Annotated in this window: 54 protein-coding genes and 1 tRNA gene (1 of these 55 cut by a window edge); 36 read left to right on the top strand and 19 right to left on the bottom strand. The window is 70.9% G+C overall.

What is annotated here, in order from left to right:
* A protein-coding gene (locus ACGFRG_RS12750) for an acyl-CoA dehydrogenase family protein (RefSeq protein ID WP_361433092.1) crosses the window boundary here: on the top strand, positions 1-117 show its final stretch. Its footprint begins 1,041 nt before the window's first position; 117 of the gene's 1,158 nt are visible here — the last part of the coding sequence; its start codon lies off the left edge, out of view; the stop codon is at positions 115-117.
* Complete coding sequence (locus ACGFRG_RS12755; RefSeq protein WP_393263510.1) at positions 114-986, top strand: acyl-CoA thioesterase; 873 nt, start codon at positions 114-116, stop codon at positions 984-986. The genes ACGFRG_RS12750 and ACGFRG_RS12755 overlap by 4 nt, the downstream gene beginning before the upstream one ends.
* Before the next feature lie 186 nt (positions 987-1,172).
* On the opposite strand, the gene ACGFRG_RS12760 is transcribed toward ACGFRG_RS12755, so the two are convergent.
* Together ACGFRG_RS12760 and ACGFRG_RS12765 are read right to left on the bottom strand one after the other, a co-directional pair.
* Positions 1,173-1,952, bottom strand: coding sequence for a phosphatase (locus ACGFRG_RS12760; protein WP_361433096.1), 780 nt, complete (start codon positions 1,950-1,952; stop codon positions 1,173-1,175).
* 101 nt (positions 1,953-2,053) lie between these two features.
* The gene (locus tag ACGFRG_RS12765; RefSeq protein ID WP_361433098.1) at positions 2,054-2,659 is read right to left on the bottom strand and encodes a TetR/AcrR family transcriptional regulator; all 606 of its coding nucleotides are present in this window, start codon (positions 2,657-2,659) and stop codon (positions 2,054-2,056) included.
* Positions 2,660-2,809: 150 nt separating this feature from the next.
* On the opposite strand from ACGFRG_RS12765, the gene ACGFRG_RS12770 reads away from it, so the two are divergent.
* The 10 genes from ACGFRG_RS12770 (at position 2,810) to ACGFRG_RS12815 (ending at position 16,243) form a co-directional block, all read left to right on the top strand.
* The gene (locus tag ACGFRG_RS12770) at positions 2,810-4,441 is read left to right on the top strand and encodes a carboxyl transferase domain-containing protein (RefSeq protein ID WP_361433100.1); all 1,632 of its coding nucleotides are present in this window, start codon (positions 2,810-2,812) and stop codon (positions 4,439-4,441) included.
* Positions 4,442-4,449: 8 nt separating this feature from the next.
* Entirely contained in the window at positions 4,450-6,483 is a 2,034-nt protein-coding gene (locus ACGFRG_RS12775) for a biotin carboxylase N-terminal domain-containing protein (RefSeq protein ID WP_361433102.1), read from the top strand.
* Between the two features lie 8 nt (positions 6,484-6,491).
* Complete coding sequence (locus ACGFRG_RS12780) at positions 6,492-7,421, top strand: hydroxymethylglutaryl-CoA lyase (RefSeq protein ID WP_361433119.1); 930 nt, start codon at positions 6,492-6,494, stop codon at positions 7,419-7,421.
* Positions 7,422-7,427: 6 nt separating this feature from the next.
* The gene (locus ACGFRG_RS12785; protein ID WP_361433104.1) at positions 7,428-8,603 is read left to right on the top strand and encodes an acyl-CoA dehydrogenase family protein; all 1,176 of its coding nucleotides are present in this window, start codon (positions 7,428-7,430) and stop codon (positions 8,601-8,603) included.
* Positions 8,604-9,054: 451 nt separating this feature from the next.
* A complete protein-coding gene (locus tag ACGFRG_RS12790; RefSeq protein ID WP_361433106.1) occupies positions 9,055-10,086 on the top strand; it encodes an ABC transporter substrate-binding protein in 1,032 nt (343 codons plus the stop codon).
* Between the two features lie 2 nt (positions 10,087-10,088).
* On the top strand, positions 10,089-10,928 hold the full coding sequence (locus tag ACGFRG_RS12795; RefSeq protein WP_361433108.1) for a siderophore-interacting protein: 840 nt from the start codon (positions 10,089-10,091) through the stop codon (positions 10,926-10,928).
* 243 nt (positions 10,929-11,171) lie between these two features.
* Positions 11,172-12,617 (top strand): aspartate aminotransferase family protein, encoded by a 1,446-nt coding sequence (locus ACGFRG_RS12800; protein WP_361433745.1) that lies wholly within the window; start codon positions 11,172-11,174, stop codon positions 12,615-12,617.
* Entirely contained in the window at positions 12,598-13,872 is a 1,275-nt protein-coding gene (locus tag ACGFRG_RS12805) for a lysine N(6)-hydroxylase/L-ornithine N(5)-oxygenase family protein (protein ID WP_393263515.1), read from the top strand. Before ACGFRG_RS12800 ends, ACGFRG_RS12805 begins: the two co-directional genes overlap by 20 nt.
* Entirely contained in the window at positions 13,869-14,459 is a 591-nt protein-coding gene (locus tag ACGFRG_RS12810; RefSeq protein ID WP_393263517.1) for a GNAT family N-acetyltransferase, read from the top strand. The genes ACGFRG_RS12805 and ACGFRG_RS12810 overlap by 4 nt, the downstream gene beginning before the upstream one ends.
* Positions 14,456-16,243, top strand: coding sequence for an IucA/IucC family protein (locus tag ACGFRG_RS12815; protein WP_393263519.1), 1,788 nt, complete (start codon positions 14,456-14,458; stop codon positions 16,241-16,243). The genes ACGFRG_RS12810 and ACGFRG_RS12815 overlap by 4 nt, the downstream gene beginning before the upstream one ends.
* Positions 16,244-16,607: 364 nt before the next feature.
* Here the strand turns inward: ACGFRG_RS12815 and ACGFRG_RS12820 are convergent, their stop codons facing one another.
* On the bottom strand, positions 16,608-17,108 hold the full coding sequence (locus ACGFRG_RS12820; RefSeq protein WP_393263521.1) for a hypothetical protein: 501 nt from the start codon (positions 17,106-17,108) through the stop codon (positions 16,608-16,610).
* Between the two features lie 58 nt (positions 17,109-17,166).
* The gene (locus ACGFRG_RS12825; protein ID WP_361433757.1) at positions 17,167-17,682 is read right to left on the bottom strand and encodes an NUDIX hydrolase; all 516 of its coding nucleotides are present in this window, start codon (positions 17,680-17,682) and stop codon (positions 17,167-17,169) included.
* A gap of 149 nt (positions 17,683-17,831) precedes the next feature.
* Between ACGFRG_RS12825 and ACGFRG_RS12830 the strand changes: the two genes are divergently transcribed.
* Positions 17,832-19,187, top strand: a complete 1,356-nt coding sequence (locus tag ACGFRG_RS12830; RefSeq protein WP_393263523.1) for a hypothetical protein — start codon at positions 17,832-17,834, stop codon at positions 19,185-19,187.
* A gap of 123 nt (positions 19,188-19,310) precedes the next feature.
* Here ACGFRG_RS12830 and ACGFRG_RS12835 read toward each other — a convergent pair whose 3' ends face one another.
* Positions 19,311-20,462 (bottom strand): hypothetical protein, encoded by a 1,152-nt coding sequence (locus tag ACGFRG_RS12835; protein ID WP_393263525.1) that lies wholly within the window; start codon positions 20,460-20,462, stop codon positions 19,311-19,313.
* Between the two features lie 71 nt (positions 20,463-20,533).
* Between ACGFRG_RS12835 and ACGFRG_RS12840 the strand changes: the two genes are divergently transcribed.
* A complete protein-coding gene (locus ACGFRG_RS12840; protein WP_361433763.1) occupies positions 20,534-20,761 on the top strand; it encodes a hypothetical protein in 228 nt (75 codons plus the stop codon).
* 300 nt (positions 20,762-21,061) lie between these two features.
* Here the strand turns inward: ACGFRG_RS12840 and ACGFRG_RS12845 are convergent, their stop codons facing one another.
* On the bottom strand, positions 21,062-22,642 hold the full coding sequence (locus ACGFRG_RS12845) for a beta-N-acetylhexosaminidase (protein ID WP_393263527.1): 1,581 nt from the start codon (positions 22,640-22,642) through the stop codon (positions 21,062-21,064).
* A 162-nt stretch (positions 22,643-22,804) separates the two neighbouring features.
* On the opposite strand from ACGFRG_RS12845, the gene ACGFRG_RS12850 reads away from it, so the two are divergent.
* The 3 genes from ACGFRG_RS12850 to glmS all read left to right on the top strand — a co-directional run bounded on the left by ACGFRG_RS12850 (position 22,805) and on the right by glmS (position 25,994).
* The gene (locus ACGFRG_RS12850; RefSeq protein ID WP_393263529.1) at positions 22,805-23,701 is read left to right on the top strand and encodes a DUF4429 domain-containing protein; all 897 of its coding nucleotides are present in this window, start codon (positions 22,805-22,807) and stop codon (positions 23,699-23,701) included.
* Between the two features lie 129 nt (positions 23,702-23,830).
* Positions 23,831-24,112 (top strand): hypothetical protein, encoded by a 282-nt coding sequence (locus ACGFRG_RS12855; RefSeq protein WP_067159327.1) that lies wholly within the window; start codon positions 23,831-23,833, stop codon positions 24,110-24,112.
* Positions 24,113-24,176: 64 nt separating this feature from the next.
* Complete coding sequence (gene glmS / locus ACGFRG_RS12860) at positions 24,177-25,994, top strand: glutamine--fructose-6-phosphate transaminase (isomerizing) (protein WP_361433773.1); 1,818 nt, start codon at positions 24,177-24,179, stop codon at positions 25,992-25,994.
* Between the two features lie 99 nt (positions 25,995-26,093).
* On the opposite strand, the gene ACGFRG_RS12865 is transcribed toward glmS, so the two are convergent.
* On the bottom strand, positions 26,094-26,663 hold the full coding sequence (locus tag ACGFRG_RS12865) for a GPR1/FUN34/YaaH family transporter (RefSeq protein ID WP_361433776.1): 570 nt from the start codon (positions 26,661-26,663) through the stop codon (positions 26,094-26,096).
* A gap of 165 nt (positions 26,664-26,828) precedes the next feature.
* Positions 26,829-27,350 carry a universal stress protein gene (locus tag ACGFRG_RS12870; protein WP_067159339.1) on the bottom strand — a complete coding sequence of 174 codons (522 nt, stop codon included), beginning with the start codon at positions 27,348-27,350 and terminating at the stop codon, positions 26,829-26,831.
* A gap of 370 nt (positions 27,351-27,720) precedes the next feature.
* Here ACGFRG_RS12870 and ACGFRG_RS12875 point away from each other — a divergent pair, with 370 nt between their 5' ends.
* The 4 genes from ACGFRG_RS12875 to ACGFRG_RS12890 all read left to right on the top strand — a co-directional run bounded on the left by ACGFRG_RS12875 (position 27,721) and on the right by ACGFRG_RS12890 (position 30,708).
* Entirely contained in the window at positions 27,721-28,206 is a 486-nt protein-coding gene (locus ACGFRG_RS12875; RefSeq protein WP_393263532.1) for a hypothetical protein, read from the top strand.
* 387 nt (positions 28,207-28,593) lie between these two features.
* Positions 28,594-29,826 carry a helix-turn-helix domain-containing protein gene (locus ACGFRG_RS12880; protein ID WP_393263534.1) on the top strand — a complete coding sequence of 411 codons (1,233 nt, stop codon included), beginning with the start codon at positions 28,594-28,596 and terminating at the stop codon, positions 29,824-29,826.
* Positions 29,827-29,831: 5 nt separating this feature from the next.
* Complete coding sequence (gene orn, locus ACGFRG_RS12885) at positions 29,832-30,434, top strand: oligoribonuclease (protein ID WP_361427925.1); 603 nt, start codon at positions 29,832-29,834, stop codon at positions 30,432-30,434.
* A 201-nt stretch (positions 30,435-30,635) separates the two neighbouring features.
* Positions 30,636-30,708: transfer RNA gene (locus ACGFRG_RS12890), tRNA-His, on the top strand.
* Between the two features lie 66 nt (positions 30,709-30,774).
* Here the strand turns inward: ACGFRG_RS12890 and ACGFRG_RS12895 are convergent.
* The 3 genes from ACGFRG_RS12895 to ACGFRG_RS12905 are packed head-to-tail and all read right to left on the bottom strand — an operon-like array spanning position 30,775 to position 32,410.
* Positions 30,775-31,626 carry a helix-turn-helix transcriptional regulator gene (locus tag ACGFRG_RS12895; protein WP_361427923.1) on the bottom strand — a complete coding sequence of 284 codons (852 nt, stop codon included), beginning with the start codon at positions 31,624-31,626 and terminating at the stop codon, positions 30,775-30,777.
* Positions 31,627-31,650: 24 nt separating this feature from the next.
* Positions 31,651-32,178, bottom strand: a complete 528-nt coding sequence (locus ACGFRG_RS12900) for a DUF6879 family protein (RefSeq protein ID WP_361427921.1) — start codon at positions 32,176-32,178, stop codon at positions 31,651-31,653.
* A complete protein-coding gene (locus tag ACGFRG_RS12905; RefSeq protein ID WP_361427919.1) occupies positions 32,150-32,410 on the bottom strand; it encodes a hypothetical protein in 261 nt (86 codons plus the stop codon). The genes ACGFRG_RS12900 and ACGFRG_RS12905 overlap by 29 nt, the downstream gene beginning before the upstream one ends.
* Positions 32,411-32,644: 234 nt before the next feature.
* Here ACGFRG_RS12905 and ACGFRG_RS12910 point away from each other — a divergent pair, with 234 nt between their 5' ends.
* On the top strand, positions 32,645-32,866 hold the full coding sequence (locus tag ACGFRG_RS12910; RefSeq protein ID WP_361427917.1) for a hypothetical protein: 222 nt from the start codon (positions 32,645-32,647) through the stop codon (positions 32,864-32,866).
* A complete protein-coding gene (locus ACGFRG_RS12915) occupies positions 32,863-33,195 on the top strand; it encodes a hypothetical protein (RefSeq protein WP_393263537.1) in 333 nt (110 codons plus the stop codon). Before ACGFRG_RS12910 ends, ACGFRG_RS12915 begins: the two co-directional genes overlap by 4 nt.
* A 37-nt stretch (positions 33,196-33,232) precedes the next feature.
* Here the strand turns inward: ACGFRG_RS12915 and ACGFRG_RS12920 are convergent, their stop codons facing one another.
* The gene (locus ACGFRG_RS12920; RefSeq protein WP_361427913.1) at positions 33,233-34,273 is read right to left on the bottom strand and encodes a LacI family DNA-binding transcriptional regulator; all 1,041 of its coding nucleotides are present in this window, start codon (positions 34,271-34,273) and stop codon (positions 33,233-33,235) included.
* A 288-nt stretch (positions 34,274-34,561) separates the two neighbouring features.
* On the opposite strand from ACGFRG_RS12920, the gene ACGFRG_RS12925 reads away from it, so the two are divergent.
* From ACGFRG_RS12925 to ACGFRG_RS12935, 3 genes are read left to right on the top strand one after another with little or no spacing between them, the layout of a single operon-like run.
* A complete protein-coding gene (locus tag ACGFRG_RS12925; protein WP_393263539.1) occupies positions 34,562-35,893 on the top strand; it encodes an ABC transporter substrate-binding protein in 1,332 nt (443 codons plus the stop codon).
* Between the two features lie 56 nt (positions 35,894-35,949).
* A complete protein-coding gene (locus ACGFRG_RS12930; protein ID WP_361427951.1) occupies positions 35,950-36,945 on the top strand; it encodes a sugar ABC transporter permease in 996 nt (331 codons plus the stop codon).
* The gene (locus ACGFRG_RS12935; protein WP_393263541.1) at positions 36,942-37,784 is read left to right on the top strand and encodes a carbohydrate ABC transporter permease; all 843 of its coding nucleotides are present in this window, start codon (positions 36,942-36,944) and stop codon (positions 37,782-37,784) included. The genes ACGFRG_RS12930 and ACGFRG_RS12935 overlap by 4 nt, the downstream gene beginning before the upstream one ends.
* On the opposite strand, the gene ACGFRG_RS12940 is transcribed toward ACGFRG_RS12935, so the two are convergent.
* Positions 37,774-37,941, bottom strand: a complete 168-nt coding sequence (locus ACGFRG_RS12940; protein WP_393263543.1) for a hypothetical protein — start codon at positions 37,939-37,941, stop codon at positions 37,774-37,776. The genes ACGFRG_RS12935 and ACGFRG_RS12940 overlap by 11 nt on opposite strands.
* Positions 37,942-38,005: 64 nt before the next feature.
* Here ACGFRG_RS12940 and ACGFRG_RS12945 point away from each other — a divergent pair, with 64 nt between their 5' ends.
* Genes ACGFRG_RS12945 through ACGFRG_RS12955 form a run of 3 tightly spaced genes read left to right on the top strand, consistent with a single transcriptional unit; the run spans position 38,006 to position 40,449 of the window.
* Positions 38,006-39,466 (top strand): glycoside hydrolase family 1 protein, encoded by a 1,461-nt coding sequence (locus ACGFRG_RS12945; protein WP_393263545.1) that lies wholly within the window; start codon positions 38,006-38,008, stop codon positions 39,464-39,466.
* A gap of 33 nt (positions 39,467-39,499) precedes the next feature.
* Positions 39,500-40,282, top strand: a complete 783-nt coding sequence (locus tag ACGFRG_RS12950; RefSeq protein ID WP_361427905.1) for a MerR family transcriptional regulator — start codon at positions 39,500-39,502, stop codon at positions 40,280-40,282.
* Positions 40,279-40,449: a hypothetical protein gene (locus ACGFRG_RS12955; RefSeq protein ID WP_393263547.1), complete on the top strand. Its 171-nt coding sequence runs from the start codon at positions 40,279-40,281 to the stop codon at positions 40,447-40,449. The genes ACGFRG_RS12950 and ACGFRG_RS12955 overlap by 4 nt, the downstream gene beginning before the upstream one ends.
* Positions 40,450-40,495: 46 nt before the next feature.
* Here the strand turns inward: ACGFRG_RS12955 and ACGFRG_RS12960 are convergent, their stop codons facing one another.
* The 3 genes from ACGFRG_RS12960 to ACGFRG_RS12970 form a co-directional block, all read right to left on the bottom strand.
* Positions 40,496-41,956, bottom strand: coding sequence for a cellulose binding domain-containing protein (locus ACGFRG_RS12960; RefSeq protein ID WP_393263549.1), 1,461 nt, complete (start codon positions 41,954-41,956; stop codon positions 40,496-40,498).
* Positions 41,957-42,239: 283 nt separating this feature from the next.
* Positions 42,240-43,619 carry an ATP-binding protein gene (locus tag ACGFRG_RS12965; RefSeq protein WP_393263551.1) on the bottom strand — a complete coding sequence of 460 codons (1,380 nt, stop codon included), beginning with the start codon at positions 43,617-43,619 and terminating at the stop codon, positions 42,240-42,242.
* Complete coding sequence (locus ACGFRG_RS12970; RefSeq protein WP_361427897.1) at positions 43,616-44,320, bottom strand: response regulator transcription factor; 705 nt, start codon at positions 44,318-44,320, stop codon at positions 43,616-43,618. Before ACGFRG_RS12970 ends, ACGFRG_RS12965 begins: the two co-directional genes overlap by 4 nt.
* Positions 44,321-44,417: 97 nt before the next feature.
* Between ACGFRG_RS12970 and ACGFRG_RS12975 the strand changes: the two genes are divergently transcribed.
* Complete coding sequence (locus ACGFRG_RS12975) at positions 44,418-44,957, top strand: hypothetical protein (protein ID WP_393263553.1); 540 nt, start codon at positions 44,418-44,420, stop codon at positions 44,955-44,957.
* A gap of 44 nt (positions 44,958-45,001) precedes the next feature.
* On the opposite strand, the gene ACGFRG_RS12980 is transcribed toward ACGFRG_RS12975, so the two are convergent.
* Positions 45,002-45,898, bottom strand: coding sequence for a spermidine synthase (locus ACGFRG_RS12980; RefSeq protein WP_393263555.1), 897 nt, complete (start codon positions 45,896-45,898; stop codon positions 45,002-45,004).
* Between the two features lie 200 nt (positions 45,899-46,098).
* Positions 46,099-46,551: a hypothetical protein gene (locus ACGFRG_RS12985; RefSeq protein ID WP_393263557.1), complete on the bottom strand. Its 453-nt coding sequence runs from the start codon at positions 46,549-46,551 to the stop codon at positions 46,099-46,101.
* Positions 46,552-46,781: 230 nt separating this feature from the next.
* Here ACGFRG_RS12985 and ACGFRG_RS12990 point away from each other — a divergent pair, with 230 nt between their 5' ends.
* A complete protein-coding gene (locus tag ACGFRG_RS12990; RefSeq protein WP_361427889.1) occupies positions 46,782-48,203 on the top strand; it encodes a tetratricopeptide repeat protein in 1,422 nt (473 codons plus the stop codon).
* A 19-nt stretch (positions 48,204-48,222) separates the two neighbouring features.
* Here ACGFRG_RS12990 and ACGFRG_RS12995 read toward each other — a convergent pair whose 3' ends face one another.
* The gene (locus tag ACGFRG_RS12995) at positions 48,223-48,828 is read right to left on the bottom strand and encodes a histidine phosphatase family protein (protein WP_361427887.1); all 606 of its coding nucleotides are present in this window, start codon (positions 48,826-48,828) and stop codon (positions 48,223-48,225) included.
* 193 nt (positions 48,829-49,021) lie between these two features.
* On the opposite strand from ACGFRG_RS12995, the gene ACGFRG_RS13000 reads away from it, so the two are divergent.
* From ACGFRG_RS13000 to ACGFRG_RS13020, 5 genes are all read left to right on the top strand, one after another.
* Complete coding sequence (locus ACGFRG_RS13000; protein WP_361427885.1) at positions 49,022-49,903, top strand: phosphatase PAP2 family protein; 882 nt, start codon at positions 49,022-49,024, stop codon at positions 49,901-49,903.
* The gene (locus ACGFRG_RS13005) at positions 49,824-50,993 is read left to right on the top strand and encodes a hypothetical protein (RefSeq protein ID WP_393263560.1); all 1,170 of its coding nucleotides are present in this window, start codon (positions 49,824-49,826) and stop codon (positions 50,991-50,993) included. The genes ACGFRG_RS13000 and ACGFRG_RS13005 overlap by 80 nt, the downstream gene beginning before the upstream one ends.
* 46 nt (positions 50,994-51,039) lie before the next feature.
* Complete coding sequence (locus ACGFRG_RS13010) at positions 51,040-52,626, top strand: hypothetical protein (RefSeq protein WP_361427881.1); 1,587 nt, start codon at positions 51,040-51,042, stop codon at positions 52,624-52,626.
* Positions 52,623-53,966 carry an AAA domain-containing protein gene (locus ACGFRG_RS13015; protein WP_361427879.1) on the top strand — a complete coding sequence of 448 codons (1,344 nt, stop codon included), beginning with the start codon at positions 52,623-52,625 and terminating at the stop codon, positions 53,964-53,966. The genes ACGFRG_RS13010 and ACGFRG_RS13015 overlap by 4 nt, the downstream gene beginning before the upstream one ends.
* 139 nt (positions 53,967-54,105) lie before the next feature.
* The gene (locus tag ACGFRG_RS13020; protein WP_188278234.1) at positions 54,106-54,447 is read left to right on the top strand and encodes a hypothetical protein; all 342 of its coding nucleotides are present in this window, start codon (positions 54,106-54,108) and stop codon (positions 54,445-54,447) included.
* Positions 54,448-54,693: the final 246 nt, after the last annotated feature.

The following is a 54,693-nucleotide window of genomic DNA, read 5'->3' on the forward strand; positions in this document are numbered from 1 at the left end:
GGCTTCATGAACGAGTACCCGATCGCGCGTCTGTACGCCGACAACCGCGTCAACCGGATCTACGGCGGCACCAGCGAGATCATGAAGTCGATCATCGCCAAGGACATGGGTCTGTGACCCAGGCCCTCGACGACCTGCTCGATCTGCTCGACCTTGAGCGGATCGAGCAGGGCATCTTCCGCGGCCACTCACGCTCGGCGATCATCCCCCGGGTGTTCGGCGGGCAGGTCGCGGCGCAGGCCCTGATGGCGGCGGGCCGCACGGTCCCCGCCGACCGGCCGCCGCACTCCCTGCACGCGTACTTCCTGCGCATGGGCGACCCCAAGGCGCCGATCGTCTACACCGCGGACCCGATCCGCGACGGCCGCTCCTTCACCACGCGCACGGTCACCGCCGTCCAGCACGGCCAGCCGATCTTCCACCTCTCCGCGTCGTTCCAGGCGTACGAGGAGGGCCTTGAGCACCAGGCGCCGATGCCGCCCGCGCCGGACCCCGACTCGCTGCCCACGGCGGCCGAGACACTGCCGCGCTACACCGACGTGTTCGTCGACCCGTCGGTGGCCGAGCGGATGCTCGCGGCCCGCGCGGCCGTCGACCTGCGCTACGTGGACGACCCGCCGTACGCCTCCATCGGCACCCCGCGCGAGCCGCGCTCCCAGGTCTGGTTCCGCACCAACGGCAAGCTGGACGACGACCCGCTGCTGCACATCGTGCTCGCCACGTACGTCTCCGACATGACGCTCCTGGACTCGGTCCTGCTGGCCCACGGCCGGGGCGGCTGGGCGGTCGGCGACGTGGTGGGCGCGTCCCTGGACCACGCGATGTGGTTCCACCGCCCGTTCCGCGCCGACGAATGGCTCCTCTACGACCAGGAGTCCCCCTCGGCCTCGGCGGGCCGGGGCCTGGGCCAGGCAAGGATCTACACCCAGGCCGGCCACCTGGCGGTAACAGTGATCCAGGAGGGCGTGGTCCGGGTACCCCGTTAGCCCCTAAAGGGGCTTGTGGAGCTCCCCCGCGATCCGGGGTGCCCTACAAGGGGCGCGGGGCTGTGACATGTACGGCTCCGCCGCGATGGGGGTCCCCCCTGTTCGAGCGGAGCCGAGAACTTGGGGGAGCGACCAGCCACACGCGGCCCGCAGACGAAACCGCACCCCCCGCGGAGCGCGACGCTCTCAAACCAACTCCGCCGCACCCAGCAAATACTCGGTCATCGGCTCGTAATAGCGCGGATCCGCAACATGGTCATCCATGGGGACGGCAACCTGCAGCGTCCCCTCCGCCTCCGCAAGGAACAACGCGGGATCGTTGCAGTCCGCATACCCCACCGCATCGATCCCGCGCTGCGCCGCACACCCCGCCCACCCGTGATCCGCGACGACCAGCTCCGGCAACGGCCGCCCCTCCCGCGCCAGGGCGTCCAAAATCGCGGCCATCGGCTCCGGCGAGTGCGTGTGCCACAGCGACGCGCCGCGCTCGAAGAGCGAGACGTCCGCGAACTGCACCACGCAGCCCTCATCGGCCCGCACCCCGTCCGGGATGCGCACGATCTCGCACCCCGCCGCCCGCAGCGCGGACGCCGTCCGGCTGTGGACGTCGATGAGCGACCCCGGGTGCCCGGTCGCGAAGAGCACCCGCTCCCGCCCCGCCGCCGCCTTGCGCAGCCGCGCCGCCATCCGGTCGAGCGCGTCGACGGTGAGCTCGGGGTCGATGGTGTCCTGGCCGGTGCGGTACTCGGGGTCGTCCACCACGCCGCAGCGCTCGGCCATCACCGCGAGCACGTCCTGCTCGTCGTTCCAGCGCTCGCCCAGCTCCAGACCCAGCCAGTAGTGGCGGTCGCCGTTGGCGAGCTTGCGGTAGTGGGAGAGGTTGTTGTCGCGGGGGGTGGCGACGTCTCCGGCGATACGGGTGCGGACGAGGTGGTCGACGAGAGCGGCACGGCTGGGTATCGGCATGCGCCCATTCTGCCCCGGTGCCCGGCCCGGGGCCCCGCAGTCCCGCGCACTGGACACCCCTACGCGCGCGTGAGCCCTCGGTTCACCGGTACCGCGCGCCCTCAGTTCACCGGCTGGTCGGCGAGCGCGGCGAACGCCCCGTGCGCGAGCCGGCGCAGCAGCTCCTCCGTGGCCGCCCGGCCCGGCAGGCCGAGACCGTACGAACCCAGGTGCGGCGTCGAGTTGAGCAGGCCGAAGACCGCGTGGACGGCCGCGCGGGCCTCCGCCTCGGACCCTTCCGGGTAGAGCTCGCGCACCACCGAGACCCACAGCTCCACGTACTGCCGCTGCAACTGGCGCACCAGCTTGCGGTCGCTCTCGCGCAGCCGGTCCAGCTCGCGGTCGTGGAGGGTGATCAGCGCCCGGTCGTCGAGCGCGAAGTCGATGTGGCCGTCGATGAGCGAGCCGAGGACCGCCTCCGGGCCGCCGTCGGCCTGCGCGACCCGCTTGCGCCCGCCGTCGTAGAGCCGCCCGCTGATCCCCACCAGCAGTTCGGCCAGCATCGCGTCCTTGCCCGCGAAGTGCCGGTAGAGGCCGGGGCCGCTGATGCCGACGGCCGCGCCTATCTCGTCGACGCCCACGCCGTGGAAGCCGCGCTCGGCGAAGAGGCGCGCGGCCTCGCGCAGGATCTGCTCGCGTCGGGTGGGGGCATCGGTGCGGGTGCTCATGGAAATTCATTCTAGACAACGCGGTTAGCGCTCGTTAACCTGAAGGAAACGAGTTAACGCTCATTAACATCCACATCCCTGTACGGATAGATCGCTGTACGGACGTCGGCCGTGCGAACCACGGCGGTACGGGCAAGGGGGCTCGACACGATGCAGCAGGCACCGGTCCTTGGGAGCGCGGCCGATCCCGCGTCCGAGGCGTGGCGCGCCAACGAGGAGGCGCACCGCGCGCTGGGCGACGGGCTGCGCGAAAGACTCGCCGCGGCCCGGCTCGGCGGCGGCGAGCGGGCCCGCGAGCGCCATGTCGCGCGCGGCAAGCTGCTGCCCCGCGACCGGGTGGACACGCTGCTCGACCCCGGCTCGCCCTTCCTGGAGCTGGCCCCGCTGGCCGCCGAGGGGATGTACGAGGGCCAGGCGCCCGCCGCCGGCGTCATCGCCGGGATCGGGCGGGTCAGTGGCCGCGAGTGCGTGATCGTGGCCAACGACGCCACGGTCAAGGGCGGCACGTACTACCCGATGACGGTCAAGAAGCATCTGCGCGCCCAGGAAGTCGCCCTGGAGAACCGGCTGCCCTGCCTGTATCTGGTCGACTCGGGCGGCGCGTTCCTGCCGATGCAGGACGAGGTCTTCCCCGACCGCGACCACTTCGGGCGGATCTTCTACAACCAGGCCCGGATGTCGGGCGCGGGCATCCCGCAGATCGCCGCCGTCCTCGGCTCCTGCACGGCGGGCGGCGCCTATGTGCCCGCGATGAGCGACGAGGCCGTGATCGTCCGCAACCAGGGCACGATCTTCCTGGGCGGCCCCCCGCTGGTGAAGGCCGCCACCGGCGAGGTCGTCACCGCCGAGGAGCTCGGCGGCGGCGAGGTGCACTCGCGCGTCTCGGGCGTCACCGACCACCTCGCCGAGGACGACGCGCACGCGCTGCGCATCGTGCGCAACATCGTGGCCACCCTCCCCGCGCGCGGTGAGCTCCCGTGGAGCGTCGAGCCCGCCGAGGAGCCGAAGGTCGACCCGTTCGGGCTCTACGGCGCGGTCCCGGTCGACTCGCGCACTCCGTACGACGTGCGCGAGGTCATCGCGCGCGTGGTCGACGGCTCCCGCTTCCAGGAGTTCAAGGCCGAGTTCGGGCAGACCCTGGTCACCGGCTTCGCCCGGATCCACGGCCACCCGGTCGGCATCGTCGCCAACAACGGCATCCTGTTCTCCGAATCCGCCCAGAAGGGCGCGCACTTCATCGAGCTGTGCGACCAGCGCGGCATCCCGCTGGTGTTCCTCCAGAACATCTCGGGCTTCATGGTGGGCCGGGACTACGAGGCGGGTGGCATCGCCAAGCACGGCGCCAAGATGGTGACGGCGGTGGCGAGCACACGCGTCCCCAAGCTGACGGTGATCGTCGGCGGGTCGTACGGGGCGGGCAACTACTCGATGTGCGGCCGCGCCTATTCGCCGCGCTTCCTGTGGATGTGGCCCAACGCCAAGATCTCGGTGATGGGCGGCGAGCAGGCCGCCTCCGTCCTTGCCACCGTCAAGCGCGACCAGCTGGAGGCGCGCGGCGAACAGTGGCCGCTCGACGCCGAGGAGTCCTTCAAGGACCCCATCCGCGCCCAGTACGAGCAGCAGGGCAACGCCTACTACGCGACGGCCCGGCTGTGGGACGACGGGGTGATCGACCCGATGGAGACCCGCCAGGTCCTCGGGCTCGCCCTGACCGCCTGTGCCAACGCCCCCCTCCCCCAGCGGGACCTCTCGGCGCCCGGCTTCGGCGTCTTCCGGATGTGAGGCGGACCATGACGATGTTCGACACAGTCCTCGTCGCCAACCGCGGCGAGATCGCGGTCCGCGTGATCCGCACCCTGCGCGCCCTCGGGATCCGCTCGGTCGCGGTGTTCAGCGACGCCGACGCGGACGCCAAGCACGTACGGGAGGCGGACACCGCCGTCCGGATCGGCCCGGCGGCCGCGTCCGAGAGCTATCTGCGCGTCGACCGGCTCCTGGAGGCGGCAGCCAAGTCGGGCGCCCAGGCGGTCCACCCGGGCTACGGCTTCCTCGCCGAGAACGCGACGTTCGCGCGCGCGTGCACCGAGGCGGGCCTGGTCTTCATCGGGCCCCCGGCCGACGCGATCTCCCTGATGGGCGACAAGATCCGGGCCAAGGAGACCGTGCAGGCGGCCGGTGTCCCGGTGGTCCCCGGCTCCTCGGGCAGCGGCCTCACCGACGCCCAACTGGGCGACGCCGCACGGGAGATCGGCATGCCGGTGCTCCTGAAGCCGAGTGCGGGCGGCGGCGGCAAGGGCATGCGGCTGGTCCGGGACGAGGCGGTGCTCGGCGACGAGATCGCCGCCGCCCGGCGCGAGGCCCGCGCCTCCTTCGGCGACGACACGCTCCTGGTGGAGCGCTGGATCGACCGCCCGCGCCACATCGAGATCCAGGTCCTGGCCGACGGTCACGGCCATGTGGTGCACCTCGGCGAGCGCGAGTGCTCCCTCCAGCGCCGCCACCAGAAGATCATCGAGGAGGCCCCCTCGGTCCTGCTCGACGAAAAGACCCGGGCCGCGATGGGCGAGGCGGCGGTCCAGGCGGCCCGCTCCTGCGGCTACGCGGGCGCGGGCACGGTCGAGTTCATCGTCCCGGGCAACGACCCCTCCTCGTACTACTTCATGGAGATGAACACCCGCCTCCAGGTGGAGCACCCGGTCACCGAGCTCATCACGGGCCTGGACCTGGTGGAGTGGCAGGTGCGGATCGCGGCGGGCGAGCGACTGCCGTACGGACAGGACGACATCACCCTCACCGGCCACGCCGTGGAGGCCCGTATCTGCGCCGAGGACCCCTCGCGCGGCTTCCTGCCCTCGGGCGGCACGGTCCTGGCGCTGCGGGAGCCGCAGGGCGACTGGGGGTCCCCCCTGTTCGAGCGGAGCCGAGAACTTGGGGGCGTTCGTACCGACTCGGGGCTGAGTGAAGGCACCGAGGTCGGCAGCCTGTACGACCCGATGCTGTCCAAGGTCATCGCGTACGGGCCGGACCGCGCCACCGCGCTGCGCAGGCTCCGGGCGGCGCTCGCCGACACGGTCACGCTCGGCGTGCCCACCAACGCCGGGTTCCTGCGCAGGCTGCTGGCCCACCCGGCCGTGGTCGCGGGCGAGCTGGACACGGGCCTGGTGGAGCGCGAGGCCGACGGCCTGGTGCCCGAGGGGGTGCCGGACGAGGTGTACGCGGCGGCCGCCGCCGTGCGCGGAGCCGCTCTCGCGCCCGTGGCCGGGGGATGGACCGACCCCTTCTCGGTGCCGAGCGGCTGGCGCCTCGGCGGTGAACCGGCGCCGCTGGCGCACTGGTTGCGGGTGCCGGGCCAGGAGCCGGTCCGGGCGACGGGAACAGGCCGGGTCACCGAAGAGCGCGTCACCGTGGAGCTCGACGGCGTCACCCACACCTTCCACCGCGCGGGCGACTGGCTCGGCCGAGACGGCGACAGCTGGCACGTCCTGGACCATGACCCGGTGGAGGCCGCGCTCAGCGGCACCGCGCGCGGTGGCGCCGACACGCTGGCCGCGCCGATGCCCGGCACCGTCACCGTCGTCAAGGTGGCTGTCGGCGACCAGGTGGCGGCTGGTCAGAGCCTGCTGGTGGTCGAGGCGATGAAGATGGAGCACGTCATCTCCGCCCCGCACGCCGGCACCGTCACCGAGCTGGACGTCTCGCCCGGCTCGACCGTCGCCATGGACCAGGTCCTGGCCGTGGTGACCCCCGAGGAGAGCCCGGAGTCCAAGGACTCGGAGCCCAGGGAACCCAAGGACCCCAAGGAGCCGAAGGAGGGAGAGCGGTGACGCTGCCCATGGTCGTACCGGCGCAGGACCTGCCCGCCTCGGTGCGCATTCACGAGGTCGGGGCCCGCGACGGCCTGCAGAACGAGAAGGGCGTCATCCCGACCGAGATCAAGGCGGAGTTCATCCACCGCCTGGCCCAGGCGGGTCTGACCACCATCGAGGCGACCAGCTTCGTGCGCCCCGAGTGGGTGCCCCAACTGGCCGACGCCGAGCAGCTGTTCCCCATGCTGGACGACATGGAGGGCGTGGCCCTGCCCGTCCTCGTACCCAACCAGCGGGGTCTGGACCGGGCGCTCGCGCTCGGCGCCCGCCGGATCGCGGTGTTCGCCAGCGCCACGGAGTCGTTCGCCAAGGCCAATCTGAACCGTACGGTGGACGAGTCGCTGGCGGTCTTCGCGCCGGTCGTGGCCCGCGCCAAGGAGCAGAAGGTCCATGTCCGGGGCTATCTGTCGATGTGCTTCGGCGACCCGTGGGAGGGCCCGGTCCCGGTCCACCAGGTCGTCAAGGTCGCCAAGTCCCTGATGGAGATGGGCTGCGACGAGCTGAGCCTGGGCGACACGATCGGCGTCGCGACCCCGGCGCACGTCCAGACGCTGCTGGCCGAGCTGAACGAGGAGGGCGTGCCGACCTCCGCGATCGGCGTGCACTTCCACGACACCTACGGCCAGGCGCTCGCCAACACCTTCGCCGCGCTCCAGCACGGCGTAGCCACCGTGGACGCCTCGGCGGGCGGCCTCGGCGGCTGCCCGTACGCCAAGTCCGCCACCGGAAACCTCGCCACCGAAGACCTCGTGTGGATGCTCCAGGGCCTCGGTATCGACACCGGGGTCGACCTCGGCCGGCTCACCGCCACCAGCCTCTGGCTGGCCGAGCAGCTGGGGCGCCCCAGCCCCTCCCGTACCGTCCGCGCCCTCGCGCACGACTCCCACAAGGAGTGACCCCCCATGTCCCTTGACCACCGGCTCTCCGCCGAACACGAAGAACTCCGCCGTACGGTCGAGGAGTTCGCGCACGACGTCGTCGCCCCGAAGATCGGCGACTACTACGAACGCCATGAGTTCCCGTACGAGATCGTCCGCGAGATGGGCCGCATGGGCCTGTTCGGGCTGCCCTTCCCCGAGGAGTACGGCGGGATGGGCGGCGACTACCTCGCCCTGGGCATCGCCCTGGAGGAGCTGGCGCGGGTCGACTCGTCGGTGGCCATCACCCTGGAGGCGGGGGTCTCGCTCGGCGCGATGCCGGTGTTCCGGTTCGGCACCGAGGAGCAGAAGCAGGAGTGGCTGCCGCGGCTGTGCTCCGGCGAGATGCTGGGCGCGTTCGGTCTGACGGAGCCGGACTGCGGCTCGGACGCCGGGGGCACGCGGACCACCGCCGTGCGCGACGGCGACGAGTGGGTCATCAACGGCACCAAGTGCTTCATCACCAACTCCGGTACGGACATCACGGGCCTGGTGACGGTGACGGCGGTGACCGGCCGCACTGTGTCTGATTCCGCTGGCTCCGGCCGCCCGCTGATCTCGTCCATCATCGTCCCCTCCGGAACCCCGGGATTCACGGTGGCCGCGCCGTACTCGAAGGTGGGGTGGAACGCGTCGGACACCCGCGAACTGTCCTTCCAGGACGTCCGCGTCCCGGTCGCGAACCTGCTGGGCGAGGAGGGCCGCGGCTACGCCCAGTTCCTGCGGATCCTGGACGAGGGCCGCATCGCCATCTCGGCGCTCGCCACGGGTCTCGCGCAGGGCTGCGTCGACGAGTCCGTGAAGTACGCGCACGAGCGGCACGCCTTCGGCCGCCCGATCGGCGAGAACCAGGCGATCCAGTTCAAGATCGCCGACATGGAGATGCGGGCGCACATGGCCCGGGTCGGCTGGCGCGACGCCGCCTCGCGGCTGGTGAGCGGCGAGCCGTTCAAGAAGGAGGCGGCGCTGGCGAAGCTGTACTCGTCGACGGTCGCGGTCGACAACGCGCGCGAGGCGACGCAGATCCACGGCGGGTACGGCTTCATGAACGAGTACCCGGTGGCCCGGATGTGGCGCGACTCGAAGATCCTGGAGATCGGGGAGGGGACGAGCGAGGTGCAGCGGATGCTGATCGCACGGGAGTTGGGGCTGCCGGCCTGACCCGTACCCCGCCGCGGGTGGCAGGTGGCCGCGCCTCGGCCGCCTGCCGTCCGCCTGTCGTCCGTCGTGGTGCGACACTCCGCTCGTGTCGCCCGAAGGTGTGGCGCGCACCCCGTAAGCCGGGCGTGTGCGCTGTGGGCACACCACGCTCGGTGGGGTGATCCCACCCACTTGTCCCACCTGCCCCGGGCGTCCGACGCTGTGGAAGGACACCTCCACGACTACGCCGGGCGCGGCTGATCGTTGGCATTGGCACTGCGTCTCGTGCCGTCTGGTGTACGAGCCCACCGCGTCGCACAAGGTGCGGTTCACGTATGCGCCGCTTCGGCGTTGACGCACCCGGTACCGCGTACGTGACGTGGTCACCCCTTTACAGATCCTTGTGAGGTTAGGCTAACCTACCCAGGAACTGCCAAGTGGCCGACCCCGGCACGTACGAAAGCGGACCGTCATGCCCATGTCCCGAGCGTCCCACCTCTCCCGTCGCGGTCTGCTGGCCGTCGGCGGCGCCATCGGCCTCGGGGCCGCGCTGGCCGCCTGCGGGGACGGCGACGGCAAGAAATCGGGCGGTACGGACAAGGCCGGCGGGAAGTCCGGGCCCTGGTCGTTCAAGGACGACCGCGCCAAGACGGTCGAGGCGAAGTCCACCCCGAAGACCATCGTGGCCTTCACCGGCACCGCCGCCGCCCTCCACGACTACGGCGTCGAGGTCAAGGCCGTCTTCGGTCCGACCAGGACCAAGGACGGCAAGCCGGACGTCCAGGCGGGCGACCTCGACATCAGCAAGGTCGAGATCCTCGGCAACGTCTGGGGCGAGTTCAACGTCGAGAAGTACGCGGCGCTCGGCCCGGACCTGCTCGTCACGGACATGTGGGAGAAGGACGCCCTCTGGTACGTGCCGGACAACAGCAAGGACAAGATCCTCAAGCTGGCGCCGAGCGTGGCGCTCTGGGCCGCCCAGATCAGCATGCCCGCCGCGCTCCAGCGCCGCGCCGACCTCGCCGCCTCGCTCGGCGCCGACCTCAAGGCCGCCAAGGTCACCGCGGCCAAGGCCCGTTTCGAGCAGGCCGCGGCCCGGCTGAAGGCCGCCACCAAGGCCAACCCCAACGTGACGGTGATGATCGGATCCGCCAGCGCCGACCTGTTCTACGTCTCCGCCCCCAAGATGTCGGCGGACACCGCGTACTTCCAGGAGCTCGGCGTGAGGTTCGTCGAGCCGAAGGTGAACGCGCAGGGCTTCTTCGAGGAGCTGAGCTGGGAGAACGTCGGCAAGTACAAGGCCGACGTGATCATGATGGACAACCGCTCCACGGCCCTGCAGCCCGACGCCCTGAAGTCCAAGCCGACCTGGGCGGGCCTGCCCGCCGTCAAGGCCGGACAGGTCACCCCGCGCACCACCGAGCCGATCTACTCGTACGACAAGTGCGCCCCGATCCTCGAATCGCTCGCGAAGGCGATCGAAACAGCGAAGAAGGTTGCCTGACCATGACGCTGACAGCCGAGACCGCCACCGTCCCCTTCCGTCTCTTCGACCTCCACGTGGTACGGACCCGGCGGCTCGGCCCGTCGCTGATCCGGATCACCTTCGGCGGCGAGGAGTTGGCGTACTTCGAGGCGGGCGGCCGCGACCAGAGCCTGTCGCTCTTCCTGCCCCACCCCGGCCAGCGGGCACCCGTGCTGCCGCCGGCCGTCAACCCGGAGACGTGGTTCGCGGAGTACCGGGCGCTGCCCGACGACGTACGGGCCGTGATGCGCTCGTACACCGTGCGCGCGCAGCGCCGTGAGCCCGACGAGGTCGACATCGACTTCGCGCTCCACCAGGACGGCGGTCCGGCGTGCCGCTGGGCCGACCGCGCCGCGCCCGGGGACCGTGTGGCGGTCCTCGGTCCGGCGATCGCCGACAACACGGCCGTCCGGTTCCGGCCGCCTGTCGGTACGGACGGGGTCGTGTTGTGGGGCGACGAGACGGCGCTGCCCGCGCTGTCCTCGATCCTGGAGTGGCTGCCGTCCGGCACGCCGGTGCGGGCGTGGATCACCGTGCCGTTCCGCGCGGATCGGATGCCGCTTCCCAGTGCTGCCGATGTGGCCATCACATGGCTGGTGGAGGAGGAAGGCGCGGCCTCCCCTGTGGACGCGGTCCGGGCTGAGACCTCCCTTCCGGGGGTCAACCCGTATGTGTGGATCGCCGGTGAGTCGTCCTCCATGCGGGAGTTGCGGCGTCACTTCGTGAATGAGCGTCAGGTCGACCGCAGGAACGTCACGTTCGTCGGCTACTGGCGACGGGGTCGTAGCGAGGACCAGTTGCGCGCGGAAGAGACCGCCTAGGTCGCTTGCGCGGCTGCGGACCTCCCACCGGCCCTCAGATGGGCCCGGAGGGCCCACTTAGGGGCGCGGGGAACTGCGCGACCAGCCACACACAACCCGCAGACAAACGCACCGCACCAGACGAACGCACCGCACCCCCGGGGGGCGAGGCCCTGTTGATCTCCAAGTTAGGTTAGGCTAACCTAACTTGGAGATCACGGCCTCGCCCCCCTTCTTTCCTTCCCCGTCCGGAGGACACTTCCCATGCGTTCGCACCTGCTCAATGACACGACGGCGGAGAGCTACCGGCGCTCCGTGACCGAAGGAGTCGAGCGGGTGGCGTCGAAACTCGCCGCGACCCGGCGCCCGTTCACGGGGGCCGGCGTCGAGGACATCGCCCCGCTCGTCGACGGCATCGACCTCGACCGGCCGCTCGGCGACACCTCCGCCGTCCTCGACGAGCTGGAGGGCGTGTATCTGCGCGACGCCGTCTACTTCCACCACCCCCGCTACCTCGGCCACCTCAACTGCCCGGTCGTCATCCCGGCCGTGCTCGGCGAGGCGGTCCTCTCGGCCGTCAACTCCTCGCTGGACACCTGGGACCAGAGCGCCGGCGGCACCCTCATCGAGCGCCGGCTGATCGACTGGACCGCCGGTCGCGTCGGCTACGGCCCGGGCGCCGACGGGGTGTTCACCAGCGGCGGCAGCCAGTCCAACCTCCAGGCGCTGCTGCTCGCCCGCGAGGAGGCCAAGACCGACGACCTCGGCAGACTGCGGATCTTCTCCTCCGAGTGCAGCCACTTCAGCGTGCAGAAGTCCGCCCAGCTCCTGGGCCTCGGCCGAGCCGCCGTCGTGTCGATTCCCTGCGACCACGACAAGCGGATGCAGACCGTGGCGCTCGCCCGGGCCCTGGAGAAGTGCGTGGCCGAGGGCAATGTGCCGATGGCCGTCGTCGCCACCGCGGGCACCACCGACTTCGGCTCCATCGACCCGCTGCCGGAGATAGCCGAGCTGTGCGCGCAGTACGGCGCCTGGTTCCACGCCGACGCCGCGTACGGCTGCGGGCTGCTGGTCTCGCCGACCCGCCGCCACCTCCTGGACGGCATCGAGCTCGCCGACTCGGTCACCGTGGACTACCACAAGTCCTTCTTCCAGCCGGTGAGTTCGAGCGCGATCGTGGTCAAGGACGCCACCACGCTGCGGCACGCCACGTACCACGCGGACTACCTCAACCCGCGCCGCGCCGCCGAGGAGCGCATCCCCAACCAGGTCGACAAGTCCCTCCAGACCACCCGCCGCTTCGACGCCCTGAAGCTGTGGATGACCCTGCGCACGATGGGCGCCGACGGCGTCGGCCGCCTCTTCGACGAGGTGTGCGACCTGGCCGGTGAGGGCTGGCGGCTGCTCGCCGCCGATCCGCGCTACGACGTGGTCGTCGAGCCCAGCCTGTCCACGCTCGTCTTCCGCTACATCCCCGACACGGTCGTCTCCCCCGCCGAGATCGACCGCGCCAACCTCTACGCCCGCAAGGCGCTGTTCGCGTCCGGCGAGGCGGTCGTCGCCGGTACCAAGACCGGCGGCCGCCAGTACCTGAAATTCACCCTGCTCAACCCCGAGACGACGGTCCACGACATCGCCGCCGTCCTCGATCTGATCGCCGGCCACGCCGAGCAGTACCTGGGAGAGAACCTTGTCCACGCAGCCTCGTGAGCCGTACGACTTCATCGGGATCGGCCTCGGCCCCTTCAACCTGGGCCTGGCCTGTCTGACCGAGCCGATCGACGAGCTCAGCGGCCTCTTCCTGGAGACCAAGCCGGACTTCGAGTGGCACTCGGGCATGTTCCTTGAGGGCGCCCACCTCCAGACCCCGTTCATATCGGACCTGGTCACCCTCGCCGACCCGACCTCACCGTACTCCTTCCTCAACTACCTGAAGGAGTCCGGCCGCCTCTACTCGTTCTACATACGCGAGAACTTCTATCCGCTGCGCACCGAGTACAACGACTACTGCCGCTGGGCGGCCGGGAAACTCTCCTCGATCCGCTTCAACCAGACGGTGCGGACGGTGACGTACGAGAACGAGGTGTACGTCGTCCGCACCGAGGACGGCTCCGAGTTCCGCGCCCGGCGGCTGGTCCTGGGCACCGGCACCCCGCCGTTCGTCCCCGAGGCGTGCCGTGACCTGGGCGGCGACTACCTGCACAACTCCCGCTATCTGGACCACAAGGAAGCGCTCCAGGCGAAGAAGTCGATCACTCTGGTCGGCAGCGGGCAGTCCGCCGCGGAGATCTACTACGACCTGCTGAGCGAGATCGACGTCCACGGCTACCGGCTGAACTGGGTCACCCGCTCGCCCCGCTTCTTCCCGCTCGAATACACCAAGCTGACACTGGAGATGACCTCGCCGGAGTACGCGGACTACTTCCACGCGCTGCCCGAGGACACCCGCTACCGTCTGGAGTCCGAGCAGAAGGGGCTCTTCAAGGGCATCGACTCGGAGCTCGTCGACGCGATCTTCGACCTGCTCTACCAGAAGAACCTCAAGGGCCCGGTCCCGACCCGCCTGCTCACCAACTCCTCGCTGAACAGCGCGCGTTACGACGCCACGACCGGCTCGTACGAACTGGGTCTGCGCCAGGAGGAGCAGGGCAAGGACTTCACCCTCACCACCGAGGGCCTGGTACTGGCCACCGGCTACAAGTACGCCGAGCCCGAGTTCCTGAAGCCCGTCTCCGACCGGCTCAAGCGGGACGGCCGCGGCCGCTTCGACGTGGCCCGCAACTACGCCGTCGACACCTCCGGCCGCGAGATCTTCCTCCAGAACGCCGCCGTGCACACCCACTCGATCACCTCGCCCGACCTGGGCATGGGCGCCTACCGCAACGCGTACATCATCGGCGAGCTCCTCGGCCGCGAGTACTACCCGGTCGAGAAGTCCATCGCCTTCCAGGAGTTCGCCGTATGAGCACCACGAGCACCACGAGCACCACGAGCACCACGAGCACCACTGCCGGCATAGGCACCTTCACCGTCCGCCCGCTCGACCCCTTCAAGGACGCCGAGCTGCTGCACGGCTGGGTCACCCACCCCAAGGCAGCGTTCTGGATGATGCAGGACGCGAAACTGGAGGACGTCGAGCGGGCGTACATGGAGATCGCCGCCGACGAGCACCACGACGCCCTGCTCGGGCTGCACGACGGCACCCCCGCCTTCCTGATGGAGAAGTACGACCCGGCCCACCGCGAACTGGTCGGCCTGTACGAGCCCGAGCCCGGCGACGTCGGTATGCACTTCCTGGTCGCGCCGACCGGCACACCGATCCACGGCTTCACCCGCGCGGTGATCACCGCCGTGATGGCGCACCTGTTCGCGGACCCGGCGACCCGGCGGGTCGTGGTGGAGCCCGACGTGGGCAACAAGGCGGTGCACGCGCTCAACGCGGCCGTCGGCTTCGAGGTCGTCGGCGAGATCGCCAAGCCGGAGAAGACGGCGCTGCTCAGCGTGTGCACGCGGGAGGCGTTCGAGGCCGCGACCGAGGAGAGCGCGCGATGACGAAGACGATGACCGAGGTCGCGGTACCGCACCTCACCCCCGAGCTGTGGGCGCGGGCGAACCGGCTGCTCGTGCGCAAGGCGCTGGCCGAGTTCGCGCACGAGCGGCTGCTGACGCCGCAGCCCTTGGGCGAGGACCGGTACAGCGTACGCAGTGACGACGGCACGGCGGAGTACCGCTTCACGGCGGGCCGGTTCGCGCTGGACCACTGGCAGGTGTACCCGGACTCGATCTCGCGCCACTCCCTGGACGGCGGCGAACTCCCGCTCGACGCCCTGGACTTCTTCATCGAGCTGCGCGCGACGCTCGGCCTGAGCGACGAGATCCTGCCGGTGTATCTGGAGGAGATCTCGTCCACGCTCTCCGGCACGGCGTACAAACTGACCAAGGATCAGATCTCCTCGGCCGAGCTGGCGAAGTCCGGTTTCCAGGCGATCGAGACGGGGATGACCGAAGGCCACCCCTGCTTCGTCGCCAACAACGGGCGGCTCGGGTTCGGCGCGCACGAGTACGCCGCGTACGCGCCCGAGGCCGCCGCTCCCGTCCGGCTGATCTGGCTGGCCGCGCGCCGCGACCGGGCGACGTTCACCTCGGGCGCGGGGCTCGACTACGAGACGCTGATGCGGGCGGAGCTGGGCGAGGCGACGCTGGAGCGCTTCGCCGCGACGCTGGCCGAGCGGGGTCTGGACCTCGCGGACTACCAGCTGCTGCCGGTCCACCCCTGGCAGTGGTGGAACAAGCTGTCGGTGACGTTCGCGGCGGAGGTGGCGCAGAACAGGCTGGTGCCGCTGGGAGTGGGCGACGACGAGTACTTGGCGCAACAGTCGATCCGCACGTTCTACAACACGACGGATGCGTCAAAGCACTACGTGAAAACCGCCCTCTCCGTCCTCAACATGGGCTTCATGCGCGGGCTTTCGGCGGCGTACATGGAGGCGACGCCCGCGATCAACGACTGGCTGGCGGGGCTGGTGGAGCGGGACTCCGTCCTGCGGTCGGTCCGCTTCTCGATCATCCGCGAGCGGGCGGCGATCGGCTACCACCACCGCCAGTACGAGCGGGCCACCGACCGCTCCTCGCCGTACCGCAAGATGCTGGCCGCGCTGTGGCGCGAGAGCCCGGTGCCGTCGCTGGCACCGGGCGAGCGGCTGGCCACGATGGCGTCGCTGCTGCATGTGGACGGCGCGGGCTCGTCGTTCGCGGGCGCGCTGATCGCGGAGTCGGGGGTGGGGGCGAAGGAGTGGCTGCGGCGCTACTTGGAGGCGTACCTGCTCCCGATCCTGCACTCGTTCTACGCGTACGACCTGGCGTACATGCCGCACGGCGAGAACGTGATCCTGGTGCTCGCGCCGGACGGCACGGTCTCGCGGGCGATCTTCAAGGACATCGCCGAGGAGATCGTGGTCATGGACCCGGACGCGGTGCTGCCGCCGGAGGTCGAACGGATCCGGATGGACGTGCCGGACGACACGAAGCTGCTGTCCGTCTTCACGGACGTCTTCGACTGCTTCTTCCGTTTCCTGAACGCGACACTGGTGAGTGAGGGGGTGCTGACGGAGTCCGACTTCTGGGACGCGGTGGCGTCGTGCGTCACGTCGTACCAGGCTTCCGTCCCGGAACTGGCCGACAAGTTCAAGCAGTACGACATGTTCGCGCCGGAGTTCGCCCTGTCCTGCCTGAACCGCCTGCAGCTCCGCAACAACCGCCAGATGGTGGACCTGACGGATCCGGCGGGGGCGCTACAACTGGTGGGGAACCTGAGCAACCCTATCGCGAGAGGCTGAGGTCCCGGGGGGCAGCCCACCTGTGACGGTCTAGCCCCCACCCGCCGTACGGGGCGGCGGACGCCCTGTGTGTCTAGTGCCCTGCCGAGTTGCAGTCCGTGCACTCGGTGTTGAGAGGCTTGTGAGTGGCGGGGTGGATAGTGAGCGTCACACCGCGACCGTGCCGGCAGACTCGGCAGGGGCGCCCGTTGGCACGCCGAGCGGTTCGCAGGCCGTACCAGTAGTCCAGTACCTCGCCGTACCTGGGATCGCTCCATGCACCGGGGCGCTGCCTGTCGTCCTCTTTGCCCATTGCGGTTCCCCTCTTGCCGACCTCAGTCGAGTCTAGGAGGCGGACAGTGCGCCGCGCGGACGTTCACACACCTCAATTCGCCTCCGGAGCCGCACAGTTGGAACCACCGTCAGTGCACTCGCTGTGCATGCAGTCGGCCGCTACGAGCACCGAGTTCTGCGTCTCCTTGGCCCACAGGTAGTCGTCCGGCAGGTATCCGGCGCTCCGGATGGCCGCGAGGGTCCGGTCCACCGTGGCGGTGTCGTGCTTCTTGGTTGCCGGGCTCTCGGGCACGTGGTGAATGAACCGCCCGAGGAAAGCACACAGCGACTCGTACGTTTTCGTGTCCCACAGGAGGGCGTGCCATCCCTCATCCGCGATACGCGAAGGGCGGAGGGCGAAGCCCGGCGTCCGGTTGGTCGCTGCGGCGGCCAGGAACTTCAGCGCCTCGTCGACGATACGGCTCGCCATATCGTCGTGAAGGCCTGCATTGCAGCGCTGGACGATGTGCACGGCGGTCACGAAGCTGGCGTCCGGGACCAGGTGACGAGCACTGGGCTTGAGAACTGCGGCGGTGTCCGCGAGAGCAGTCATTTCTGTCTCCTTGATGGGTGTATGGCGGTTCAACGCCCACCCCTGCCAGGGGCCTGGACTACGAGCCGACGAGCTCGCCGAGCAGGAACATCGGCTGCCTCATGCCGTACTCGAACGCACGTGCCGCCGCGCGAATCCGGGCAGCCTGGTAGGGCAAGGTGAGTTCGTCCAGCTGCCCCGCGGGAACCCACTCGACCGCGGACAGTTCGCCTTGCGCGCTCTCGGGCAGCGATACCGCGGCGGCCTCATCGTTGTCGAGCGTTCCGCCGTCGAGTACGAAGTTGATGCCCTCGGCGCTCGCTTCGTCCGCGCTCGCAGGTACCTGGTCCACCATGAGCAGGTACGAGAGCTTGCGCTTGAGCCCGGTCTTTTCGAGCAGCTCGCGGGCCGCAGCGACGGCGATGGGCTCGCCCGCATGTGTTCCACCGCCCGGAAGCTGCCACCCCTGCTTCCGATCGGCGTGCCTGCGCCTGGGCTTCACCATGAGAATGTCGCCGTATCTGTTGCGAACCAGGACCACGGCCCTGATGCGTCGGCGTGGCGGGTCGGCCTGGTCGATGTCAGCGTGCGCCATGGGGCATCCGTTCTCTTGCGGGTGTGAGTCCCGCCTCGGCGATCTCTCCTGCCTCTACGCAACCGCACGACCACTCTCAGCGGTACCGTGGGAGCGAGGCCGAGGCATGAAAGCCATGAACGCCACGCAGTCCGTCGGGAGTTGAGGGCATGGCGAACCGCTCACGTACACCGAACTTGAGCTTGGAAACCCTGCTCAAGCAGGCGAAATGGTCTCGCTCGCAGTTCGCGAGCATCGTCAACCGCTTGGGCGCCGAAGCTGGATTGGATCTCCACTACGACCAGTCGGCCGTGTCGCACTGGGTCAGTGGCACAGTGCCGAACGCCCCGGTCAGGCGCGTGATCGTCGAGGCGTTCTCGCGCAAGCTGCACCGCACGGTCACGCACGCCGAGGCCGGACTGCCGCTCGCCACGTCCGACCAAGCCCCGCCCGGCGTCGACGCCGTAGAGGAAATCGTCGATCTGGGAAGGGCGGATATGGATCCATCACGCCGTGGCGTGATCGCTGCAGCCAGCCTGTTCTCCGCAGCCTTGACCGTTCCGATGTTCGCCGACTCCGCGCACGCCGCAGATGCCGTTCCGGTGAGTCCGGGCAAGATGACGGTGCGAATCGGCGCGGGTCAAGTCGAGTCGGTCCGCAAAATGACTGACAAGATCGCCGACATTCTCGATGAGTTCGGCGGAGCACACGCAAGGCCGATGGCTGCGGCCTTCTTGGTGAACACCGTCGTTCCTTGGCTCCACGCCGAAGCCAAGGACACGGTACGGAAAGACATGTGGGCGGCAGCGTCGGACCTCGTCTATCTGACCGGGTGGATGGCGATGTACGAGCGGGATCACGGCACCGCACAAAAGTACTATCTGAAGGCTCTCAAGCTCGCCGGCCGGGCGGACGACCACGTGACGTACTGCCGGACATTACGGGGGATGAGCCTTCAGGCATCCAATCTCGGATACGGCCCCCTGGCCGTGCAACTCGCGGACTCGGCGGCCGAAGCCGCACCGAAGGCAGGTCCACGGCTTCAGGCGTTCCTGACAGGACAGCAGGCACACGCCTCATCCATGGTGGGTGACCATCGGCGTGCGCGGAAATTGTTGACCGCCACGGAAACCGCGCTGATGAAGGCCGACAACCGCCGTGAGTCGATCGGCGGATACGACCAGTCCGCCTACGCCTTCCATGTCTCCCACGTCTTGTACGAAGGGAAGGATCTGCCGGGTTCCATCAGCGCCCTACAGCAGGCGCTCAAGGCGCAACCGGCCAATGAGCGGCAAGGACGGGTCCACTTCAACGCGGTACTGGCGCAACGTCAGTTGCAACACGGGCACCTCGACGCGGCGTGTGATTCATGGGCACGATTCCTGGAAGACTACGAACACATCTCATCCGCCCGAGGCGACGAGCATTTCGAGACCATGCGGCTCCGGCTTAAGCCGTTCCAGCACACCCGCTCCGTACGGGCACTTTCGCCGCGCATCGCCGAAGTGGCCGTGCTCAAGGGATAGCCTCCCCGCCAGACCCGCCCCTCCGGCGCTCGCAAGTAGGGGGTCGTCGGTTCGAACCCGACAGGGGCTCTGACTTCCACCCTGAATGAGCTGCAGGTTTGCCTACTGAAGGCTTCCCTGGCGTCATTGTGATTGCGCTGGCTCGTCCGGCCCCCTCCAGGGCGGAAAGAGCAGTCGCACATATGCCTTCTTTGCGTCGCGGATGAAATTAGGATGATTGTCGCTGCCGTAGCACCACCCTTTGCCGCCTCTGCCCTCACGATGCCCGTATCGATCGTTCCAATCTCGGCGCAGAGACTGCCAACTGGCCACACCTGTTGGCTCGATAATGTGGACCAGTCCAGTCGGGCCTGCCTGCAGTGGGCGGCCCTTCCTGGCGGTACGCCCTGGTTGATCGACACGGGAGACAACATGCGGCCCGATAGATTGAGCGAGTCGATAGTGCTTCTCTGACAGCGACTTTATGGGGCCTGCATGGAATCGGGCCTTGAGTCGACTATAGATGCCTGCCACTTGATCCGGTGTGAGAAACGGATCAAGGGTCATCGTGACGCGGCTGCAAGCGGCTGTCGCGCCATGACGAATAGATGCAGATCCCGAGTAAACGAAAACCTCGGGTTGTCGTCCTGTAAGCACGAAGGTAGCTGCCTCCGACTGGCGCCACCGGTACGTATCTGCGATGTCCTCGGCCAACTTGGCGAGCTGCCCCAGGGTCCAACGGGAGTCAACCGTCAGGGCCCGCTCGCGGTGGCTCGCAATGTACCAGAGGTCGACTACAGGGCTTGCGCCCGGTCGGCGCGCAGCAAGGAGGTCCTCAATGTGCTGGTTTCCGTTACCACCAGGGGAATCGCCATTGAAATGATCCATAATCCACTGATTCACATCTTCCGGCGTGAGGAGTTGAAAGTCTGGACAGTCACCTTGCCCTGCCATCCACGCTTCGTACTCGGGCGTGTTCTGGGGAACCAAATTGGAACGGCGAAACCAATTCACTTTGAGGTCACTGTTCGCCCAGGCCGCATAGATGGCAGAGAGTGCATCGATCCTCGCTGAGGAAGAAGCCTTGGCTGGCCGCATCGGCGGCGTCGGACCGTCCACCCGATGGACAGGATCGCGCCCGTATATGGCCATTCGCTTCCTGATTGCCTCGACAAGCTGGCGGGCCGACGCGCGGTCCGGGTGTTGGCTTATGAAGTCTCCGTCGAGGTCCTCCCACATGGCGTCGGGCACCCGCCAGCCCAGCGCCTTCTCGACATCAGTGCGGAGGTTTGTCATCTCAGCTCCCCTCAGACTGACAAATCATCCTAGGCCTGTCGACTGAAGAACGGGTGCGTAAGGAGACCGTCGTGGGCGCAACCAGCCGGATGGCAGCAGATCAGGTCTACGTGCACATGGCCGCAGGAGGGCAGTGGCTTCTCACCGCAGTGGTGGTCGCGCCGGTGGCGATCGTCTGCGGGACCGTCGTCATCCTGGTTCTATCTGTAGCCCGGAGCCATCGGCTTCCTGCTGTCAAAGCGTTGACACCCGTGTTGGTAGCCCTCGTTGAACGGGTCAGAACCAGGCTTCGTGACTGATCATGGTGCTGTCGTCGCCCGAACAGACAACGTCGCGGGCAGATCGTCCCTCTACCCCTCGCCTCAGTTCAGTGAGTTCTCCTGCGAGTCTTACGTGAGCGAGGCAGGAGCGGACGGGGCGGCAGAAGCCGTCCCGAGGTGAACTGCCGAGGCCGCCGCGTGGCGCTGACTTGCAGGTTCAGCGCCACGCGGCGTCGGGCGTCACGTATGTCGTGATCCAGGTTGTCTTCAGGAGGGGCCGGGACACAGTCCAAGCGGGGTGCCGGGGCGGAGCCCTGGACGGGAGTGGGGCGGGGGGAATCACTCCCACGGCACCACCGGTGACCGGTAGAAGTTCACCCCCAGCGCCGCCAGCCTCGGCCCCTGCTCGGCCAAGCGGGAGCGGTAGTCCGGCCAGGAATGTGTCGACGCCGGGGACCAGCCGATCTCCGCGATTCCGGGCAGGCGCGGGAACGCCATGTATTCGACGTCCGCGCTCGTCGTCAGCGTCTCCGACCACAGCGGCGCCTCGACCCCCAGGACCGACCCCGACGGCAACCCCTTGATGAATGTCGACGGGTCCCAGGCGTAGGACCTGTCGACGTCGACCAGCCCCGCCCAGTCCAGCCCCAGCTTCGTCGTCGCGTCGTACTTCATGTCCAGATACGCCCGGTTCGCCGGTGACATCACCAGCCGCGTGCCCGCCTTCGCCGCCGCGACGACCTCCGCCTCGTCCCCGGCCGTACCCCAGTACTGGGCCACCGCCCCGGCGACCGGGCGCGCGCCGGTGAGCTGGTGCCAGCCCATCACCGTCTTGCCGTACTTGGCGACGACCGCCTGGGCCTTGTCCATGAACGCGACGTAATCCGTGTGCGGAGTCGAGTGCGCCTCGTCGCCGCCGATGTGGATATACCTGCCCGGCGTCAGCGCCGACAGTTCCCGCACCACGTCGTCCAGGAACGCGTACGTCACCTCCTTCGGCACGCACAGCGAGCTGAAGCCGACGTCCGTGCCCGTGTACAGCGGGGGCGCGACGCCGTCGCAGTTCAGGGACGCGTACGAGGCGAGGGCCGCGTTCGTGTGGCCCGGGGTGTCGATCTCCGGGACCACCTCCAGGTAGCGGCTCGCCGCGTAGCGGACGATCCGACGGTAGTCCGCCTTCGTGTAGTAGCCGCCCTTGCCGCCGCCGACCTGCGTCCGGCCCCCGTACGTCGCCAGCCTCGGCCATGAGTCGATCGCGATCCGCCAGCCCTGGTCGTCGCTGAGGTGCAGGTGGAGTCTGTTGACCTTGTAGAGGGCGAGCTGGTCGATGTAGCGCTCGACCTGCGCAGGCGTGAAGAAGTGGCGCGAGACGTCGAGCATCGCGCCCCGGTACGCGTAACGCGGGGTGTCGGTGATCGTGCCGCCCGCCACCTGCCAGGGACCTGGTTGCCTGGTCCTCCTCTCCACCGACGCCGGCAGCAGCTGCCGCAGCGTCTGGACGGCGTGGAAGAGTCCGGCCGGACGGTGCGCCGTGACCGTGATCGCGCTCCGGCCGCTCTCCAGCCGGTAGCCCTCCTCGCCGAGCCGCGCGTCGCCGGAGAGCCGCAGCCGGATGCCGCCGGAGCCGTCCGCCCGGACCGGCAGCGCGTACCCCGTCGAGGGGCGCAGGACGTCCGCCAGATACCCGGCGATCCGGCGGCCCTCGGCCCCGGTAGCGGCGTCGACCCGTATCGCGGTGGTGGACGTGATCGTGTACGGGGAGCCGCCGGGCGCGACCGACGCCGGAGCCGGGACGATCCGGCCCAGCGGGCGCGGGGCCCGCGAAGCGGCCGCGGCCGTGGTGGCTCCGGTCGAGGAGAGGCCCGCCGCCAGGAGCAGCAGGGCGCCCAGCAGACCGGCCATCGTTCTGTGCTGTCTCACAAGGTGTCTCACAAGCGGTTCCCTTCAACGGGGACGCGAGCGGATCGACGGGGACGCGAGCAACGGAACGGGAACCATCACAACCGCCCGCCCCACCGGCGGTCAAGGTGCGGACCGATGCCCAACGGCCCGTCCCTACCCGCCCGATGAAAGAATCACCTCATGGCGGAAATCATCCAGAACGACGGGACCTGGACCTTCGACGGCGACGGCGTACGCATCGTGCCCGGCAGCGACAAGGGCGTCAGCCTGCTGCGCCGCACGCTCGGCGAGATAACCGTGCCGCTCGACGCGCTCGCCGGGGTGGCGTACGAGCCGGGGCGCAAAACCGGGCGGCTGCGGCTGAAGCTGCGGGACGGGGCCGACCCGCTGCTCCAGGTCACCGGCGGCAAGCTGGACGACGCCTCCGACCCGTACACCCTGACCGTGGAGACGAAGACGGCGGCGATCGCCGAGTACTTCGTGGACGAGGTCCGCAACAGCCTGCTGCTCGACTCCGTACCCACCGGGCCGGTCGACCGCTATCTCCTGCCGGGGCCCTCGCTGCCGATGACCGTGGGCGCGGGCGACGGCACGGCCAGCTTCGACGGGCGCACGGTCCGCCTGGAGTGGACCTGGCACACCGACGAGGTGAAGACGGCCAGCGGCCCGACCACCCTCGCCCTGGAGGATCTGCACGCGGTGGAGTGGCAGCCCGCGCGCGGCCTGGTGGACGGGCATGTGCGGTTCATCAGCTCGCCCAACGCGCCCCGGCTGCCCGCCGGCCGCGATCCGCACGCCGTGGAGCTCAACGGGTTCAAGAAGGACCCGCTGATGGCGCTGCTCGCCTCGGCCGTGGTGGTGCGGATGCCGCATCCGCACGCGCCGGAGCCGGGGCCGAAGGCCCTGGAGGCCGCGCCCACCGCGCCCGCGCCCGGCGCCCTCCCCGCGCCCGCCGCCGCGGACGACCACGACGCCCTGCTGCGGCGGCTGCGGGAGCTCGGTGAGCTGCGGGAATCCGGGATTCTCACGGAGGAGGAGTTCACCTTCGCCAAGCAGGCCGTGCTGAAGCGGCTCTGAGGCGCCCTCCCCCCGCCCCCCCGTAGATTCAATCCTTGGTACAGACCAGGCTGCGTATGATCATGAGAATCCTGCCCGATATCGGGCAGGATTCTTGCGTGCCCGCTCGATACACCGCAATATCGACGGGTGCTCGAACGCCGCAGCCCGTCGTCCCACGACGACCTCATCGACCATCTGGTGCGCAGCACCGCGCTCCAGCGCGGTGAGGCGGCCCGGGTGGTGCTCGATGTGCTGGCGTACTTCGACGAGACGTACGAGGAATTCGTCCGCCGCCGCCACCGTGAGCTGCAGTCCGGTGGTCTGGTGAACGCGGAGATCTTCGAGCGGATCGCGGCCGAGCTGCCGCACCGCGCCGTGGCGCCACCGGAGCTCTCGCTCCGGCAGCTGCGCCGCATCGTCTACGGCTGAGTCGTCCGCGGCCGAGCACACCTGAGCTTTTGGAACTGTACGTCGATGGAGGGGTAGAGACTCTATGTGCGGAATCGTCGGTTATATCGGTAAGCGTGATGTGGCTCCGCTGCTGCTCGAAGGTCTGCAGCGGCTGGAGTACCGGGGTTACGACTCCGCGGGCGTCGTCATCAACAGCCCCAAGTCGGGCGCGCTGAAGATGGTCAAGGCCAAGGGTCGCGTCCGTGACCTGGAGGCCCGCGTCCCCAAGCGCTTCACCGGCACCACCGGCATCGCGCACACCCGCTGGGCCACCCACGGCGCCCCCAGCGACGTGAACTCGCACCCGCACCTCGACCCCGAGAACAAGGTCGCCGTCGTCCACAACGGCATCGTCGACAACGCCGCCGAGCTGCGCGTCAAGCTGGAGGCCGACGGCGTCGTCTTCGCGTCCGAGACCGACACCGAGGTCATCACCCACCTCATCGCCCGCGCCCAGGCCGACACCCTGGAGGAGAAGGTCCGCGAGGCGCTCAAGGTCATCGAGGGCACCTACGGCATCGCCGTGATGCACGCCGACTTCGCCGACCGCATCGTCGTCGCCCGCAACGGCTCCCCGGTCATCCTCGGCATCGGCGAGAAGGAGATGCTGGTCGCCTCCGACGTCGCCGCGCTGATCGCCCACACCCGCCAGGTCGTCACCCTCAACGACGGCGAGATGGCCACCCTGAAGGCCGACGACTTCCGTACGTACACGACCTCGGGCACCCGCACCACCGCGACCCCCGAGACCGTCGAGTGGGAGGCCGCCTCGTACGACATGGGCGGCCACGACACGTACATGCACAAGGAGATGTCGGAGCAGGCCGACGCCGTGGACCGCGTGCTGCGCGGCCGCATCGACGACCGGTTCTCCACCGTCCACCTCGGCGGCCTCAACCTGGACGCCCGCGAGGCCCGCGGCGTGCGCCGGATCAAGATCCTCGGCTGCGGCACCTCGTACCACGCCGGCATGATCGGCGCCGGCCTCATCGAGGAGCTGGCCCGCATCCCCGCGGACGCCGAGCCGGCCTCCGAGTTCCGCTACCGCAACCCGGTCGTGGACCCCGACACGCTGTACATCGCGGTCTCGCAGTCCGGTGAGACCTACGACGTGCTCGCCGCCGTCCAGGAGCTCAAGCGCAAGGGCGCCCGCGTCCTCGGCGTGGTGAACGTCGTCGGTTCGGCGATCGCCCGCGAGGCCGACGGCGGCACCTACGTGCACGCCGGCCCCGAGGTCTGCGTCGTCTCCACCAAGTGCTTCACCAACACCGTGGTCGCCTTCGCGCTGCTCGCGCTGCACCTGGGCCGCATCCGCGACCTGTCGGTGGCCGACGGCAAGCGGATCATCGAGGGCCTGCGCAAGCTGCCCGCGCAGATCTCCGAGATCCTGGCGATGGAGCCGGAGATCGAGAAGCTGGCCAAGGAGTACGCGGGCGCCCAGTCGATGATGTTCATCGGGCGTGTGCGCGGCTACCCGGTCGCCCTTGAGGCCTCCCTGAAGCTCAAGGAGATCTCCTACATCCACGCCGAGGCCTACCCGGCCTCCGAGCTCAAGCACGGCCCGCTCGCGCTCATCGAGCCCGCGCTGCCGACGGTCGCGATCGTCCCGGACGACGACCTGCTGGAGAAGAACCGCGCGGCGCTTGAGGAGATCAAGGCCCGCAGCGGCCGTATCCTCGCGGTCGCCCACCGCGAGCAGGAGAAGGCCGACCACACCATCGTCGTCCCGAAGAACGAGGACGAGCTGGACCCGATCCTGATGGGCATCCCGCTCCAGCTCTTCGCGTACCACACGGCGCTGGCCATGGGCCGCGACATCGACAAGCCGCGCAACCTGGCGAAGTCCGTCACGGTCGAGTAGTCGGACCCCGCGACGCAGAACGGCCCCGCACGCGCCACCAGGCGTGCGGGGCCGCTCCTTTGTGTGCCGATGCCGCCCATTGCACCGGCGCGCGCGTGCCTAGCCGGCGGCCGTCACCCCCCGGCCGGCCGCGCGTCGCGGAAGGGTCGTCGGCCAGTTGGCGAGACCGGCCGTGGCGCCGTACCAGGAGACCGCGCCCGCGACCGCCGCGACCCAGCCGCCGGCCTTGCCCAGGCCGTCGTTGGTGGCGAAGTCCGCGATGGCGAGGAGCACCAGGGCGACGAAGAGCAGTGCGTACGAGCCCTGCCGGATGGGTCCGGCGCCGGCCGCGCCGACCGCCAGGCTCAGCGCGAGCAGCCCGAACAGGAGCAGGAACAGACCTGCCGCGTTGGCCGAGAACTTGGAGTCCGCACCACTGGCCCAGGTGAACCAGAAGGCGCCCAGGCCCGCGAACGCGGTGCCGGTGAAAGCGTCCTGGTCACGGAACGCGACGATCCCGAGGACGAAGAGGCCTACGCCGCCGATGTATGTCGCGATCGACACGGCGTCCGCCACCGTCACGTCGTGGATGACCTTGGTGGTGCCGAGGCCGAAGGCGAGCAGGGTGAGTCCGAGTGCGAGGTGACCGAGAGTGGAAGTGATGCTTCCCGCGGGGGCTTCGTGGTCCACGACGGGCTCCCTTCATGTGCAGTTGTGCTGCGGTCGTGCTGCTTCCCAGTGACCCTTACGTACCCTTCACAAGGGCACAATCCACCCCTACCGGAGGGTAGATTCGCCCTGCGGGCAAGCGAGTTGACACCGTCTCAGCTGGGACAACGTACGGACACGACAGGGTTACGGAATGACGACCACGGGGCGCTGGGCTCTGCGCGCGAGGCGGCCGGCGACCGAGCCGAAGATCCGGCCGACGATGCCGTGCGTGGAGCCGACCACGATCGCGTCCGCCGCGTACTCCCGCCCGACCTCTTCGAGTTCATGGCAGATGTCGCCGCCGCGCTCGACCAGGATCCAGGAGACCTCGGCGAGATAGTCCGCACAGGCCAGCTCCAGGCCGAGGACTTCCGTGCGGTGGTCCGGCACGTCCACGAAGACCGGCGGCTCGCAGCCCGCCCACACGGTGGTGGGCAGCCGGTTGGCGACATGCACGATGATCAGGCCGGAGCCGGACCGTCTGGCCATGCCGATCGCGTACGCCAGGGCGCGCTCACTGGACGTGGAGCCGTCGAATCCGACCACCACTCCGTGCCGGAAGGCGGGGTCACAGGACAGACGTGGTTCTTCTGCCGCCTGGAGGTCCGACGTCGGGTCGGCTACCTGCTTGCGGTCCGCGGGTTCGGGGAATTCTTGACCGGCCATGGGTGTCTCGGCGTTTGGATCCTCATGGGAGGGCGACAGTTGGCGGCGGAGCTGTGTCCGGGAATCATCTTCCCAAGCCCATACCCCCAAGGGTACGGCGACACTCCTCTCCTGCCCAGAGCCGCCGATGCTGCACGGCGTTCCCCGGAGCATGCACGAGCCCGCCCCGGATGGCAATGGCTGTTGGCCGGTACAGAGGTCATCGCTTCAACATTTCGTGTGACTACGGGACCTTCCGGGCCTGTCCCCCCTGTGCTCCGGCTGTGGTCCGGCTGTGTACGCGCAGTGACCGGAAGCGGTACCTCCCCGTTAGACACGCGGCCGCTTCGGCGCTGTTCTCGCGCCGTTTCCGACGTCCCCCAGGGAGCCCATGCCCGTGCCCGCCCCCCGGCTCGCCCAGGATGCCTTCGAGGACACGCCGCCCGGCGGCTCCCCCAGGGTCGCCCGCACCCCGCACGCCCCCGGCGCGCCCGCGCCCGCCGGGGGCCCGCCCCGCCGGGCGGACGGCGCGCACAACGGCGCGCGGGGCGTACGGGCGCCGATCTCGGGAACCGGTGACAGTGCGGGCGACGTCGTGCGCTGGGCGGCGTTCAGCTGCGTCCTCGCCCCCGTACTGCTCGTGGTGTACGGGGGCTCGTTCGGTGGGGCGGCGGGCTCCGCGCTCGGACTCACGGCCGTGACGGCGGCCTGCCGACTGCTGCTGCGCCGGTCCGAGCGGGCGGCGGCCCGGGCACGGGCGGAGCGGGCGGCCGCGGCGCCGCACGGAACGCCCGGCACGCGCGCGCGGCAGGAACGAACGGGCGCCGGTGCGCACCGCGGCGCCCGGCGGAACGGCGAAAGTTCGCCGTTGGACTGACGCTTTCGTACACGCGGACCCGTATGTTTTCAGCCAACTTCCCCTCCCCCCTGATCCCTGTCCGAATTGGCCTGCCAACCCCCTTGCCACCAGGGCGAAAAGCGCTGCGGCACCCGCTTCGGCCATACGGGTACGGGCCATGCGCGCGAGGCGCACTTCCCTGCGGGCGCCTTGAGTGAAACCCTTCGTGATCGAACGCTTCGCGCCAAGTTGCCAAGTCGACATAGCGCTGAGTACCGGACTTGTCACGCCGACGCCACAGAACGCAGTAGATTCGATCATGCGTATCTAAGGCTGGGGGACTCGTGCAAAACCAAGGGGAAAAGTGCAGGAGCGACAAGCCGGACAAGAACGGGGAGCCGCGAACACCGAGGGGGGCTTAGCAGAATGAGCCAGGACTCCGCTGCCGCATCACCGGAGGCCACAAGGAAGCTCGCCGGCCGTCGCCGCCGGGAAGTCGTAGCCGTACTGCTGTTCAGTGGCGGCCCCATCTTCGAGAGCTCCATTCCGCTCTCCGTGTTCGGGATCGACAGGCAGGACGCGGGCGTGCCCCGCTACCGCCTGCTGGTCTGTGCCGGAGAGGAGGGCCCCCTGCCGACCACAGGCGGGCTCGAACTGACCGCGCCCTATGGGCTGGAGGCAATCAACCGGGCCGGCACCGTGGTCGTGCCCGCCTGGCGGTCCATCACATCGCCGCCGCCGGCGGCCGCGCTCGACGCACTGCGCCGGGCGCACGAGGAAGGCGCCCGCATCGTCGGCCTCTGCACCGGCGCGTTCGTTCTGGCGGCCGCAGGGCTGCTCGACGGGCGCCCGGCGACCACACACTGGATGTACGCGCCGACGCTCGCCAAGCGGTATCCATCGGTCCATGTGGATCCGCGCGAGCTGTTCGTCGACGACGGGGACGTCCTGACGTCGGCGGGCACGGCGGCCGGAATCGATCTCTGTCTGCACATCGTGCGGACCGACCACGGCAGCGACGCCGCCGGAGCCCTCGCGCGCCGGCTCGTCGTCCCGCCGCGGCGCAGTGGCGGGCAGGAGCGCTATCTGGACAGGTCTTTACCTGAAGAGATCGGCTCCGACCCGCTCGCCGAGGTCGTGTCGTGGGCGCTGGAGCATCTCCACGAGCAGTTCGACGTGGAGACGCTGGCGGCTCGCGCGTACATGTCACGCCGGACGTTCGACCGGCGGTTCCGCTCGCTGACGGGATCGGCGCCGCTCCAATGGCTGATCACGCAGCGCGTCCTGCAGGCCCAGCGTCTCCTGGAGACGTCGGACTACTCGGTGGACGAGGTGGCGGGCCGCTGCGGCTTCCGCTCCCCGGTCGCGCTGCGCGGGCACTTCCGCCGCCAGCTCGGCTCGTCCCCGGCGTCCTACCGGGCGGCGTACCGGGCGCGCAGGCCGCAGGCGGAACCGTCCGGAGGTCCGCCGACGCTGGAGACGGTGCCGCCACAGGCACTGCCGCAGTCCCGGCGCACGGCGGCGGCGAACGCCTTCGTCGGCCCGTCGGCGGTCTCGCACGCGCCGCCGCCGGAGCCGGGGAAGTCCGTCGCTGACATGTACGCCACCGGTTACATGCGTCCGAGTCTGCCTGGTCAGCGGAGCGGCCCCGTAGGCTAAGGCGCATGAACGACCGCATGGTGTGGATCGACTGCGAGATGACCGGGCTCTCGCTGGCGGACGACGCACTTATCGAGGTGGCCGCCCTGGTCACCGACTCGGAGCTGAACGTGCTCGGTGAAGGGGTGGACATCGTGATCCGTCCCCCGGACGCCGCGCTGGAGACCATGCCGGAGGTGGTGCGCGCCATGCACACCGCCTCCGGGCTCCTCGACGAGCTGGCCGGCGGCACCACGCTGGCGGACGCCGAGGAGCAGGTCCTCGCGTACGTACGTGAGCACGTCAAGGAGCCGGGCAAGGCGCCGCTGTGCGGAAACTCGGTCGGCACCGACCGCGGCTTCCTCCTCCGCGACATGCCGTCCGTGGAGGAGTACCTCCATTACCGGATCGTGGACGTCTCCTCGGTGAAGGAGCTCGCCCGCCGCTGGTACCCGAGGGCGTACTTCAACAGCCCGGACAAGAACGGCAACCACCGCGCGCTGGCGGACATCCGCGAATCCATCGCGGAGCTCCGCTACTACCGCGAGGCGATCTTCGTCGCCCAGCCCGGCCCGGACTCGGACACGGCGAAGGCGATCGCGGCGAAGCACGTGCTGCCTGCGGAGTAGTCCGCGGCGCGGTGTCGGGGCCGGACCAGGGGTGCCTCCAGGGCACTCCCGGTCCGGCCCCGTTCTGCACCCCGAGGGCGCCCCGGGAGGCCCCCGCGAAACATGTGCGCGAGCACCCTCCCGGACCCTGTACACTTTTTCTCGGCCGGTAGGGAAAGCCCCCAGGGACTTCCCAAGACCACAACAGTCCGGTCATGCATGGTGGGTATAGCTCAGCTGGTAGAGCACCTGGTTGTGGTCCAGGATGTCGCGGGTTCGAGTCCCGTTACTCACCCTGATCGGGAAGGCCCGGTCCGCGAAAGCGGACCGGGCCTTCTTCGTTGCCGGGCGCGCTCGGGGGTCAGCCCAGGGCGTCGATGGCCTTGACGACGAGGGCGCGCGCTTCGGCGCCGTAGACGGCCATGGTGCGCAGCTGGTCGAAGGCTTTGAGGTACAGGGCCACCTCGTTCGGCTGTGTGATGTTGACCTGGGCCGACAGCAACTCGACCGACACGAACCTGTCGTCGTACACATGGAAGGTCTCCATCGGCCACAGGATCCGCTCGCGCGTGGCCATCGGGATCACCCCCAGCGAGACGGACGGCAGCGCACCGGCTGCCAGCAGGTAGCCGAGCTGGGCGGCCATCGCGTCCGCCTGTCCCATCCGGAAGTAGAGCGCCGACTCCTCCACGAGCAGCACGAACCTGTGCCCCGGCTCGTGGATCACGCGGGACCGCTCGACCCGTGCCGTGGCGGCCGCCTCCGACTCGTCGGCGATCTCCCGGAACTCGGCGATCCGGTGGAACAGCGCCGTGACATAGCCCTCGGTCTGGAGCAGACCTGGCACCAGGGTGGCCGAGTACACCCGGAACAACCGCGTCTCGTGGAAGAACTGCACCCAGCTGTCCTGCAGCTGCTTGAGCCCGTTCCGCAGCTGGAGACGCCACTCGCTGTACATCGACTCGGCGCTGAGGGACTGCGCGACGAGCCCGGCCGCCTCGTCCGCGACCCCGCCCGCCTCGCACCACAGGCGTATGTCCTTCGCCGAAGGCGCGGTACGGGCGTTCTCGATGCGGGAGGTCTTCGAGTGGTGCCAGCCACACCGGGCCGCCAGCTCCGAGACCGTCAGCCCGGCTTCTTTACGGATGTCACGCAGCCGCCCGGCAACGGTTTCGCGGGCGGCCTGCGCCGACGAGGAGGGCGAGATGGGCATGAGGCGTGCTGTCCGTACTTCCTGTCAGTGGATCTCGTACCGCTCATGCGGAACGGCTCTGGACCAGACTTCTTCGAAGGCGGCGGCGCACAGCCGCGCCGCATCCGGGTCGTCGGTGATCTCCTCCCCTGTCCAGGTGCCGTCACCGGCAAAGTGGTTCCAGTGCACCCACCGGTCGTCGAAGAGCCAGAAGTCGTTGCCCGGCAGGGGGATGGTCGAGGCCCGCCGCCTGGGGAGCCAGCGCACCTGTTCTCCGGCCGCGATGTTGGTGAACGTCCCTGAGTGCTCGTACCGGATGTACTCGCTGACCGGCTCCGACACGATGCGGGCCCGGCGCACGGCGACACCCCTGGCGACCGTCTCGCTCATGAGATCGAGCCACGGCCGCCACCAGGACGACCGGTCCGCCGGATCGTAGCGAAATCCCTTACGCCATGCGGCGAACGGCCCCACCTCGTAGTCGACGGCGTAGGCGTCCCGCATCTCCAGGTGCACAGCGGAGCGGACGCAGCCCGCCAGCAGTTCATCGAACGTCGGCACGCTCGACGGCATCGCACGCCTCCCTCACCATGTGCGCCATCCTGGCAGGAATCCGGACGACGGCCTCCCCCTCGGGGATCCCCTTCGCGTGGCCCGGCACCTCACACGCCGCGCACTCCGCCTCAAGCTCCGCGCCCGCCTTCCATCCCTGGAAGACGATCTCGTTGTTCTTCCGGTCCACCCAGACGGTCGGGCTCTGTTTGTCTCCCGTGTTGGGGTCGATCCCGACGAACTGTAACGACATGTCGTCCTCCTACGGCGAGTTGTGCGGCTGTGTGCAGAACCATCCCGCAGCAGGCAAGGCCGTTCAAGGGCGTGAAGCGGACAACATGGAGTGCAACAGAGGTGCGCGCACATATCTGCACAACGCTCGATCCGCGGCATGACCCCCGCCTACAGTCCTGGCCAGCGGCAGCCGCAGCACCCGTTTCTGCACCCCCGGCGCCGCCCCACACCCCACCCATGACGGGGAGGCCCCATGTCCGATCCCGAATCCCCTGACAACCCCGCCGCCACGGACCCCGCGCGCTACCGGATCTGCGCGACCTGCCAGGAGCCCGGCGCCGCCGCGATCACCCATATGTTCCTCACCGACTCCGGCGGCGCGTACGCCCGTTACTCGCATCCCGGCTGTGCAGCAGCAGCCGGCGATCCCGTGTCCGGCATGGAAACGGCCGCGACGCTGGAGGTCTCGCGATGAGGCTGGTCGGCGGGCTCCCGGACATCGGCGGCCTGTCGCAGGCGCAGCAGCGCGGCCTCGACTGCGTGTGGTGCGGGGTGACGCTGACCCCGGCGACCGCCGTCGACCTGGGGCCGCGTCCGCTGAAGATCCTGGACCACCGGACCAGTTGGTACCCCCGGGCCTGCCTGCGGCACGCGGTCGCCCGGATCTGCGCCGTCTGCGACGAGCCCGTCGTCGGCGAGGCCGAGACCGTGGTCGGCTTCTCGTCGTGCGGCGCCCGGCCGGACAGCTACCGGCATCCGGCCGGTACTCCCGGGTGCGTGCGCAAGCCGGGCAGCCGGAGGTAGGCGGATCCCGCGCCTCACGTACGTCGCGTACGTCGCGTCACGTCGAGGACCGGATCACCAGTTCCGTCGGGAGGACCAGCTGGGCCCCCGACCGCTCGCCCGCCGCGATCTGGGTCAGGAGCAGGTCCGTCATCGCGCGGCCCATCTCCTCTATCGGCTGGCGCACGCTGGTGAGCGGGGGGTCCATGTGGCGGGCTATCGCCGAGTCGTCGAAGCCGATCAGGGCGATGTCCTCGGGGACGCGACAGCCGCGTTCGCGCAGGGTCCGGCGGGCGCCCGCCGCCATCACGTCCGAGGCCGCGAACACCGCGTCCAGGGTGGGGACTCGGTCCAGCAGGGCGGCCATCGCACCCCGGCCGCCCTCCTCCGTGAAGTCCGCCTGGGCTGTCAGTTCCGGCGACGGATCAAGGCCCGCCTCCGCCATCGCCGATCTGTAGCCCTCCAGGCGGCAGCGGGCGCCGTACACGTCCAGCGGGCCGGTGATCGTGGCTATGGCGCGGCGGCCCCGGGACAGCAAGTGCGCCACCGCCGCCCGCGCGCCCGCGAAGTTGTCCGAGTCGACCGACGCCAGCGGCTCGTGTTCGGAGCGGGGGCCGCTGATCACGACCGGGATGTCCAGCTGTTCCAGGAGCTCGGGCAGCGGGTCGTCCGCGTGGACGCCGACCAGCAGGACCCCGTCGACCCGGTGGCCCGTGAGGTACTGGGCGAGGCGGCGGCGTTCGCGGTCGCCGCCCACCAGGGTCAGCAGGAGCTGCATCTCCGTGTCCGCGAGCGCCTGGCTCACTCCCCGTACGACCTCGGAGAAGTACGGCTCCGCGAAGAACCGCGTCGCCGACTCGGGGACGACCAGCGCGATCGCGTCCGTACGGTTGGCAGCCAGCGCACGGGCCGCGCGGTTGGGGACGTAGCCGAGTTCGGCCACGGCCGCCTCGACGGCCGCGCGCGTACGGTCGCTGACCCGGGGCGAACCGTTGATCACCCGCGACGCCGTGCCCCGTCCGACACCGGCGCGTGCCGCCACCTCTTCAAGGGTGGGCCGCCCCGCGCCGCGGCCCCGGACCGCGCGAGCTGCTGTCATGCCTGCCTCCCCGTCTCGCCGAATCCCGTGGAACTCCGCGAACTCCGCGGAACTCCGCTGAATTCCGCCGTACCCGGTCAACGTCACGAACCGCGACAACTCAGTGAACCGCGGTGCAAGCTAACAGCCCTGTCCCGGCGGCGACTGCCCTCGTCCGTTGTCTTGACACCCCCTCAGCCAGTCGACACCCTTCAAGACATACGGCTGGGAGCGCTCCCAACCCCCTTCGTACGTACATCCTTCGTACTTCCCTCGTACGGCAGTTGGAGGAACGTCATGCGACAAGCCATGCGCACCAGAACACGTACGTCCCTGCGAACGACGGTCGTCGTCGCCGCCCTCGGCGCCGGGCTGCTGCTCTCCGGCTGCGCCGACGACAGCGGCGGGCACAGCAATGGACCGGGCGGCAGCAGTGGGGGCGGTGGCGGGCGGACCACCCTCACCGTCGGCGTCTTCGGCGCCTTCGGGCTCCAGGAGGCCGGGCTGTACGACGCGTACATGAAGCTGCACCCCGACATCACGATCAAGCAGACCTCGATCGAGCGCAACGAGAACTACTACCCGCAGTTGCTCACCCACCTCGGTTCCGGCAGCGGACTCGCCGACATCCAGGCCGTCGAGGTCAACAACATCGCCGAGGTCACCGCGACCCAGGCCGGCAAGCTGGAGAACCTCGGCGCGGTGCCGGGCGTCGACAAGAACGCCTTCCTGCCCTGGAAGTGGGGGCAGGCCACCACCAAGGACGGCAAGACAGTCGGGCTCGGCACCGACATCGGGCCGCAGGGCATCTGCTACCGCAAGGACCTGTTCGCCGCGGCCGGGCTGCCCACCGACCGGGAGGCCGTGGGCAGGCTGTGGGCCGGGGACTGGAACAAGTACCTGGCGGCCGGGGACCGGTACAAGGCGAAGGCGCCGAAGGGGACCTCGTTCGTCGACTCCGCGTCCGGGGTCATGGCGGCCATCACCGGCAGCAGCGCCCACCGCTTCTACGACGCCGACGGGAAGATCGTCTACAAGACCAACCCGGCCGTGAAGGACGCCTGGGACACCGCGGCCGCCTTCGCCACCCATGGCCTGACCGCCAAGTTGCAGCAGTTTCAGCCCAGTTGGGACCAGGGGTTCGCCAACGGGACGTTCGCCACCGTCTCCTGCCCCGCCTGGATGCTCGGCTACATCCAGGACAAGGCGGGCGAAGCGGGCAAGGGCAAGTGGGACGTGGCGGCCGCGCCCAAGCCGTCCAACTGGGGCGGCTCCTTCCTCGTCGTACCGTCGGCGGGACGGCACCGCGCCCAGGCCGCCGAACTCGCGGCCTGGCTGACCGCGCCCGCGCAGCAGGCGACGTTCTTCGAGAAGCGCGGCAGCTTCCCGAGCGCCAAGGCCGCGTACGCCCTGCCTACCGTCGCCGACGCCAAGCACCCGTACTTCGACAACGCCCCCATCGGGCAGATCTTCGCCAGGGCCGCCGAGGGCACCCCGGTGCAGATCCTCGGCCCGAAGGACCTGATCATCGCCCAGAACCTGGCCGACGTCGGCATGCTCCAGGTCGACCAGAAGGGCAAGTCGCCGCAGGCCGGGTGGGACGCCGCGGTGAAGGCCATCGACAACGCGCTGGACCAGTGACGGTGGCGAGCGACACGGGGACGAGCGGTACGGGGACGAGCGGTACGGGAGTGGCCGTGTCGGCCGGGGCGCGCCCGTCCGGCTCCGCCCCCGGCTCGGACCCCGCCCCCGGCGACGCCGCCGAAGCCCGGCGGCGTGCGCGGCGCAGCCGTCGCTACCGGCGCGATCTGCGCTGGAGCCCGTACGCCTTCGTCGCGCCCTTCTTCCTCTTCTTCGCCGCCTTCGGGCTCTTCCCCCTCCTCTATACGGGCTGGGCCTCGCTGCACCAGGTCGAGCTGACCTCGCCGAACGAGATGCACTGGGTCGGGCTGCGCAACTTCTCCCGGCTCCTGTCCGACGACTTCTTCTGGAACGCGCTGCGCAACACGTTCACCATCGGCATCATCTCCACCGTCCCCCAGCTCCTGATGGCCCTCGGGATCGCGCATCTGCTCAACTACAAGCTGCGCGGCTCGATGTTCTTCCGGGTCGCCGTCCTCACCCCGTACGCCACCAGTGTCGCCGCCGCGACCCTCGTCTTCGTGCTGCTCTTCGGGCGTGACTACGGCATGGTCAACTGGGCGCTCGGCCAGGCTGGTTGGGGACCCGTCGACTGGCAGAACGGCAGGTGGACCTCACAGCTCGCCGTCTCCACGATCGTCGTCTGGCGCTGGACCGGGTACAACGCGCTGATCTACCTCGCCGCGATGCAGGCCGTGCCGCACGACCTGTACGAGTCCGCCGCGCTCGACGGGGCCACGCGCTGGCAGCAGTTCCGGCACGTCACCGTGCCCTCGCTGCGGCCGACCATCCTGTTCACCTGCGTCGTCTCCACCATCGGCGCCACCCAGCTGTTCGGCGAACCGCTGCTGTTCAACGGCGGCGCGGGGGCCACCGGCGGCTCCGACCACCAGTTCCAGACGCTCGGGCTCTATCTCTACGAACAGGGCTGGGTGAACCTCCATCTCGGCCGGGCCTCGGCGATCGCCTGGGCGATGTTCCTGATCCTGCTCCTCATCGGCGCGGTGAACTGGCTGATCTCGCGCAGACTCCGCAAGGAGGTGGCGAGTTGACCGCCAACCGGGCCGGACGCCAGCTGCACGGCGGGCGCCTCACCTACGCGATCCTGACCCTGTTCACCATCGGCTCCCTCTTCCCCCTGGTGTGGACCGCCATCGCCGCCTCCCGCAGCAACGAACGGCTCGCCCAGACTCCCCCGCCCTTCTGGTTCGGCGGTAACCTCTTCCGGAATCTGAAGATCGCCTGGACCGACGCCAACATGGGCACGGCCCTGCTCAACACCACGATCGTCGCCGGGTCGATCGCGCTCGGCACGGTCTTCTTCTCGACGCTCGCCGGGTTCGCCTTCGCCAAGCTGCGGTTCCGCTTCAAGAACGTGCTGCTCCTCCTTGTCATCGGCACGATGATGGTGCCGCCGCAGCTCAGCGTTGTGCCGCTCTACATGGTGGTCGCCAAGCTGTCCTGGACCGACCAGCTCCAGGCGGTCGTCCTGCCCACCCTGGTCAGCGCGTTCGGGGTGTTCTTCATGCGGCAGTTCCTCGTGGAGGCGCTGCCCACCGAGCTGATCGAAGCCGCCCGGGTCGACGGCGCGAGCAGCTGGCGGGTGGTGTGGCACGTCGTCTTCCCCGCCGCCCGGCCCGCGATGGCCGTCCTCGGCATGCTCACCTTCGTCATGGCCTGGAACGACTTCTTCTGGCCGATCATCGCGCTCACCCAGAACGGCAGCCCCACCGTGCAGGTGGCGCTCACCGGACTCGGCCGCGGCTATATCCCGGACCAGTCGGTCATCATGGCCGGCGCGCTGCTCGGCACCCTCCCGCTGCTGCTGGCGTTCGTCCTGTTCGGGCGGCAGATCGTCGGCGGGATCATGCAGGGCGCGGTCAAGGGGTGACCGCCCCGCCCACCGCGCCCGTGCCCGACCCCGTGCCCGCGCCCGCGCCCGTGCCCGCGCCCATGCCCATGCCCGTGCCCGTGCCCGCGCCCGCGCCCGCGCCCGTGCCCGCGCCCATGCCCATGCCCGTGCCCGTGCCCGTGCCCGTGCCCGCCAACGGCCTTCCTTCGCCTGCCCCCGGCGTCAACCTCCTTCCGTACCACCACGATGGGAGTGCTTCCATGTCCGCTGTGCCCGACCGCTTTCCGCCCGGGTTCCTCTGGGGCGCCGCCACCTCCGCGTATCAGATCGAGGGCGCGGTCGCCGAGGGCGGGCGCACGCCGTCCATCTGGGACACCTTCTGCCGTACGCCCGGAAAGGTGTCCGGTGGGGACAGCGGGGACGTCGCCGTCGACCACTACCACCGCTGGCGCGACGACGTCCGGCTGATGGCGGACCTGGGGCTCGGCGCGTACCGCTTCTCCGTGTCCTGGCCCCGGGTGCAGCCCACCGGGCGCGGGCCCGCCGTACAGCGCGGGCTCGACTTCTACCGGGCCCTGGTCGACGGGCTCCTGGAGCAGGGCATCCAGCCCTCCCTCACGCTCTACCACTGGGATCTGCCCCAGGAGTTGGAGGCGGCGGGCGGCTGGCCGGAGCGGGAGACCGCCTACCGGTTCGCCGACTACGCGCGGATCGTCGCCGACGCCCTCGGCGACCGGGTGGATATGTGGACCACCCTCAACGAACCCTGGTGCAGCGCCTTTCTCGGGTACGGCTCGGGCGTCCACGCGCCCGGCCGCACCGATCCGGTGGCCGCGCTGCGCGCCGCGCACCACCTCAACCTGAGCCATGGCCTCGCCGCCCAGGTGCTGCGCTCGACGCTGCCGGGAGCCAAGGTGGCGATCAGTCTCAACCCGAGCGCGATCAGGGCCCGCAGCCAGTCGCCCGCCGACCTCGACGCGCGCCGCCGCATCGACGCGCTCGCCAACCGCGTCTTCACCGGCCCGATGTTCCGTGGCGCGTACGACGCCGACCTGCTGCGGGACACCGCGCAGCTCACCGACTGGTCGTTCGTCCGCGACCGCGATCTGAGCGTCATCAAGCACCCCCTCGATCTGCTGGGCATCAACTACTACACACCCTCAGTTGTATCCGCCCCCACTGACAACGCCCCCGAAACCGGCCCTGACCAGCGCGGATCCCGGCTCGACGGGCATGGCCGAAGCGCCGAATCGCCCTGGCCCGGCGCCGATTCCGTGGAGTTCCACCGACCGCCGGGCGAGCTGACGACGATGGGCTGGGCGATCGATCCGACCGGCCTGTACGACCTGCTGATGCGCTACACCCGGGAGGCACCCGGCGTACCGCTGATGATCACCGAGAACGGGGCCGCCTACGACGACAAGCCCGGCCCGGACGGCGCCGTGCACGACCCGGACCGCATCCGCTATCTGCACGGCCACCTCTCGGCGGTGCGGCGCGCGATGCGGGACGGGGCGGACGTACGCGGGTACTTCCTGTGGTCCCTGCTCGACAACTTCGAGTGGGCGTACGGCTACAGCAAGCGGTTCGGGGCGGTGTACGTCGACTACGAGACGCAGGCCCGTACGCCCAAGTCGAGCGCCCGCTGGTACGCCGAGGTGGCCCGCACGGGCGCCCTGCCGGAGCCGCCGGACCTGGAGGTCGGAGAAAACGCCACTTGAACCTCACGTCGCGTCAGGATGCATCGTGGTGCCATGACCGCTTCCAAGACGTGGAAGGTGGGGCCGCTGGCCGAGGCCAGCGGGCTGACCGTCCGTACGCTGCACCACTGGGACACCATCGGGCTGCTCTCGCCGTCCCGCCGCACCTCGGGAGGGCACCGGGAGTACACCGAGGACGACATCGACCGGCTCTACCAGGTGCTCGCCCTGCGCAGCCTGGGGCTCGGGCTTGAGACCATCGCCGTCTGCCTGGACTCCGGGGTCGACCCGACCCGGGTCCTGCGCGACCACCGCGCCGGCGTCGAGGCGTCGCTCGCGGCGCTGGACGCGCTGCGGCGGCGGTTGCTGCACATCGAGGAGCAGATCGCCGAGGGGCACCGCCCGACGACCGAGGCGGTCCTCGCCGCGCTGCGCGCGACCGGGGCGGCCGGTTCGGCGGGCGAGCAGGCGCTGCGCCGGCACCTGGACGAGGACCAGATCCAGGTCCTCGCCACCCGCGCCGCCGCGCTCGGGCCGACCGCGCACTATCTGCTGGAGATCGAGTGGCCCGAGCTGTACCGGCGGGCCGAGGCGCTGCGCACGGCCAAAACCCCGCCCACCGACGCCTCCGTACGCAGGATCGTGGCGCGGATGGACGAGCTGAGCGTGCTGTTCGGCGGCGGGGACAGGAAGATCTCCGGCGGCGTGCGCGCGGCCTGGCGCGAGGATCCGGCCGCGATGTCGGGCGACGCGTCGGCCACGCCCGGGCAGTGGGACGACGTGTCGGCGTATCTGGACGCGGCGAGGGGCGCCGCGAGGGAGGGCAAGAGCGCGTGAACAAGTACTCCGTACTGCCGGTGCTGCTGATTGCGGTGCCGCTGCTGTACGTACTGGCGGCGGCAGGGGTGGTGCCGTGGGCGGCGATGGTGGGCGTGGTGATCGCGCTCGGCCTGCTGGCACTCGTCACACGCAAGGGGCGCGCGCCCCGGCCGGGTGGGGGGTGAACCGGCGGGACGCGCGCGTGGAGCTCGAAAGGGGGTCGGCACAGCCCTACTTGAGGGCGCCGAACGCCTTCGTGAAGGCGAACGGGTCCTGGACGATCGACGAGCAGGTGGGGTCGGCGGAGTTCTTCGCGCCGCCCGCGCACTGCTTGTCGCGGGCCCCGGACCACATCGCGAGCCAGCCGAGGCCCTTGGACTTGGCGAAGTCCACCAGCTGGGTGGCGTCGTCGACCTTGAACGTCTCGGTGCTGACGTCGTTGACGCCGATCATCGGCGTGACGGCGACGGCCTTCCAGGCGGCCGCGTCGGAGAGCCCGAGCACGCCCTTGATCTGGGCCTGGGTGGCGGTCGCGGCCTGGATGGCGTAGGCGCCCATGTCACCGCTGTACGAGGGCCCGTAGTCCATCGCCATGATGTTGACGGCCGAGACGGCGACACCGTTCTTCTTGGCGTCGGCGACCAGGTCGACGCCCGGCTGGGTCAGGCCCTCGGGCATGACGGGCAGCGTGAACGAGACGTCGAGCCCCGGGTGCGACTTCTGGAGCTGCGCGATGGCCTGCGCGCGACGGGAGTTGGCGGCGGTGTCCGGCAGGGCGGACCCTTCGATGTCGAAGTCGACCTTGGTGAGCTTGTACGCGTCGACGACCTTGCCGTACGCGGCCGCGAGGTCGGACGCGCTCTTGCAGACCAGGCCCAGTTCGGAGCCCGCGGCGCCGCCGAACGAGACGCGGACGTCACCGCCCTTGGCGCGCAGGGCGCCTATCTGCTGGGCGACCGCGTCCTTGCCAAGGTCGGTGACACCGCCCCAGAGCGGGGTGCAGCTGCCGGCGGAGGTGATGAAGGCGAGGTTGAAGTCCTTCACACCGGTCTTGGTGGCGGTGTCGACCAGGTCGTACGCCGGGTAGAGCGAGGTGTCGACGTACGGGGCGAAGCGCGCGCCGGTGCCGGTGCCGGGCTGGGTCGGGGGCGTTGTCCCGGTGGGGGTGGGCTTGGCCGTGGGCTTGGTGGTGGGCTGCGCGGTCGGCTGCGCGGTGGGGGTCGTCGGGCGGCCGCTGGGCTCGGGGGTGGCGCCGGTGTCGACCGAGCACTTCTCCTGGTCGATGAGACACCCGGTGGGGTCGCCCGCGGTGCCGGTGGCGGAGGTGACGAAGCCGACGGTGACGGACGCGCCGGGGGCGAGCCCGTTCTTGTCCCAGGCGGCGGGCTTCACGGTGACGTGCCGGCCCTTGACGGTCTGGGTGCCGTTCCAGAGGGAGGAGAGCGTCGTCCCGGCCGGGAGGTCGAACTCCAGGGTCCAGTCGGCGAGCGTCTTGCCGCTGTCGTTGGAGATGACGTACTGGCCGGTGTAACCGCCGCCCCAGGCACTGGTCTTGGTGTACGCGGCACCGACGGAGGCGGCCTGGGCGGTGCCGGTGAGCGCGAAGGCGGCGCCGCCGACGACGGCCGCGGCGACGACCGCGCCGATCGCCTTCGTCTTGCCGGTCGCTCGGCGGCGGTGGGTACGGGTCATGTCTGCGCCTGCCCTCTGGGGGTTGGGGGTGGTGGGGTGCGGGCAGCACGCTAGCCCGCCGGAAACGGGCGAATGGGGCGTGTGGGGTGGGAGTTGGGGATCTTAGGGTGCGCTTAAGGAACGCATGCGGCAGCTTTAACCCCGGGGGCTCCGCCCCCGGGCCCCTTAGATGGGCCCTTCGGGCCCGCTTTAGGGGCGCGGGGAACTGCGAGAGCAACCCAGCACGGTCCGCAGCCGAACAGATCCCCCGGAGGGTTTAGGGAAAGGGTGGGGTGGGGGCCGATCACGCCGGGGACGGGCGGCGGGGGCGGCGGCGGGCCCGGATGCGGGACGTCGGGGCGGGCGCCGCGCCCCGCCCGATCCAGACCCGTACCTCCGTGCCCCCGAGGAAAGAGCGCCCCAGCCGCACATCCCCACCCGTCGACTCCGCGATACGGCGGACGATGTCCAGGCCAAGGCCCGTGGACCCGCCGCCACTGGACCCGCGGGCCAGGGCCGCGCGCGGGTCGGGGATCCCCGGCCCCGCGTCCGAGACCAGCACGATCACCGCGTCGTCCGAGCTGTGGACGTCGACCGAGAACGCCGTCCCCTCCGGCGTGTGCCGGAACACATTGCCCAGCATCGCGTCGAGCGCCGCCACGAGTTCGGGCCGCGCGACCGGGATGCGCAGCGGCCGGTCGACGCCCGCGAGCCGCACCTCCCGCCCCTCGTCCTCCGCCAGCGCCGACCAGAACGCCATCCGGTCGCGGATCACCTCGCACGCGTCGCACCCGGCACCCGGCCCGGTCGGCTGGGTCTGCGGCTTCGCCTCCCGCGCGGTGCGGATGATCGTGTCGACCTCGCGCTCCAGCTGCTCGACCGCCGCGCGCGTCTGGTCGGCGGCCGGACCGTCCCCGAGGGAGGCCGCGTTGAGCCGCAGCACGGTCAGCGGAGTGCGCAGCCGGTGCGACAGGTCGGCCGCCAACTCCCGCTCATTGGCGAGGAGTTGCACCACCTGGTCGGCCATCGAGTTGAACGCGGCCGCCGCCGACCGCAGTTCCGCGGGCCCTTCCTCCGGCACCCGCGCGCCCAGCCGCCCCTCGCCCAGGTCCTGCGCCGCGCCCGCGAGCCGCTGCGCGGGCCTGACCATGCGTACGCCCAACCGGTCCGCGACCGCGACCGAGCCGATGACCAGCGCGATGCCCACCCCGGCAAGCACCAGCCAGGCGGTGGCGACGCCGTTGGTGACCTCGGCCTCGGGCACGTACACCTCGACGATCGCGATCTCACCGGAGCTCAGCGCGGTCGGCTGCAGCAGGGTGGAGCCGCCGGGGACGCCGGAGATGTACGCGCGGACCACCTTGCGGGTGGCCTCCAGGTCCTTCTGGGCCGCCCGCCGCCGGCCGATGTCCACCGGCACGCTGCCTTTCACGTCGGGAAGTGCCGGGATGTGCACGGCCATCCGGCCCGCCGCGCCCGCCTGGGTGGAGGCGACGGCCCGCTCCAGCGCGTCGCGGTCGGTGGTGATGGAGAGCGTCGGGCCGATCGCGGCGGCCTGGCGTTCCGCGTTGGAGAACGCGCGGTCGCGGGCCATCTCCCTGATGACCAGGCCCAGCGGTACGGCGAAGGCCAGCACCACCATCACGGTGACCGCGAGCGCCACCTTGACCAGCGCCCATCTCATCGCGTCGGCTCCGCCCTCGGTGGCTCCAGCTTCACCCCGACCCCGCGCAGGGTGTGCAGATAGCGGGGCTTGGCCGCGGTCTCGCCCAGTTTGCGGCGCAGCCAGGACAGATGGACGTCGATGGTCTGGTCGTCGCCGTACGACTGCTGCCACACCTCGGCGAGCAGTTCCTTGCGCGGCACGACCACACCGGGCCGCCCGGCGAGGAAGGCGAGCAGATCGAACTCGCGCCGGGTCAGATCCAGCCGCAGCCCGTCCAACTCGGCCTGGCGGCGCAGCGGGTCGACCCGCAGCCCGCCGACCCGGATCACCCGGTCCGGCGGCTCGGCCCCGGCGGCGGCCCGCGCCCGGCGCAGTACGGCCGTCATGCGCGCGGACAGGTGCTCCACCGAGAACGGCTTGACCAGGTAGTCGTCCGCGCCGTCGTTGAGCAGCCGGACGATCTCCGTCTCGTCGTCCCGCGCGGTCGCGATGATCACCGGTACGTCGGTGATGCCGCGCAGCATCTTCAGCGCCTCGGCCCCGTCGAGATCGGGCAGTCCGAGGTCCAGGACGACCACGTCGAACCGGAAATGGGCGACTTCGCGCAGCGCCTCAAGAGCCGTGCCGACGCTCCGTACCGTGTGGGACGCCTCGGTGAGGTGGCGGATCAGGGCGGAGCGGACGAACTGGTCGTCCTCGACCACGAGCACACTTGCCATGGGCGGCACCGTACGCCATCCGGAGTACGCCGGTCCCGGTCGGGACGCGAGGGGCGACGGGGGACACGTATGGGGCGCGTGGTGCAGTATGGCCCCGATGCACAGAGGACTCGTTCACGTTTGCGCGTGGTCGCTCGCCACCGGGGCGGCGGTCACGCTCTCCTGGTGGGGCGTCCACACGGTGATGGCCGGGACGGCGTACGACCCGCCGCGCGCGGTGCCGCTCACCGGCGACGGCCACACCGCGCAGGGGGCGGTGTTCCCGCTCCCGTCCTCGACGCAGCGGCCCCGGCAGAGCCCGTCGCCGTCCCCCTCCGCGAAGCCCGCCACGTCTCCTGACGGGAAGCCGACAAGCCACTCCCCCGAGCCGCCCGCGAACTCCTCGCCCTCGTCCAGCCCGTCCACTTCGTCCGGAAACGTGAAGGGGTACAACGTCGCGGGCGGGCGGGTCGTCTTCGACATCGGCAGCGCCTCGGCCCAGCTGGTCACGGCGACGCCGGACACGGGCTGGCAGATGCAGGTGTGGCGGCAGCCGACGTGGATCCGGGTGACGTTCAGCAAGGGCGGCCGCGAGGTCTCGGTCTTCTGCACCTGGTACAACCACGCACCTACGGTGGAGTTCGACGACCGGGGCTGACGCGCCATGGCGTTTCGCCCGTTACTTGGTGTTTCGCGCGCGCGTTACCGGAACACCGACGGCGGTGGTACCGGGGACGGCTTGGCGCTCGCGTCCGTGACCGCCGTCGCCCCGCCCGTGAAGTCGGCCAGCACGCGGCCGTGTTCGACGCGCCCCGGGTGCGGGTCGCCCGCGATGCGGCGGGTGAGTTCGGCCACCGGCAGCGGTACGTCCGAGGCGACCAGGACCGCGTTGCCGAACCGCTTGCCGCGCCACACCGTCGGGTCGGCGGCGAGCGCCAGCTCGGGGAAGATCCCGGCGGCGGTGGCTATCTGGCCGCGCAGATGCGCCAGCGGCGGGCCGTCGGCGAGGTTGGCCGCGTAGATCCCGCCGGGCCGCAGCACCCGGCGCACCTCGGCCAGGAACTCGGTGCTGGTCAGATGCGCGGGGGTGCGGGCGCCGCTGAACACATCGGCGACCACCAGGTCCGCCCAGCCGTCCGGGAGCTTGCCGAGCCCTTCGCGCGCGTCCAGGGCCCGTACGCGTATCCGGGCCTGCGGGTCGAGCGGCAGCTCCCGGCGTACGAGCTGGACCAGCGCGGCGTCGACCTCGACTATCTGCTGGCTGGAGCGGGGACGGGTGGCGGCGGTGTAGCGGGCGAGGGTGAAGGCGCCGCCGCCGAGGTGCAGCACGTCGAGGGGGCGGCCGGGGTCGGCGGCGAGGTCTATGACGTGGCCCAGGCGCCGCTGGTACTCGAAGGTCAGCCGGTCCGGGGCGTCCAGGTCGACGTGCGACTGGGGGGCGCCGTCCAGCAGCAGGGTCCAGCCGCGCGGGCGGTCCCGGTCGGGTATGAGCTCGGCGAGCCCGCCGTCGACCGCCTCGACAACAGCCTCGGCCGCGGCAGCACGCCCCCGCCGCGCCCCACCCTTGACCCCGCTCTTCGCCCCACTCCGTGCCGCCATCAGCCCATTATCGACCGGGGGACCGACACCCCGCGCTTTCAGGGCTGCGGGGGCGATTTCAGGGGCGGGGCTGTGACATTTGCGGCTCCGCCGCGATGGGGGTCCCCCCTGCTCCTTGAGAGCTCGGGGGAGCGACCAGCCACACACGGCCCGCACCCGAAAGCAGACCACTCCGGGCCAATCCATTCCGCGCCCCGCGCTCAGCGGCCCTCCGTGATCCCGTCCGCCGCCTCGATGAGCCGAGCCGCCTCCCCCAGGGCGTCCCGCAACACCGCGGGATCGGTGACGGGCAGCGCGTCGGCCGCGTCCGGCGGCAGCAGCCACCCGCTCCCGGCCAGCGCCGGCGACACCGGCAGCCGCAGCCCCCGCCCCTCGGTCTCCGTACACGCGCTGCCCGGCACGTCCCACGCCGCGGCCGTCCCGGGCGGCACCAGGAACCCGAGGGTGTCGCACGCGCCGTCGTGCAGCACGGGCCCCACCGCCGCCGGCGCGGCGGCGCGGCGCAGGATGTCCACCGCCTCCAGCCCCTGCCGCGCGGGCACGGTCACCAGATCGCAGGGCTCCGCGCCGGTGTGCGGCGGCGGCGAACCGAGGTCCGGGGTGGGCCGGTGCCGAGCGGTCGTCGTGGTCGTACCGGTGCCATTGATGTCCATGCCGGCCTCCAACAAGGCAACCCCCACGTGGTTTTTGCGGGTTGGCGGTATCCGCATGGTTCAACGCGGGCCCGAGTCAACGGCTACGGCACAACGCCGCCGCAAAGGATGGCAGTTCATAGCAGATCGCGGGTGAGATATCCCTTTTGTAGCCAAACTCTGGATGTGCGACGCGATGTTGCCGGTACGTTCTTGCTCCGCACCACCCCGCCAAAGAGAGCTGTTGAGCCATGGCGACGTCAACGGATCCCAGTGCCGGCCGGAACTCCCCGCGGAGCACCGGCGCCAAGGGCCCGAACACCGCGTTCCGGGAGCTGCGCGGCCAGCGCTCGCCGGGCGAGTTCGCGGCGGCGGTGCGCAGGGCGGCGCGCGAGATCGGCGAGCAGGTCGCCTGCGACGCGCGCTACATCGGACGCGTGGAGGCCGGCGAGATCCGCTGCCCCAACTACGCGTACGAGCGTGTCTTCCGGCACATGTTCCCGGGTCTGACCCTCACCGACATGGGGTTCTCGGCCCGCGAGACGGTACGGGGCCGGGGGGCTCGCGCGGACCGCGGCACGCCCCTGCCGCACGCGATGCCGCCGCACCACGACGACGGCACCATCGACATCGACAACCGTAACGACGAGGAGAGCGACGTGCTGCGTCGCGCATTCATGACCGGCGGATCCGCCACCGTGGCGGCCGTCTCGCTCGGGCTGATCCCCGAGCCCCCCGCGGCCGCCGCGCCCCTGGACTCCGTACGCGTACGGCGGGTCGGCGAGGCCGAGGTGAACGCGGTCGAGGACGCGGTCCGGCGGATCCGGCTGCTCGACGACCGGCACGGCGCGGACGGGCTCTACCGCCGGGCCGCGCAGCCGCTGCGCACCGCGTACGCGCTGCTCGACGCGGGCACCGCCCGCCAGTCCACCGCCGACCGCCTGCAAGCGGGCGCGGGCGAACTCGCCATCTCGGTGGGCTGGCTGGCCCATGACTCGGGCCGCTACGAGGAGGCCCGCTCGCACTACGCGGAGGCGCTTGCCACCGCGCGGCTCGCGGGCGACCCGGCCCTTGAGGCGCACGCCTTCTGCAATATGTCGTTCCTGGCCAGGGACGCGGGGCGGCCGCGCGAGGCGCTGCGGGCGGCGCAGGCGGGCAGCCGCGCGGCCCGCCAGCTCGGCTCGCCCCGCCTCCTCGCCCTGCTCGCGCTGCGGGAGGCGGGCGGCTGGGCGGGGCTCGGCGACCGGGGCGCCTGCGAGCAGTCGCTGAACCGGGCGCACGCGCTCTTCGCGCGCGGGCCCGCCGAGCGCGACCCGGAGTGGATGACGTTCTTCGTCGAGGCCGAGCTGGAGATGCTGGAGGCGCAGTGCTGGTCGGCGCTGGGCGACTGGTCGCGCGCGGCCGCCCACGCCCATCGCGCCGCCTGCGTCCAGGACCCGCACTTCACCCGCAACCTGGCGCTGTACCGCGCCGAGCTCGCCGACGACCTCGCGCGCGCGGGCGCGCCCACCGAGTCGGCGGCGGCGGGCCACCAGGTCCTCGACCTCCTTACGGAGGTCCAGTCGACCCGTATCCAGGCGATGCTCGCCGACACGGCCCGTATCCTCGCCCCGCACGGGACCTGCCCGGAGGTGGCGGCGTTCCTGGAGCGGCGGGCCACCGCGGCGGTCTGACGCCCCGGTGCGCCCGGTCTCAGCCCTCCAGGTGCCCCGTGTCGTTCCAGCGCTCGACCGCCGGGTCGCCGTACGCCCAGCCCAGGACCGAGATCGAGGTCGGGTCGAGCTTGATGCGGGCCGCGAAGCCGATCGGCTCGCCCAGCCAGCGCGCCGCGATCGAGCGCAGGATGTGCCCGTGGGCGAAGACGAGCACGTCCCGGTCGGCCGAGCGCGCCCAGTCGACGACCTCGTCGGCCCGCGCCGACACCTGGGCCAGCGTCTCGCCGCCCTCGACGCCGTCGCGCCAGATGAACCAGTCGGGCCGGGCCGCCTTGATCTGCGGCGGGGTGAGCCCTTCGTACGCGCCGTAGTCGAACTCCATGAGCACGTCCCAGTCGGTGGCCCGGTCGCCGAAACCGGCCAGCTCGCACGTCTCACGCGCGCGCAGCAGCGGGCTGGTGCGCACCTCGACGTCCTTCAGGCCGTCCCAGGGCGAGCGGTGCAGCCGCTCGCCGAGCAGCTTCGCGCCCCTGCGGCCCTCTTCGAGGAGCGGGATGTCGGTCCTGCCGGTGTGCTTGCCCAGGAGCGACCACTCGGTCTGCCCGTGCCGGGCGAGCAGGATGCGCGGGGCGGCGGCTGCCATGTCAGGTCTCTCCCGATGACGCTCGGAATCCGCCGAATGTTCGGCGGCGGTTCCCTTCCATCATCGCGCACCCTTCCGGCCGTCCTTCGCGTCCTTCGGGGGTGGGTGTACGTACACACCCACGTACACCGTACGGTTGAACACCTGTGTCGGGCCCGACGGGTCCTGAAGACGAGATGGAGAGGGTCCGCAGATGCAGCACCCCGCGCCTCGGCCCCGTTGGTGGACCGAGCTGCCGCTCATCGCCATCGTCTATGCCGCCTACTCGGCGGGCCGCCTCCTGGTGAGCGGCAGCGAATCGCAGGCCGAGGATCACGGCCTGGAGATCCTGCGCATAGAGAAGTACCTGCACATCAACGCCGAGCACCCGCTCAACCGGCTCTTCACGCGCACCCCGTCGCTCGGCATACCCGCCGACTTCGCGTACGCGTCGCTGCACTACCTGGTGACGCCCGCGATCCTGGTGTGGCTGTTCCGCCGCCGACCGCTGCAGTACCGCGCCGCCCGCACCTGGCTGATGCTCTCCACCCTGATGGGCCTCATCGGCTTCTCGCTGCTGCCGACCGCCCCGCCGCGTCTGCTCGACGCCTCGCAGGGCTTCGTCGACACGATGGCGCAGTACAGCTCGCACGGCTGGTGGGGCGGCGACGCGAGCGCGCCGCGCGGCATGGGCGGCATGACCAACCAGTACGCGGCGATGCCGAGCCTGCACGTCGGCTGGGCGCTGTGGTGCGGTGTGATGCTGTGGCGCTTCGGCGGCAACCGCTGGGCCAAGGCGGTGGGCGTCGCGTACCCGGTGACCATCGCGTTCGTGGTGATGGGCACGGCCAACCACTATCTGCTCGACGCGGTCGCGGGAGTCTTCGTGATGGGGCTCGGGCTGCTGCTGGCCAGGCCCGCGCTGCGGCTCGCGGACCGGATCCGGGCCCGGGTCGCACCGGGCACATTCGGCGCACGCGCCCCGATTGTCAGTGCCGGATGCAAGACTTCCCCGGGTGAGCGAATCCCAGGGCAGCGCGCCTCCGACGACTCCACCGCGGGAGCGGACGACAGCCATCCGTCAGCGGCTCGCTGAGCTGCGCGGACCCACGGTCGTACCGCGCCCGCTGGACGCCCGCGCACTCGCGGCGCTCGCCGCCAACCCGGGCTGTCGCAGACGCGCGCTCCTCGACGGGGCGGGCGTCGACAAGGGCGCGCTCGCCGAGGCGCTGGGCTCGCCCTCGGCGGCCTTCGGCCAGTCCCAGTTCGCCATCGCGCGCGGGACCACCTTCGAGTCCCGGGTGAAGGCGGACGGCGGTACGGAACTGCTGCGGCTGCTGTACGAGCACGTCGGCGCGGGCGGCGAGCCGCCCAAGGACGCGGCCGTGCCCGACCTGTCGGCCGCCGGCCCCGAGGGCCGTGCCGCGCGTACGGCGCTGGCCCTGCGCGAGGCGACCGCGTCCGGCGCGTGGACGCTGCTCGACCACCCGATGCTGGTCCTGAACGTGGCGGGCTCCCCCGCCTATCTGGAGCCGGACGCGGTGGTGGTGGCGCCGGACGGGCGCTGGACGGTCGTCGAGATCAAGTCCTTCCCGATGATCGACGCGGCGGCCGACCCGGCCAAGGTGGGCGCGGCGGCCCGCCAGGCGGCGGTCTACGCGCTGGCACTCGAACGCGTGGCGCATCTCACCGAGGGCGCCGAAGTGGCCCATTCGGTGCTGCTCGTCTGCCCGAAGGACTTCTCCAACCTGCCGACGGCCTCCCTCGTCGACGTCCGCAAGCAGCTGTCGGTCACCCGCCGCCAGCTGGCGCGGCTCACCCGGATCGAGGAGATCGCCGACGGCCTGGAGCCGGGCGCGAGCTTCGACCCGGACCGTCCGGCGCCGGAGCTGACGCGGACGGTCGAGTCGGTCCCGGCGGCGTACGCGCCGGAGTGCCTGGCCGCGTGCGAACTGGCCTTCCACTGCCGGGAGCGGGCCCGCGCGGCGGACGCGGTGACCGCGCTCGGCCGGGGTCTGCGGGCCGAGCTGGGCGGTCTGACGACGATCGGCGAGGTCCTGTCGGCCGCGCGCGCGGCCTCCGGAGACGCCGACGACCCGACGGTGGCGGCCCTGCGCCGGGCGGCGACACTGCGAGCGGAGGCGCTGGCGGGGGCGCGGTGCGCGGAGGCGGCGGCATGTTCCTGAGTCGTTCCACCGCACTTCGGCGGCCGCGCGCCCAGGAGGTGGGCTCATGTCGCTGATCACCACCCTGGCCCGGCTAGAGGCCGCCGAGGCCGGGCGGGCCGTGCCGCTGGCCACCGTGCGCCACCGGCATCTGTCCGAGCGCCCGCTGGTGTTCGTGCCGCTGACCACCTCCGGCGAGGCGGGGGCGCCGCTGGGGGCGCTCGTCGGGACCGACCGCGAGGCGCCCCGGCTGCTCGTGGTGCCGCAGCCGCGCGACCGCGAGCTGCGGTTCGCGTTCCTCGCCGAGCTCGCCGACGCCGTACTGCCGCACCTGGAGGGATACGGGGACGACGTCGAGCTGGTCGAACGCAACGAGACCGACGCCGAGAGCGGCAAGAAGACGAAGGTCGAGGTCGAGCTGTGCGCCGACGCGCCGCAGCTCGTCGTGCCGGGACGGGCCGCGATCGACTTCGTACGGCTGCTCGGCCGGTCCATGCGCTTTCGCCGCACCGCCGAGCAGGACCCCGACACCCCGCACCCCGCGCCGCCGCGCGTCCCGCTGCTCGGCCGCTGGCTCACGCACTACGGGGAGCGCGCCCGCGTCCCCGGCTCCGCGCTGCTGCTCGCCACGACCGACCTGCTCGGGCGGCACTGGGCGAGTGGCCAGTCCAGCCTGGAGGACCAGCACCTGGCGGCGCTGCTTGCCTGGATCGACCCGCCCGAGGGCGTCTCGGGCGCCGAGGCGGCGCTCCGTGCGGAGCTGGCCCGCGACCGGGACGGACAGCTGCTCTGCCCGCCCGCCGGCCCGGCCACCGACCCGGCGTTCGACAACAAGCTGCTCGCCCCGGCCATCGACCGCTACGACCGGGCCCGCCAGGCGCTGTACGCGGCGCAGGACGGCGAGACGGCCGACGCCCTGCTCGGCGATCTGCGCCGGGCCGAGCAGGAGATCCGCCGCCTGGTCGCGGACCAGCTGCGCCCCACCTGGGCGGCCGTATGGCACGCCCTGGACCTGCTGCGGGAGCTTCCCGAGGCGCCGCGCGCGGTGGACCGCTGGACCCGCGACCGCTGGTCGTTCACCGCCCACCGCGACCGGGTGCGCGCGGGCGAGCCGCCGCAGCCGCGACGCGACGACGCGGTGACGGCGGCCGCCAAGCTCGCCTCCCGGGAGACCGCGCAGGCCCAGCTGGAGGCGCAGGAGGCGCTGGACGACCCGCTGGTGATGGCCGGGCGCAGGCTGGCCGGGGAGGCGTTCGCGGGCGAGGTCACCGAGGTGGTGATGGCGTGGTCGGAGTCGAAGCGGCCGAGCCCGCGCCCGCTGGTCACCGTGCGCACCGACGACGCCCCGCACCTGGCCGAGCGGGCGAAGGTGTTCCGCTCGCTGGACGGCAGACCCCAGTCCGCCGAGTTCGTGGGGTACGAGGCGGACGGCGCCCTGGTCCTGCGGCTGCTCGACAAGATGGGCCGCGGCAAGGACCCGGCGCCCGGCTCGGTGCCGGACAAGGGCGAGCCGGTGTGCTGGACGCTCTTCGAGCACGACCAGCGCGGCGGCCCGAAGCTGCCGGACCCCGAGGCCACCCCGTGGACCCACGGCGGCCCGCCCGGCACGGACGCGGAACACCCCGATCCCCTCACCCCGGAGGACCTGCTGTGACCCGCCCCGACAGCGGCTTCGACCCGGCAGCGGCGGCGGCCGAGGCCACCGGGAGGATCCTCGACCACACGCTGAACGGCGACGCGCGCGGTGTCGTCGTGGACTCGCCGCCGGGCGCCGGAAAGTCGACGCTCGTGGTGCGCGCCGCGCTCGAACTGGCCGCCGCCGGGCGCCCGTTGATGGTGGTGGCGCAGACCAACGCCCAGGTCGACGACCTCGTCGTGCGGCTCGCCGAGAAGGAGCCGGAGCTGCCGGTCGGCCGGCTGCACAGCAGCGACTCCGACCCGTACGACAAGGCCCTGGACGACCTCGCCAACGTACGCAAGTCGGCGAAGCCCGGTGATCTCGCGGGCCTCGACGTGGTGATCTCGACGGCCGCGAAGTGGGCGCACGTCAAGGACGTCGAGCCGTGGGCGCACGCGATCGTGGACGAGGCGTACCAGATGCGCTCGGACGCGCTGCTGGCCGTGGCCGGGCTGTTCGAGCGGGCGCTGTTCGTGGGCGACCCGGGCCAGCTGGACCCGTTCGCGATCGCCGACTCCGAGCAGTGGGCGGGGCTTTCGTACGACCCGTCGGCGAGCGCGGTCACCACCCTGCTCGCCCACAACCCCACACTGCCGCAGCACCGGCTGCCGGTCTCCTGGCGGCTGCCCGCGTCGGCTGCGCCGCTGGTCTCGGACGCGTTCTACCCGTACACACCGTTCCGCAGCGGTACGGACCACGGCGACCGGCGGCTCGCCTTCGGCGTCGCCTCCGACGGCTCGGCGCCGGACCGGGCCCTGGACGAGGCGGCCGAGTCGGGCTGGGCCCTGCTCGAACTGCCGGCCCGCCACACCCCGCGCACGGACCCCGAGGCGGTACGGGCGGTGGCCCAGGTCGTCCGCAGGCTGCTGGACCGGGGCGGGGCCGCGACCAGCGAGCGCTCCCCGGCCCCGGTGCCGCTGACCGCCGGGCGGATCGCGGTCGGCACGGCCCACCGCGACCAGGCTGCGGCGGTACGGGCGGCGCTCGCGGAGCTGGGGGTGACGGGGGTCGCGGTGGATACGGCGAACCGGCTCCAGGGCCGGGAGTTCGACGTGACGGTCGTGCTGCACCCGCTCTCCGGGCGGCCCGACGCGACCGCGTTCCACCTGGAGACGGGCCGCCTGTGCGTGCTCGCCTCCCGGCACCGGCACGCGTGCGTCGTGGTGTGCCGCGCGGGCGTCGCCGACCTGCTCGACGAGCACCCCTCGACCGAGCCGGTCCAGCTGGGCGTCACCGTGAAGTTCCCGGACGGCTGGGAGGCGAACCACGCGGTGCTGACGCATCTGTCGGAGCACCGGGTGGCGTACCGGCCGTAGCCCCACGGCGGCGGGGGCGCGCGGCGGGGCGCGCCGGGCCGGGGCAGGCCCCCTTGCGGGGCGCGGGACAATGGAGGGTGGCCCGGGGCGAACACCGGGCCGTTGAAATGTGGCGTGAACCGTGGCGTGAGGAGACCTGATGGCGGAGCCCGAGCGGAAGGAGCAGCGGCTGCGGCCCGCGCCGTTGCTGTTCGAGCCTGCCGAGGCCGCCGCCGACCCGGAGCACTTCTTCGACCTGGAGTCGATCGAGGACCCGCGTGAGCTGCTGTCCCGCGCGACCGAGCTGGCACTGGCGTTCCGCGCGGCGGCGGACCGGGCCGTCGAGTACCAGGCGATCGCGGCCGCGCAACTGGGCGACCCGCGCCGCTTCGACCGCCTCACCGCCGCCGACATCGCGGACCGGGCGCAGTGGACCGAGGACTACGCGAAGAAGATGGTCGAGTTCGGCCGGGATCTGCTGCGGGGGACCGAAGCGAAGTAGCGGGGCGCGAGCCGGGGGCGGGCCGCAGGCCAGGGCGCGGGCTGGGGCGGGGCCGCAGGCCAGGGCGCGGGCCGGAGGCCGCGCGCCTCCGGGCGCCTCAGCCCGCCCGCGCACTCCGCCCGATATCCCTGGCTCACACGCCCTCGGCATATGCGGGGGCGCACCATACGCCTTCCCGCCCCACCCTGTCCCGGTTTCCGGCAACTATTAGGAGCAGAACGTCCGGGATCGGTAGATCTAACTCAC

The organism is Streptomyces sp. NPDC048696 (genome assembly GCF_043198895.1).
Classification (GTDB): domain Bacteria; phylum Actinomycetota; class Actinomycetes; order Streptomycetales; family Streptomycetaceae; genus Streptomyces.

Bases quoted from the DNA above. Each gene is read 5' to 3' on its own strand.
- ACGFRG_RS12780 (WP_361433119.1), top strand. From the start codon at position 6,492: ATGGTCGTACCGGCGCAGGACCTGCCCGCCTCGGTGCGCATTCACGAG.
- ACGFRG_RS12795 (WP_361433108.1), top strand. From the start codon at position 10,089: ATGACGCTGACAGCCGAGACCGCCACCGTCCCCTTCCGTCTCTTCGAC.
- ACGFRG_RS12760 (WP_361433096.1), bottom strand. From the start codon at position 1,952: ATGCCGATACCCAGCCGTGCCGCTCTCGTCGACCACCTCGTCCGCACC.
- ACGFRG_RS12870 (WP_067159339.1), bottom strand. From the start codon at position 27,350: ATGGCCGGTCAAGAATTCCCCGAACCCGCGGACCGCAAGCAGGTAGCC.
- ACGFRG_RS12970 (WP_361427897.1), bottom strand. From the start codon at position 44,320: ATGGCAAGTGTGCTCGTGGTCGAGGACGACCAGTTCGTCCGCTCCGCC.
- ACGFRG_RS13000 (WP_361427885.1), top strand. From the start codon at position 49,022: ATGCAGCACCCCGCGCCTCGGCCCCGTTGGTGGACCGAGCTGCCGCTC.
- ACGFRG_RS12925 (WP_393263539.1), top strand. From the start codon at position 34,562: ATGCGCACCAGAACACGTACGTCCCTGCGAACGACGGTCGTCGTCGCC.
- ACGFRG_RS12980 (WP_393263555.1), bottom strand. From the start codon at position 45,898: ATGGCGGCACGGAGTGGGGCGAAGAGCGGGGTCAAGGGTGGGGCGCGG.
- ACGFRG_RS12945 (WP_393263545.1), top strand. From the start codon at position 38,006: ATGTCCGCTGTGCCCGACCGCTTTCCGCCCGGGTTCCTCTGGGGCGCC.
- ACGFRG_RS12915 (WP_393263537.1), top strand. From the start codon at position 32,863: ATGAGGCTGGTCGGCGGGCTCCCGGACATCGGCGGCCTGTCGCAGGCG.
- ACGFRG_RS12990 (WP_361427889.1), top strand. From the start codon at position 46,782: ATGGCGACGTCAACGGATCCCAGTGCCGGCCGGAACTCCCCGCGGAGC.
- ACGFRG_RS12900 (WP_361427921.1), bottom strand. From the start codon at position 32,178: ATGCCGTCGAGCGTGCCGACGTTCGATGAACTGCTGGCGGGCTGCGTC.
- ACGFRG_RS12895 (WP_361427923.1), bottom strand. From the start codon at position 31,626: ATGCCCATCTCGCCCTCCTCGTCGGCGCAGGCCGCCCGCGAAACCGTT.
- ACGFRG_RS12790 (WP_361433106.1), top strand. From the start codon at position 9,055: ATGCCCATGTCCCGAGCGTCCCACCTCTCCCGTCGCGGTCTGCTGGCC.
- ACGFRG_RS12815 (WP_393263519.1), top strand. From the start codon at position 14,456: ATGACGAAGACGATGACCGAGGTCGCGGTACCGCACCTCACCCCCGAG.
- orn (WP_361427925.1), top strand. From the start codon at position 29,832: ATGAACGACCGCATGGTGTGGATCGACTGCGAGATGACCGGGCTCTCG.
- ACGFRG_RS12920 (WP_361427913.1), bottom strand. From the start codon at position 34,273: ATGACAGCAGCTCGCGCGGTCCGGGGCCGCGGCGCGGGGCGGCCCACC.
- ACGFRG_RS12830 (WP_393263523.1), top strand. From the start codon at position 17,832: ATGGCGAACCGCTCACGTACACCGAACTTGAGCTTGGAAACCCTGCTC.
- ACGFRG_RS12775 (WP_361433102.1), top strand. From the start codon at position 4,450: ATGACGATGTTCGACACAGTCCTCGTCGCCAACCGCGGCGAGATCGCG.
- ACGFRG_RS12820 (WP_393263521.1), bottom strand. From the start codon at position 17,108: ATGACTGCTCTCGCGGACACCGCCGCAGTTCTCAAGCCCAGTGCTCGT.
- ACGFRG_RS12765 (WP_361433098.1), bottom strand. From the start codon at position 2,659: ATGAGCACCCGCACCGATGCCCCCACCCGACGCGAGCAGATCCTGCGC.
- ACGFRG_RS12880 (WP_393263534.1), top strand. From the start codon at position 28,594: ATGAGCCAGGACTCCGCTGCCGCATCACCGGAGGCCACAAGGAAGCTC.
- ACGFRG_RS12960 (WP_393263549.1), bottom strand. From the start codon at position 41,956: ATGACCCGTACCCACCGCCGCCGAGCGACCGGCAAGACGAAGGCGATC.
- ACGFRG_RS12800 (WP_361433745.1), top strand. From the start codon at position 11,172: ATGCGTTCGCACCTGCTCAATGACACGACGGCGGAGAGCTACCGGCGC.
- glmS (WP_361433773.1), top strand. From the start codon at position 24,177: ATGTGCGGAATCGTCGGTTATATCGGTAAGCGTGATGTGGCTCCGCTG.
- ACGFRG_RS12810 (WP_393263517.1), top strand. From the start codon at position 13,869: ATGAGCACCACGAGCACCACGAGCACCACGAGCACCACGAGCACCACT.
- ACGFRG_RS12770 (WP_361433100.1), top strand. From the start codon at position 2,810: ATGCAGCAGGCACCGGTCCTTGGGAGCGCGGCCGATCCCGCGTCCGAG.
- ACGFRG_RS12950 (WP_361427905.1), top strand. From the start codon at position 39,500: ATGACCGCTTCCAAGACGTGGAAGGTGGGGCCGCTGGCCGAGGCCAGC.
- ACGFRG_RS12825 (WP_361433757.1), bottom strand. From the start codon at position 17,682: ATGGCGCACGCTGACATCGACCAGGCCGACCCGCCACGCCGACGCATC.
- ACGFRG_RS12995 (WP_361427887.1), bottom strand. From the start codon at position 48,828: ATGGCAGCCGCCGCCCCGCGCATCCTGCTCGCCCGGCACGGGCAGACC.
- ACGFRG_RS12785 (WP_361433104.1), top strand. From the start codon at position 7,428: ATGTCCCTTGACCACCGGCTCTCCGCCGAACACGAAGAACTCCGCCGT.
- ACGFRG_RS13010 (WP_361427881.1), top strand. From the start codon at position 51,040: ATGTCGCTGATCACCACCCTGGCCCGGCTAGAGGCCGCCGAGGCCGGG.
- ACGFRG_RS12965 (WP_393263551.1), bottom strand. From the start codon at position 43,619: ATGAGATGGGCGCTGGTCAAGGTGGCGCTCGCGGTCACCGTGATGGTG.
- ACGFRG_RS12905 (WP_361427919.1), bottom strand. From the start codon at position 32,410: ATGTCGTTACAGTTCGTCGGGATCGACCCCAACACGGGAGACAAACAG.
- ACGFRG_RS12985 (WP_393263557.1), bottom strand. From the start codon at position 46,551: ATGGACATCAATGGCACCGGTACGACCACGACGACCGCTCGGCACCGG.
- ACGFRG_RS12910 (WP_361427917.1), top strand. From the start codon at position 32,645: ATGTCCGATCCCGAATCCCCTGACAACCCCGCCGCCACGGACCCCGCG.
- ACGFRG_RS12835 (WP_393263525.1), bottom strand. From the start codon at position 20,462: ATGACAAACCTCCGCACTGATGTCGAGAAGGCGCTGGGCTGGCGGGTG.
- ACGFRG_RS12850 (WP_393263529.1), top strand. From the start codon at position 22,805: ATGGCGGAAATCATCCAGAACGACGGGACCTGGACCTTCGACGGCGAC.
- ACGFRG_RS12875 (WP_393263532.1), top strand. From the start codon at position 27,721: ATGCCCGTGCCCGCCCCCCGGCTCGCCCAGGATGCCTTCGAGGACACG.
- ACGFRG_RS12975 (WP_393263553.1), top strand. From the start codon at position 44,418: ATGCACAGAGGACTCGTTCACGTTTGCGCGTGGTCGCTCGCCACCGGG.
- ACGFRG_RS13020 (WP_188278234.1), top strand. From the start codon at position 54,106: ATGGCGGAGCCCGAGCGGAAGGAGCAGCGGCTGCGGCCCGCGCCGTTG.